42 protein-coding genes and 3 tRNA genes are annotated in these 51664 nt (G+C 73.4%); 15 read left to right on the top strand and 30 right to left on the bottom strand.

Annotation, left to right across the window (positions count from 1 at the left end):
• The first annotated feature begins 222 nt into the window (after positions 1-222).
• Positions 223-1035 carry an NUDIX hydrolase gene (locus AB0B83_RS16760; RefSeq protein ID WP_357578947.1) on the top strand — a complete coding sequence of 271 codons (813 nt, stop codon included), beginning with the start codon at positions 223-225 and terminating at the stop codon, positions 1033-1035.
• 102 nt (positions 1036-1137) lie between these two features.
• On the opposite strand, the gene AB0B83_RS16755 is transcribed toward AB0B83_RS16760, so the two are convergent.
• From AB0B83_RS16755 to leuC, 4 genes are all read right to left on the bottom strand, one after another.
• Positions 1138-3132 (bottom strand): endonuclease/exonuclease/phosphatase family protein, encoded by a 1995-nt coding sequence (locus AB0B83_RS16755; RefSeq protein ID WP_357578944.1) that lies wholly within the window; start codon positions 3130-3132, stop codon positions 1138-1140.
• Between the two features lie 129 nt (positions 3133-3261).
• Complete coding sequence (locus AB0B83_RS16750; protein WP_357578946.1) at positions 3262-3993, bottom strand: HU family DNA-binding protein; 732 nt, start codon at positions 3991-3993, stop codon at positions 3262-3264.
• A 172-nt stretch (positions 3994-4165) separates the two neighbouring features.
• The gene (gene leuD, locus AB0B83_RS16745; protein ID WP_357578943.1) at positions 4166-4753 is read right to left on the bottom strand and encodes a 3-isopropylmalate dehydratase small subunit; all 588 of its coding nucleotides are present in this window, start codon (positions 4751-4753) and stop codon (positions 4166-4168) included.
• 12 nt (positions 4754-4765) lie between these two features.
• Positions 4766-6214 (bottom strand): 3-isopropylmalate dehydratase large subunit, encoded by a 1449-nt coding sequence (leuC, locus tag AB0B83_RS16740; protein ID WP_357578942.1) that lies wholly within the window; start codon positions 6212-6214, stop codon positions 4766-4768.
• Positions 6215-6263: 49 nt separating this feature from the next.
• Here leuC and AB0B83_RS16735 point away from each other — a divergent pair, with 49 nt between their 5' ends.
• Positions 6264-6950: an IclR family transcriptional regulator gene (locus AB0B83_RS16735; RefSeq protein ID WP_013284529.1), complete on the top strand. Its 687-nt coding sequence runs from the start codon at positions 6264-6266 to the stop codon at positions 6948-6950.
• A gap of 205 nt (positions 6951-7155) precedes the next feature.
• Here the strand turns inward: AB0B83_RS16735 and AB0B83_RS16730 are convergent.
• The 4 genes from AB0B83_RS16730 to AB0B83_RS16715 form a co-directional block, all read right to left on the bottom strand.
• A tRNA-Glu gene (locus AB0B83_RS16730) sits at positions 7156-7228 on the bottom strand.
• Positions 7229-7571: 343 nt separating this feature from the next.
• A tRNA-Glu gene (locus AB0B83_RS16725) sits at positions 7572-7644 on the bottom strand.
• Positions 7645-7780: 136 nt separating this feature from the next.
• Positions 7781-7852 (bottom strand) — tRNA-Gln (locus AB0B83_RS16720).
• A gap of 107 nt (positions 7853-7959) precedes the next feature.
• Positions 7960-8763: a fumarylacetoacetate hydrolase family protein gene (locus tag AB0B83_RS16715; RefSeq protein ID WP_151457599.1), complete on the bottom strand. Its 804-nt coding sequence runs from the start codon at positions 8761-8763 to the stop codon at positions 7960-7962.
• A gap of 174 nt (positions 8764-8937) precedes the next feature.
• Here AB0B83_RS16715 and AB0B83_RS16710 point away from each other — a divergent pair, with 174 nt between their 5' ends.
• Both AB0B83_RS16710 and AB0B83_RS16705 read left to right on the top strand, forming a co-directional pair.
• Complete coding sequence (locus AB0B83_RS16710; RefSeq protein ID WP_357578941.1) at positions 8938-10218, top strand: hypothetical protein; 1281 nt, start codon at positions 8938-8940, stop codon at positions 10216-10218.
• Between the two features lie 34 nt (positions 10219-10252).
• Positions 10253-11122 (top strand): 3-methyladenine DNA glycosylase, encoded by an 870-nt coding sequence (locus AB0B83_RS16705; RefSeq protein ID WP_357578940.1) that lies wholly within the window; start codon positions 10253-10255, stop codon positions 11120-11122.
• Here the strand turns inward: AB0B83_RS16705 and arfB are convergent.
• The 7 genes from arfB to AB0B83_RS16670 form a co-directional block, all read right to left on the bottom strand.
• Positions 11119-11544, bottom strand: a complete 426-nt coding sequence (gene arfB, locus AB0B83_RS16700; protein WP_132232586.1) for an alternative ribosome rescue aminoacyl-tRNA hydrolase ArfB — start codon at positions 11542-11544, stop codon at positions 11119-11121. The genes AB0B83_RS16705 and arfB overlap by 4 nt on opposite strands.
• A 9-nt stretch (positions 11545-11553) precedes the next feature.
• A complete protein-coding gene (locus AB0B83_RS16695) occupies positions 11554-11856 on the bottom strand; it encodes a hypothetical protein (RefSeq protein WP_357578939.1) in 303 nt (100 codons plus the stop codon).
• Between the two features lie 110 nt (positions 11857-11966).
• Positions 11967-12830, bottom strand: a complete 864-nt coding sequence (locus AB0B83_RS16690; RefSeq protein WP_357578938.1) for a trypsin-like peptidase domain-containing protein — start codon at positions 12828-12830, stop codon at positions 11967-11969.
• A 43-nt stretch (positions 12831-12873) separates the two neighbouring features.
• Entirely contained in the window at positions 12874-13833 is a 960-nt protein-coding gene (locus tag AB0B83_RS16685; protein WP_357578937.1) for a VWA domain-containing protein, read from the bottom strand.
• On the bottom strand, positions 13830-14849 hold the full coding sequence (locus AB0B83_RS16680) for a DUF58 domain-containing protein (RefSeq protein ID WP_357578936.1): 1020 nt from the start codon (positions 14847-14849) through the stop codon (positions 13830-13832). Before AB0B83_RS16680 ends, AB0B83_RS16685 begins: the two co-directional genes overlap by 4 nt.
• Positions 14846-15895 (bottom strand): MoxR family ATPase, encoded by a 1050-nt coding sequence (locus AB0B83_RS16675; RefSeq protein ID WP_357578935.1) that lies wholly within the window; start codon positions 15893-15895, stop codon positions 14846-14848. Before AB0B83_RS16675 ends, AB0B83_RS16680 begins: the two co-directional genes overlap by 4 nt.
• A 218-nt stretch (positions 15896-16113) precedes the next feature.
• Positions 16114-16641 carry a hypothetical protein gene (locus AB0B83_RS16670; RefSeq protein ID WP_357578934.1) on the bottom strand — a complete coding sequence of 176 codons (528 nt, stop codon included), beginning with the start codon at positions 16639-16641 and terminating at the stop codon, positions 16114-16116.
• Between the two features lie 400 nt (positions 16642-17041).
• On the opposite strand from AB0B83_RS16670, the gene AB0B83_RS16665 reads away from it, so the two are divergent.
• The gene (locus AB0B83_RS16665; protein WP_357578945.1) at positions 17042-18031 is read left to right on the top strand and encodes an endonuclease/exonuclease/phosphatase family protein; all 990 of its coding nucleotides are present in this window, start codon (positions 17042-17044) and stop codon (positions 18029-18031) included.
• Between the two features lie 36 nt (positions 18032-18067).
• On the opposite strand, the gene cimA is transcribed toward AB0B83_RS16665, so the two are convergent.
• Positions 18068-19648, bottom strand: a complete 1581-nt coding sequence (gene cimA / locus AB0B83_RS16660) for a citramalate synthase (protein WP_357578933.1) — start codon at positions 19646-19648, stop codon at positions 18068-18070.
• Positions 19649-19988: 340 nt separating this feature from the next.
• Here cimA and AB0B83_RS16655 point away from each other — a divergent pair, with 340 nt between their 5' ends.
• From AB0B83_RS16655 to AB0B83_RS16640, 4 genes are all read left to right on the top strand, one after another.
• Positions 19989-20549, top strand: coding sequence for a peroxiredoxin (locus tag AB0B83_RS16655; protein WP_089001610.1), 561 nt, complete (start codon positions 19989-19991; stop codon positions 20547-20549).
• A gap of 2 nt (positions 20550-20551) precedes the next feature.
• Positions 20552-21082, top strand: a complete 531-nt coding sequence (locus AB0B83_RS16650) for a carboxymuconolactone decarboxylase family protein (RefSeq protein ID WP_357578932.1) — start codon at positions 20552-20554, stop codon at positions 21080-21082.
• A 168-nt stretch (positions 21083-21250) separates the two neighbouring features.
• Positions 21251-21709 (top strand): PRC-barrel domain-containing protein, encoded by a 459-nt coding sequence (locus AB0B83_RS16645; protein WP_357086715.1) that lies wholly within the window; start codon positions 21251-21253, stop codon positions 21707-21709.
• Between the two features lie 56 nt (positions 21710-21765).
• Positions 21766-22503 (top strand): tyrosine-protein phosphatase, encoded by a 738-nt coding sequence (locus AB0B83_RS16640; RefSeq protein ID WP_357578931.1) that lies wholly within the window; start codon positions 21766-21768, stop codon positions 22501-22503.
• Between the two features lie 72 nt (positions 22504-22575).
• Here AB0B83_RS16640 and AB0B83_RS16635 read toward each other — a convergent pair whose 3' ends face one another.
• Together AB0B83_RS16635 and AB0B83_RS16630 are read right to left on the bottom strand one after the other, a co-directional pair.
• Positions 22576-23673 carry a branched-chain amino acid aminotransferase gene (locus tag AB0B83_RS16635; protein WP_357578930.1) on the bottom strand — a complete coding sequence of 366 codons (1098 nt, stop codon included), beginning with the start codon at positions 23671-23673 and terminating at the stop codon, positions 22576-22578.
• 249 nt (positions 23674-23922) lie between these two features.
• Positions 23923-24954: a 3-isopropylmalate dehydrogenase gene (locus tag AB0B83_RS16630; protein ID WP_357578929.1), complete on the bottom strand. Its 1032-nt coding sequence runs from the start codon at positions 24952-24954 to the stop codon at positions 23923-23925.
• 223 nt (positions 24955-25177) lie between these two features.
• On the opposite strand from AB0B83_RS16630, the gene AB0B83_RS16625 reads away from it, so the two are divergent.
• Positions 25178-26023: an FAD:protein FMN transferase gene (locus tag AB0B83_RS16625; RefSeq protein ID WP_357578928.1), complete on the top strand. Its 846-nt coding sequence runs from the start codon at positions 25178-25180 to the stop codon at positions 26021-26023.
• Between the two features lie 320 nt (positions 26024-26343).
• The gene (locus AB0B83_RS16620; protein ID WP_121396167.1) at positions 26344-26700 is read left to right on the top strand and encodes a hypothetical protein; all 357 of its coding nucleotides are present in this window, start codon (positions 26344-26346) and stop codon (positions 26698-26700) included.
• 63 nt (positions 26701-26763) lie between these two features.
• Here the strand turns inward: AB0B83_RS16620 and serA are convergent, their stop codons facing one another.
• From serA to AB0B83_RS16595, 5 genes are all read right to left on the bottom strand, one after another.
• Complete coding sequence (serA, locus tag AB0B83_RS16615; protein ID WP_357578927.1) at positions 26764-28362, bottom strand: phosphoglycerate dehydrogenase; 1599 nt, start codon at positions 28360-28362, stop codon at positions 26764-26766.
• Between the two features lie 274 nt (positions 28363-28636).
• Entirely contained in the window at positions 28637-29650 is a 1014-nt protein-coding gene (gene ilvC / locus AB0B83_RS16610; protein WP_151455720.1) for a ketol-acid reductoisomerase, read from the bottom strand.
• Positions 29651-29776: 126 nt separating this feature from the next.
• Positions 29777-30292, bottom strand: a complete 516-nt coding sequence (gene ilvN, locus AB0B83_RS16605) for an acetolactate synthase small subunit (protein ID WP_089001623.1) — start codon at positions 30290-30292, stop codon at positions 29777-29779.
• The gene (locus AB0B83_RS16600) at positions 30292-32178 is read right to left on the bottom strand and encodes an acetolactate synthase large subunit (RefSeq protein ID WP_132232554.1); all 1887 of its coding nucleotides are present in this window, start codon (positions 32176-32178) and stop codon (positions 30292-30294) included. Before AB0B83_RS16600 ends, ilvN begins: the two co-directional genes overlap by 1 nt.
• A gap of 267 nt (positions 32179-32445) precedes the next feature.
• Positions 32446-34788 carry a bifunctional diguanylate cyclase/phosphodiesterase gene (locus AB0B83_RS16595; protein ID WP_357578926.1) on the bottom strand — a complete coding sequence of 781 codons (2343 nt, stop codon included), beginning with the start codon at positions 34786-34788 and terminating at the stop codon, positions 32446-32448.
• A 110-nt stretch (positions 34789-34898) separates the two neighbouring features.
• On the opposite strand from AB0B83_RS16595, the gene ilvD reads away from it, so the two are divergent.
• On the top strand, positions 34899-36746 hold the full coding sequence (gene ilvD / locus AB0B83_RS16590; protein ID WP_357578925.1) for a dihydroxy-acid dehydratase: 1848 nt from the start codon (positions 34899-34901) through the stop codon (positions 36744-36746).
• Between the two features lie 251 nt (positions 36747-36997).
• Here ilvD and AB0B83_RS16585 read toward each other — a convergent pair whose 3' ends face one another.
• Complete coding sequence (locus AB0B83_RS16585; protein ID WP_357578924.1) at positions 36998-37591, bottom strand: hypothetical protein; 594 nt, start codon at positions 37589-37591, stop codon at positions 36998-37000.
• A 318-nt stretch (positions 37592-37909) separates the two neighbouring features.
• On the opposite strand from AB0B83_RS16585, the gene AB0B83_RS16580 reads away from it, so the two are divergent.
• The gene (locus AB0B83_RS16580) at positions 37910-38650 is read left to right on the top strand and encodes a hypothetical protein (RefSeq protein ID WP_357578923.1); all 741 of its coding nucleotides are present in this window, start codon (positions 37910-37912) and stop codon (positions 38648-38650) included.
• Between the two features lie 85 nt (positions 38651-38735).
• Here the strand turns inward: AB0B83_RS16580 and AB0B83_RS16575 are convergent, their stop codons facing one another.
• From AB0B83_RS16575 to AB0B83_RS16550, 6 genes are all read right to left on the bottom strand, one after another.
• A complete protein-coding gene (locus tag AB0B83_RS16575) occupies positions 38736-40439 on the bottom strand; it encodes a SulP family inorganic anion transporter (protein ID WP_357578922.1) in 1704 nt (567 codons plus the stop codon).
• Positions 40436-40774, bottom strand: coding sequence for a metalloregulator ArsR/SmtB family transcription factor (locus AB0B83_RS16570; protein ID WP_311411009.1), 339 nt, complete (start codon positions 40772-40774; stop codon positions 40436-40438). Before AB0B83_RS16570 ends, AB0B83_RS16575 begins: the two co-directional genes overlap by 4 nt.
• A 307-nt stretch (positions 40775-41081) precedes the next feature.
• Positions 41082-43526: a glycoside hydrolase family 2 protein gene (locus AB0B83_RS16565; RefSeq protein WP_357578921.1), complete on the bottom strand. Its 2445-nt coding sequence runs from the start codon at positions 43524-43526 to the stop codon at positions 41082-41084.
• Complete coding sequence (locus AB0B83_RS16560) at positions 43523-44410, bottom strand: carbohydrate ABC transporter permease (protein WP_357578920.1); 888 nt, start codon at positions 44408-44410, stop codon at positions 43523-43525. The genes AB0B83_RS16565 and AB0B83_RS16560 overlap by 4 nt, the downstream gene beginning before the upstream one ends.
• Positions 44407-45423: a sugar ABC transporter permease gene (locus AB0B83_RS16555; protein WP_357578919.1), complete on the bottom strand. Its 1017-nt coding sequence runs from the start codon at positions 45421-45423 to the stop codon at positions 44407-44409. Before AB0B83_RS16555 ends, AB0B83_RS16560 begins: the two co-directional genes overlap by 4 nt.
• 71 nt (positions 45424-45494) lie before the next feature.
• Complete coding sequence (locus AB0B83_RS16550) at positions 45495-46784, bottom strand: extracellular solute-binding protein (RefSeq protein WP_357578918.1); 1290 nt, start codon at positions 46782-46784, stop codon at positions 45495-45497.
• A 385-nt stretch (positions 46785-47169) separates the two neighbouring features.
• Here AB0B83_RS16550 and AB0B83_RS16545 point away from each other — a divergent pair, with 385 nt between their 5' ends.
• Together AB0B83_RS16545 and AB0B83_RS16540 are read left to right on the top strand one after the other, a co-directional pair.
• Positions 47170-48189: a LacI family DNA-binding transcriptional regulator gene (locus AB0B83_RS16545; RefSeq protein ID WP_132232532.1), complete on the top strand. Its 1020-nt coding sequence runs from the start codon at positions 47170-47172 to the stop codon at positions 48187-48189.
• Positions 48190-48566: 377 nt separating this feature from the next.
• Positions 48567-51578, top strand: a complete 3012-nt coding sequence (locus tag AB0B83_RS16540) for a carbohydrate binding domain-containing protein (protein WP_357578917.1) — start codon at positions 48567-48569, stop codon at positions 51576-51578.
• Positions 51579-51664 lie beyond the last annotated feature (86 nt).

The following is a 51664-nucleotide window of genomic DNA, read 5'->3' as shown; positions in this document are numbered from 1 at the left end:
CGCCGCGCCGCGGGCCCGGCGGGCGCACCGGCACCCGAATCGGCTCCCCGGAGGCGGGATGCGCGCGCCGCGCCCGCCCCCGGCGGGGGCCGGCCGCCCGGGTTCCCCGACGCCGCGCCCCCGATCCGGGCGGCGGGTGGTGTCGTGTGGCGCCCCGCCGACGACCCCGGGCCGGGCGATGGGCCGGCCGCCGGGAGCACGGGCGCCACCCCGCGCGGTGGGGTGCTGGTCTGCCTCGTGCACCGGCCCCGCTACGGCGACTGGTCGCTGCCCAAGGGCAAGCTGGAGCCGGGCGAGCATCCGCTGCGCGCCGCCGTGCGGGAGGTCGCCGAGGAGACCGACGTCCGGGCGGTGCCGCAGGTGCGGCTGCCCACCGTGCGCTACCGCAGCGAGGGCCGCCCGAAGGTGGTCGACTACTGGTCGATGCGGGCGGTGGCCGCCGGCGGCTTCCAGCCGGGCACCGAGGTCGACGACGTGCGCTGGCTCGGCGTGGACGAGGCGGTCCGGCTGGTCAGCTACCCGCACGACGCCGAGGTGCTGGCCGCGTTCGCGGCCCTGCCGACGGTCACCGGGACGGTGGCGCTGGTCCGGCACGCCCACGCCGGCAAGCGGGCCACCTGGTCGGGCCCGGACACCGGCCGGCCGCTCGACGCCCGGGGCTGGGCGCAGGCCCACGCGCTCGCCCCGCTGGTGGCGCTGCTCCGCCCGGTACGCCTGCTGTCGGCCTCGGCCCGCCGCTGCGTACAGACCCTCGACCCGGCGGCGGCGCTGCTCGACCTGCCGATCGAGATCGACGGCGACCTGGACGAGCCGCGGCCGGGCCAGCAGCCCGACGAGTGCGCGCTGGCCGCCGCCGCCCGCCTGGCCGCGCTGGCGGCCACCGGCGAGCCGGTGGGGGTGTGCAGCCAGGGCAAGGTGATCCCGGACGCCCTGGCCCGGCTCAGCGGGCGGCCGGGCGACTTCACCACCCCGAAGGGCGGCGGCTGGCTGCTCGCCTTCGCCGGCGACCGCCTGCTCGCCGGCGACCGCCTCTGACCACGCGCCCACCGGGGCCGGCCGGTCCCGACCGGGCCCGCTCGGCGGCGGGTCAGACCGGCCCGTCGGACAGCGGGTCAGGCCGGCCCGTCGGACAGCGGGTCAGGCCGGCGGCAGGGTCAGCGTCACCGCGACCGGCAGGTGGTCGCTGGCCGTCCCGGGCGGGGCCGCCGCGTCGGCGGCGGCCAGGCCGGGCGTGACGAAGACATGGTCGATCTGCTGGCGCGGGGCGTCCGCCGGGCTGGTCGGCAGGGGGCGGGCGGCGGCGAGCGCGTCGACCAGACCGGCCCGGGTGAACTCGGCGAACGCCGGGTCGCCCGGCTCGGTGTTCAGGTCGCCGGCGACCACCAGGGGCCGGCCGGCCGCGTACCGCACGGCGAAGTCGGCGACCGCGCGGGCCTGGACCACCGGGTCCTCGCCGGGCGGCGGTTGCAGGTGGGTGGCGACGACCGCCAGGCGGACGCCCTCGCTGAAGTTCACGGTGACGCCGAGGGCCTGCGCCCCGGTGGGCGCGCCGACCGCCGGCAGCGGCCGGGTCCGCGCCGCGTCCAGCGGCCACCGGCTCAGCACGGCGTCACCCCAGAGCGGGTCGGCGGCCGGCGCGAAGACGTACGGCATGTCCAGCCGCTCCGCCAGCAGGTCGAGCGTGTCGTGGCCGCCGTTGAGCAGCCAGCCCCGGTCCACCTCGCTGAGTGCCACGACGTCGGCCCCGGCGACGGCCCGCGCCAGCGCGTCCGGGTCGAAGCGGCCGTCCATCCCGAACCCCATCCGCACGTTGTACGCCGCCACCCGCACCGTCTCCGGCGGCCCGTCCCGGTTGGTGGCGGAGAGCAGCTCGTCGCTGGCGACCGCGGCCAGCAGCGTCACCGCGGCGGCGGTGGCGGCCGTCCAGACCGGCGGCAGCGGCGACCGGGCCGGCCCCGGGGCGGGACGCCTCGCCAGCGCGACGGCGGCGACCAGCACCGCCACCGCCACCGGCACTCCGGCGTTGGGGTGGCCGAGGTCGTAGGCGGAGTAGTAGGCCACCGCCGCGACGGCGAAGACGAGCATCCCGGCGACGGCGGCGTACCCGCGCCGCCCGGCCGCCCGCACCGGGTCCTGCCCGTCACCGGCCGCCAGCGCCGGGGCCGGCGTGCTGCCGGCCGCCCGCCCAGCGCCGTCGGGGACCGGGGTGCGGGCTTCGTCCGCGCCGTCGTCGCCCCGCCCGTCCGCCGCACCGGCCGACGCCAGGCACGCGCCGAGACCGACGGCGGTGAGCAGGACGGCCGGCAGCAGCAACTCCCCGCGTCCGAGGGCGACGAGGACGGCCCCGCCGACCAGGGCCACCGGCCCGGGCCACCGCCAGGCGCCCCGGCGGGGCGGGGCCAGCGCGGCGAGCAGGAACCCGCCGACCGCCACGGCGAGCGGGGCGGGGCCGAACAGCGGCACGGTGGCCACCCCCACCTCGTCGGCGGGATCCGACCGCAACAGACCGAACTGGTACGACGTCGCCGTCCGGGCGACCGCCGGGGAGAGCGCCACCATGCCGGCGAGCAGCAGCGCCGGCCCGGCCAGCAGCCAGCTCCGTACGCCGCCCGCCCCGGCCGGCGGCGCGGGCCGCGCCTGCCCCGCCAGGAAGAGCCCCGCGACCCCGACGGCCGCCAACCACGCCGGCCAGTCCCCGAAGAACGCCGAGCGGTACGTGTCCAGCACCGTGTGCAGGACGGCCCCGACCGCCAGCCCGAGCGCCAACCCGGGCACGGGGCGGTCGGTGCCGGCGGCGACACCGGCGAGCCAGACCAGCCCGGCGAGCAGCCCGGCCGTGGCGAGCCAGAGCTGGAGCCGCCCGCCCGGCTGGCCGTTGACGGCGAGCCGCGCCACGACCAGCAGCACGGCGGCGACGAGCGTCACGGGGCGGGCGCCGACGCGACGGATCAGCGCGGGCGCGGCCAGGGCGAGCAGGAACCAGCCGAAAGCGAACGCCCCCAGCAGTTCGGCGGGGGTCGAGGCGGCCTGCCCGAAGATGGTGATGACCGCCGGCAGGAAGACGCGCAGCACGTCGACGAGGAGCACGACGCCCAGGGCGAGGGTGACGGTGGAGAGGTGGCGGTAGCGCACCGGGCTGCCTTTCGCCGACCGGAAGGGGTGCGGCGATTCTGCGGGCGGGGCACGGTCGGGGTCAACGGGTGGGGTGGACACGGCGAAGGGCGCCCACCGTCGGTGGACGCCCTTGCCGTACCGCCAGGTTCAGCGCTTGGTGGCGGTCTTCTTCGCCGCCGCCTTCTTTGCCGGCGCCTTCTTCGCCGCCGCGCTCTTGCTCGCCGTCGCGGCGGTCTTCTTCGCCGCCGTGGCCTTGCTCGCCGCGGTGGTCTTCTTCGCCGGGGCGGCCTTGGTGGTCGCGGTCTTCTTCGCCGCGGTGGTCTTGGTCGCCTTCGCCGCGGGGGCCTTCTTGGCCGCCGCGGTCGCCTTGGTCCCGGTCGCCTTGGTCCCGGCCGCCTTGGTCCCGGCCGCCTTGGTCCCGGCCGCCTTCGCGCCCGCGGCCTTGGCACCGGTGGCCTTGGCTCCGGTCGCCTTGGCACCCGTGGCCTTCGCCCCGGTGGCCTTGGCACCCGTCGTCTTGGCCGCCGCGGTGGTCTTGGCGGCGGCCGTGGTCTTGGCGGCGGCAGCCGTGGTCTTCTTCGCCGCCGCCGTGGCCTTCGGCACCTTGCCGCTGGCCACCATCTCCTTGAATCCGGCGCCGGGCCGGAAGGTCGGGACGGATGTCTTCTTGACCTTCACCGCCTCGCCGGTCCGTGGGTTGCGCGCTGTTCGGGCGCCCCGGACGCGCTTTTCGAACGCTCCGAATCCGGTGATCGCCACCTTCTCGCCCTTGGTGACCGCCGCCTGGACCTCAGCGAGGACCGCGTCGAGCGCGGCCGTCGCCGTCTTCCGGTCCCCCAGGCGAACGGCGAGCGCCTCGATGAGCTCGGCCTTGTTCACGACTTCCTCCCGATTGTGCAACTGACTCGACGCGAGCCATTCTGCGCGCACGGTATGCCCTGTGCTGCCGGGACACAAACATTCGGTCGAAAAAAGCCCTTGTGTCGTAACGGATTCGCCCCCACCGGTGAGACCGGCGGGGGCGGAAACCGCTGTGGGATCGGGCGTACGGCTATGCGACCGAGGGCAGGAACGGCGGCCGGTCGGCCTCGAAGGCGCTGATCTCCGCCTCGTGGCGGAGGGTGAGTCCAATGTCGTCCAAGCCCTCCAGCAGCCGCCAACGACTGAAGTCGTCCATCGGGAACGACCAGGTGGCCTCGCCGACACGCACCTCGCGGGCGGTCAGGTCCACGGTGACGGGGGTGGTCGGGTCGGCCTCCACCAGGTCCCAGATCTCCTCGACCGCCTTCAATTCCAGCTCGACCGGGAGCAGCCCCTCCTTGAGGGCGTTGCCCCGGAAGATGTCGCCGAAACGGGGCGCGATCACGGCACGGAACCCCCAGTCGCGCAGCGCCCAGACGGCGTGCTCCCGGGAGGAGCCGGTGCCGAACTCCGGACCGGCCACAAGAATCGATGCACCCGAATGGGCGGCATCGTTGAGCACGAATTCCGGGTCCTCCCGCCAGGCGCTGAACAAGCCGTCCGCGAAACCGGTCCGGGTCACCCGCTTGAGGTACACGGCGGGGATGATCTGATCGGTGTCCACGTTGGATCGCCGCAGCGGCACGGCGGTGCCCGTGTGGGTGGTGAACCTCTCCATCTGGGTGCCCTTCTACAGGTCGGCGGGAGCGGCCAGCCGGCCGGCCACGGCGGTGGCGGCGGCGACCGGCGGGGAGACCAGGTGGGTGCGTCCGCCCCGGCCCTGGCGGCCCTCGAAGTTGCGGTTGGAGGTGGAGGCGGAGCGCTGGCCCGGCGAGAGCGTGTCCGGGTTCATGCCCAGGCACATGGAGCAGCCGGCGAAGCGCCACTCGGCGCCGGCGTCGGTGAAGACCTTGTCCAGCCCTTCCGACTCGGCCGCCTCGCGCACGGCGGCGGAACCGGGCACCACCAGCATCCGCACCCCGTCGGCGACCCGCTGCCCGCGCAGCACGTCGGCGGCGGCCCGGAGGTCCTCCAGCCGGCCGTTGGTGCAGGACCCGACGAAGACCACGTCGACCGCGAGGTCGCGCAGCGGGGTGCCGGGGCGCAGGTCCATGTACTCAAGCGCGCGCCGGGCGGCGGTCCGCTCGGCCTCGGTGACGAACTCCTCCGGGGTCGGCACCACGGCGCCCAGCGGCGCGCCCTGGCCCGGGTTGGTGCCCCAGGTCACGAACGGGGTGACCGCGCCGGCGTCCAGGGTCACCTCGGCGTCGAAGGTGGCGTCCTCGTCCGTGGGCAGGGTCCGCCACCAGGCCAGCGCCGCGTCCCAGTCGGCACCCTTGGGGGCGTTCGGCCGCCCCTTCAGGTACGCGAAGGTGGTCTCGTCCGGCGCGATCATGCCGGCCTTGGCGCCCCACTCGATGGACATGTTGGCGATCGTCATCCGCCCCTCCATGGACAGCGACCGGATCGCCTCGCCGCGGTACTCGACGATGTGCCCGCGGCCGCCGCCCGTACCCACCTGGGCGATCAGCGCGAGCACCAGGTCCTTTGCGGTGACCCCCGGGGCGAGCCGCCCGGTCACGTTCACCGCCATCGTCTTCGGCCGGCTCTGCGGCAGCGTCTGGGTGGCCAGCACGTGTTCGACCTCACTCGTGCCGATGCCGAACGCGAGCGCGCCGAACGCGCCGTGGGTGGCGGTGTGCGAGTCCCCGCAGACGATGGTCATGCCGGGCTGGGTGACGCCGAGCTGCGGGCCGATGACGTGCACGATGCCCTGGTTCTCGTCGCCCAGCGGGTGCAGCCGCACCCCGAACTCGGCGCAGTTGCGGCGCAGCGTCTCGATCTGCGTACGCGAGGTGGGGTCGGCGATGGTGAGCAGATCGCCGCGCCGCAGGCGGAACGACGGGTCGGCGTACCCCGTCGGGGTGTTGTGGTCCTCCGTCGCGAGCGTGAGGTCGGTGCGGCGCACCCGGCGCCCGGCGAGGCGCAGCCCGTCGAAGGCCTGCGGGCTCGTCACCTCGTGCAGCAGGTGCAGGTCGATGAAGAGCAGATCGGGCTCGCCCTCGGCGGACCGTACGACGTGCGCGTCCCAGACCTTCTCGGCCAGGGTCCTCGGCTCGGTAGTAGTGACTCCCACCATCTGGACATCCTAAATTCTGGGAGGTAAGTTTCGGCTTGTGGGACACAGTATGAGCGGTGTCGGCGTTCTCGACAAGGCGGTGGTCATCCTGGCCGCCTGCGTCGACGGCGCCAGCCTGGCCGAACTCGTTGAACGCACCAAGCTGCCCCGGGCCACCGCGCACCGGCTGGCGCAGGCGCTGGAGATCCACCGGATGCTGGTCCGGGACACCCAGGGTCGCTGGCGTCCCGGCCCGCGCCTGGGTGAGCTCGCCAACGCCGCCCCGGACGTGCTCCTGACGGCGGCGGAGCCGCTGCTGGCGGCGCTGCGGGACGCGACGGGCGAAAGCGCCCAGCTCTACCTGCGCCGCGCCGACGAGCGCATCTGCGTGGCCGCCGCCGAGCGGGCCAGCGGCCTGCGGGACACCGTGCCGGTCGGCTCGGTGCTGCCGATGACGGCGGGCTCCGCGGCGCAGATCCTGCTCGCCTGGGAGCCGCCCGAGGCCGTGATGCCGTTGCTCCCCCGGTCGAAGTTCACCGGCCGCACCCTGGCCGAGGTACGCCGCCGGGGCTGGGCGCAGAGCGTCGCCGAACGCGAGGCCGGTGTGGCGAGCGTCTCGGCGCCGATCCGCGACCGCACCGGTCGGGTCATCGCCGCGATCAGCATCTCCGGGCCCATCGAGCGCCTGGGACGCCGCCCCGGCGAACGCCACGCGATGGCCGTGGTCCGCGCCGGCCAACGCCTCTCCGGCCTCTGACACCCACCCCGCCCCCACCCATCGGCCCCGCGTCGATCAAGAAGTTTGCGCCCGGGTTCGACCCCGGACCGAGCGAGAACTTCTTGATCGACACGACCGGCAGCGGCGTGGTCAGGGCCGGGGTGCAGCCCGGGGCGGGACGGGGCGGAAGGGTGGAATGCCGAACGGCCCGTTCCACCGGAGTGGAACGGGCCGTTCTGGGATGTAGCCCCGACCGGATTCGAACCGGCGCTACCGCCTTGAGAGGGCGGCGTCCTGGGCCGCTAGACGACGGGGCCAAGACTTCACTGCTTCCACCGCCCTTGCGAGCGGTGCCGCTGTAGTCTAGCGGCGTCCCATCCGGAGACGGAAATCGGGGCGACCGGACGGTCATCCCGGCACTGCACCACCCGGACGACCAGGATCGGACCACCGGAGACCAGGCTTCGGCCGAGGCCACGACCGGGCGGGGCGGAAACCGGTCGACCAGCAGAGGCGGACCGAGCCGCACACGGCGGGGCGCAGCCGCCGGCGTGGCCACCCGTGTCGCGGCGGCAGGCAACCACGCGGCAACGAGGAGCGTCGGCGCGGGACATGCGAAACGGCCCGCCCCACCGGAGTGGAACGGGCCGTTCTGAGATGTAGCCCCGACCGGATTCGAACCGGCGCTACCGCCTTGAGAGGGCGGCGTCCTGGGCCGCTAGACGACGGGGCCAGAACCTGACTTGCGGCACCGCTCTGCCGAGCGGCGCCGCTGGACTCTATCAGAGAGAACCCCGATCCCCTGAACGGGAACCGGAGTCGTCTCCCACGAGATCCAGCGCTCGAAGCTCTTGCGAACCTCGGCTGCGCTGGGGTACCAGGACTCGAACCTAGACTAACTGAACCAGAATCAGTCGGGCTGCCAATTACCCCATACCCCATTGGCCCCTTGCGGTGCCGGGATCAAACTTTACCCTCCCGGTGCCAGCAGGCCAAATCGAGTCCCCCAAACCGCCCCTGAACTGCGGAAACGGGGCCTCGACGCGGATCAGGCGACGGGCACCACCGGGTTGGTGAGGTCTCCGATCCCCTCGATCCGCACGGTGACCGTATCCCCGTCCAGCAGCGGGCTAACCCCCGCCGGGGTGCCCGTGAGCACCACGTCGCCGGGGAGCAGCGTCATCACGTGCGAGACGTACGACACCAGGGCCGGCACGTCGAAGACCATGTCGCGGGTCCGGCCGAGCTGGCGGACCTCCATCTCCTCCGGATTGCGACCCACCTCACAGCGGATCTCCAGGTCGCGGACGTCGAGCCCGGTGGTGATCCACGGCCCGATCGGGCAGAACGAGTCGAAGCCCTTGGCGCGGGTCCACTGGCCGTCGGAACGCTGGAGGTCCCGGGCGGTGACGTCGTTGGCGCAGGTGTAGCCGAAGATGGCCCGCTCCGCGGCGGCCCGGTCGGCCCGGCGGGCGCCCGGCGCGCCGATCACCACGGCCAGTTCGGCCTCGTGCTCGACCTGCTTCGAGAAGATCGGCAGCCGGATCGCGTCGCGGGGCCCGATCACGGAGGTGGACGGTTTGAGGAAGAGCAGCGGCTCCTTCGGCACCTCGCTGCCGTGCTCGGCGGCGTGCTCGGCGTAGTTGCGACCGACGCAGACGACCTTGCTGGGCAGGATCGGCGAGAGCAGGCGGACGTCCGACAGCGCCCAGCGGGCACCGCTGAAGGTGATCTGGCCGAACGGGTGGCCCTCGATCTCGGCGATGGTCAGGCCCTGCGGGCCCGCCTCCGCTTCGCCCTCGACGACCCCGAACGACATTCCCTTGGCATGAGCAAAACGAGCGATACGCACCAGGCCAATCTAGCCCCGGCAACCCGCGACCCGGCCGAGGCCGCAGTCAGGCGCGCCCCGGGACGCCGGGAGGACGCACCCTACGACACCGTCCGCTCGCGGGGGCGGAGTTCGCGACTTCGTACCCGCCCGGTGTCGTCGCGCCCCTAGCGTCGGCTCCGGAGGTTCGTTCGTATGCCTGCATCGACACGACACCACAGGGCCCTCGCAGTGTTCGTACACTGCCTCGGCATTCTCTCCGCCGTGCCGGCGCTGCCGGCGGCGGCGCCACCCGCGGCGGCCGCGCCACCACCGGTGGTCGCGCCTACCCCGGAGCCGGCGATGCCGTCGGCGCCGCCGGCCGTGCCCACCCCGACCCGGGCCGCCCCGCCGGTGGCGAAGCCGCCGGTCACGGTCGCGGTGGTGCCGGAGAGCACGCCGGCGCCGCGCTACCGGATCCAGGTCCGCAACAGCGGTGGCACGCCGGTGGACACCACCGTCCGGCAGGAGCTGCCGCCCGGGGCCTCGGCGACCGCCATCACCGCCGGGGGCCGGGCCACCCGGGGCACCGGGCAGTCGGCCACCGAGGTGACCTGGCAGCTGAAGCTGCCCGCCCGCAGCACCACCACCCTGGGCACGGCGCTCACCGCCGCCGCCCCGGCCCGGCCGCTGACCGCGCCGGCCTGCGCCTACGCCCGCGACGGCAGCCGGCCGTACGACTGCGCGACAGCGACCTGGAACGCGGGCGTGCCGGCCGCCGCGCCCGAGCGTTCCGAGGCGCCGCCGTGGCGCCGGGCGCCGGTGCTGCTGGCCGGACTCGGCACCGTGACGGCGCTCGCGGTGGGCGGGGTCTGGACCTGGCGCCGGCGCCGCCGACCGGTCGCCGCGGCCCTCTCCGGCCAGCATCCGGGGACGGTCTACCCGCGACCGGCCGCCCCGCGACCGGAACAGCTCCGCCGCAAGCCGTCCGTCTGGTTGATCGTCCCGGTGGCCGCCGTCGTGCTCGCCGGCACGGTGGGCACCGCCGCCTGGACGGCCACCCGGCAGGTCGCGGCCGTCGACACCGACAGCCAGCCGACCGGCGGCGCGTGGCTGGGCCAGGGGGTCAACGGCGCCGTCGGCGAGCCGCTGCGCGAGTCGGCGTTCGAGTTCACCGTGTACCGCGTCGCGTGCGAGCCCGGCGCCGCGGCCCGGCAGTGCGAGGCGACGGTCGGGGTGCGCAACCTCACCCCGGAGCAGCAGAGCTGGCACGGCCGGCTGCAACGGGCGTACCTGCCCGACGGCAACTTCGTCAGCACCGACGAGCAGGCGACCCGGGCGGCCAACCAGGGCCGGGACGTCTTCGCCCAGCCGATGGCGGCCGGCAGCCGGACGGTGCTGCCGCTGGTCTTCACCGTCGCCGGGAAGGCGCCGCCGGAGCAGCTCGAGCTGCGCAGCGGGGTGTTCTCCGCCGGGGTCCGGGTGGACGTGCCCTGACCGGGCGCCGGGCGGCGGCCGTACCCTTGGCTTCGTGACCGCCGCCCTCGCCCCGCCGACCTGGGTTGCCCTCCTGGAGGCGCACGAGAGGCGCGCGGACGCCCTCACCGCGGGCCACCGCGCCCGCAGGGCCACGGGGGAACGCCACGCGATCGACGACTTCCTGTACGACTACTACGGCACCCGGCCCTCCGTGCTCCGCCGGTGGCACCCGGGCGTGGGCGTCTCCCTGGCGCCGGGGCCGGACGGCTCCGCCCCGCACCGGCAGTGGCGTTGGTACGCGACGGCGGCGGACGGGACGGTGAGCTTCGACGTCGCGGCGTTCCTCGTCGACCGGGCCGAGTCGGTGCGCTTCATCCACCGCCTGTTGTCCGCGATCGCGTCGCGACCGGCCTTCACCGGCTGCTTCGGCCTGCACGAGTGGGCGATGGTGTACCGCCAACGGGAGCATCGGCACCCGCTCCCCCTGCGACTCGGGCAGGAGGGCACCGACGCGGTCGTCGAGGCGCACCAGATCCGCTGCACGCACTTCGACGCGTACCGCTTCTTCACCCCGGACGCGGTCGGCCTCAACCGGCTCCGACCCACGAGGGAGAGCCAGGTGGAACTCGACCAGCCGGGCTGCCTGCACGCATCGATGGACTGCCACAAGTGGGCGACCAAGTTGGGGCCCGCGGTTCCGGGGGACCTGGCGCTCGACTGCTTCGAGCTGGCGAGGGACATCCGGCTACTCGACATGCAGGCGTCCCCGTACGACTTCTCCTCCTACGGGCAGCCCGCGGTGGCCATCGAGACGCCGGAGGGCAAGGCCGAGTACGCGGCGCGGCAACGCGAGTTCGCACAGCGTGCCGGCCAGCTACGCGCCCGGCTCATCGGTGTCTGCGCGACACTGCTCCCGGGCTAGTCGCCGTCGACGCGGCGGTCGCGCTTGCGCTGTGACCGGCGCTTCTTGTCGGCCAGCCGGCGCTCCTTCGCGCCCCGCGACGGGCGGGTGGGCCGGCGGGGCGGGGGCGGCGGGGCGGCGGCCTCGCGCAGCAGCGCGGCCAGCCGTTCGCGGGCGGCCTCCCGGTTGGCCAGCTGCGCCCGGTGCTCGCTGGCGGCCACGGTGAGCACGCCGTCGACCAGCCGGCCGGCGAGCCGCTCCAGCGCCCGCGCCCGCAGCGGCTCGGGCACGCCGGGCGAGGCGGCCAGGTCGTAGCTCAGCTCGACGCGCGAGTCTGTGGTGTTGACGCCCTGGCCGCCGGGCCCGGACGACCGGGAGAACCGTTCCCGCAGCTCGGCGGCGGGAACGGTCCACCGGTCGTTCACCCGCAGTCCGTCGTCCACCCCCCGAGGCTAGCGCCCCTGCCGGACGCTCGGGGTCGCGGACGGTCCCGGGGTCTGCGCGGGTGGGTCGGGACTGTCGTCGGAGTCGGCGGCGGCATAGGCGACCGCCCCCACCAGCAGCAGGGCGATCACCCCGATCTTCGTGGTGGCCACCTTGATCAGCAGCCACGCGGCGCTCCGGGCGCCGGGCACGGTCTTCTTGACGGTCTGGTAGTCGGCCCACCCGCGTCGTGCCCGGGCGTACGCCGACCCCACACCGGTACCGATCAACAGGCCCACCAGCAGGAGGACCACGATTCCAGGACGCTCCACCCGAGCCAGTTATCCATACTCAGCGTGATATTTCCATTGGCCGATCATTCCGCGCCGGGTATCCGACAGTTTTCACATTCCCGGGCCGCCCCGGACGGCGGGCTCGCAGCTCAGCCACCCTTGCCGATGATCGTGTCGGCGGTCTGCTGCACCTGTTCGATGGGAATGGCGAAGCCGATGCCGATCGAGCCGTTCCCGTCGATCGTGGCGATGGCCGTGTTCACCCCGACCACCTCGCCGCGCGCGTTGACCAGTGGGCCGCCCGAGTTGCCCGGGTTGATCGAGGCGTCGGTCTGCACGGCGGTATGCCGGTTGTCGCCGAGGCGTACCTGCCGGTCGAGGGCGCTGACGATGCCGGCGGTGACGGTGCCGGACAGCCCGAGCGGCGAGCCGACCGCCAGCACCGGCTCCCCCACCCGGGTGGATCCCGGCTTCGCCAGGGGCAACGCCGCCAGGCCGGCCGACGGCGGCACCCGCAGCACGGCGAGGTCGCTGCGCGGCTCCCGCCCGACGACCTCGGCGGCGAACCGCCGCCCGTCGGGCAGTTCCACCGTCACCGAGCCGCCGCGCCCCTTGGCCAGGATGTGGTCGTTGGTGATGATGTGCTGCTGGTCGTCGACGGCGAAGCCGGAGCCGGAGGCCGAGGCGCCGCCGGCCCCGCCGACCAGCACCGAGACCACCCCCGGCACGGTCTTCCCGGCGGCGGTCACCAGTTCCGCCGGGACGGGGGCCGCCGAGGCCGCAGCCGGGCCCGGGGCGTCGTCGCGGCCGGCCACGATGCCGCCGGCCACCGCCCCGGAGGCGGTCGACAGGACCACCACCGCCAGCGCCGCCAGCACCCGCCCGCGCGGGCCGCGGCCAGCCGGGCCACCGTCGGGGTCGGACCCGCCCCACCGGGCCCGCCCGTCGGGATCCAGCTCCGGGGAGATGAACCAGGGGCCGCGCGGTTCGCCCAGCCCGGTCTGCACTGCCATGCGTACGCTCCTCACGTGTCCTTCTCGGCGGTGGCCGTACGGGTCAGGGCAGCCGGGCGAACCAGCGCATCGAGCCGGCCGCCGCGCCCATGGCGAACACCAGCCCGAGACCGATGAACCGGGCCGAGACGTCCTGCCTTTCGATGCGGTAGCCGACCGAGGTGCCGATGTCGTCGTAGACGGCGCGCAGCTCGTCGCTGGTGCTGGCCTCGTGGAACACGCCCCCGGTCTCCTCGGCTACCGCACGCAGGGTCTGCCCGTCGACGGGCACCTGGATCGGCCGGCCGCCCCGGTCCACCGTGCCACTCGGGGTGCCGAAGGAGATGGTGTGCACCGGCACCTTCATGTCGATCGCCTCGGACGCGGCCTCCATCGGGTCGATGCCGGAGGTGTTCGCCCCGTCGGAGAGCAAAATGATCCGGGCCGGCGGTGGGTCCTTCGCCGCCTGGCTGTCGAAGCCCTTCACCGCGCCGAGCGAGGTGCTGATCGCCTCTCCGATCGCGGTGCCCTGCACCCCGGTGGCCCCCTCGACCAGCCGCTCGACGCCCTCGTACAGCGCCTCCCGGTCGGTGCTCGGCGGCACCAGCACCGCCGCGCTGCCGGCGAAGGCGACCAACCCGACGTTGAACTCGTCCGGCAGGCCGTCGACGAAGCGCCGGGCGGACTCCTTGGCGGCGCTGAGCCGGTCCGGTTCCACGTCGCCGGCGAGCATCGAGGTGGAGACGTCCACGGCGACCATCACCGTGGCCCGTTCGCGGGGCACCCGGACCTCCGCCGTGGGCCGGGCGAAGCCGACCACCAGCAGCGCCAGCATGGCCACGAAGAGCCCGGCCGGCACGTGCCGCCGCCAGGCCGGACGGTGCGGCGCGACCCGGTCGAGCAGCCGCAGGTTGGTGAAGCGGACGGCATACCGGCTGCGGCGGCGCTGCATGAGCAGGTAGCCGACGGCCAGGGCGAGCACCCCGAGCAGGAGCCAGAGCCGGGCGGGCGACTGCCAGATCACGCCGCACCTCCCCGGGCCGTCCGCGCCGGGGTGGCGGCGAGGCGCCGTTGGGCGTGCACGTGCCGCACGATGTCGGCGCCCCAGTCCCGGTCGGTGCGCAGCGGCAGGTGCGTGGCGCCGCTGCGGCGCAGCGCCTGGCGTACCTGCTCGCGTTGGGCGGTCGCGGCGGCGGCGTAGCGCTCGCGCAGCGCGCGGTCGCCGGTCCACACCTCGCGCCGCCGCCCGGTCTCCGGGTCGACGAGGGTGACCAGGCCGACGTCGGGCAGCTCCAGCTCCCGGGGGTCGGTGACCTGCACGGCGAGCACCTGGTGCCGCGCGGCGAGGCGGCGCAGGGGCACCTCCCAGGACGGCGCCTGCCGTGGGTCGTCGGGCAGTCCGTCGAGGAAGTCCGAGACCACCACGACGAGGCCGCGGCGCAGCGCCACCCGGTGCACGGCGGCCAGCCCGTCGGCCAGGTCGGGGCCCGCCGGCGCCGACTCGTCCCGGTCGTGGCCGCCGACGCGCGGGGCCGTCAGCAGGGCCCGGAGCAGCCCGAGCAGATGGGTACGTCCGCTGCGGGGCGGGAACCGGCGCAGCCCGTCCGGGCCGAGCACCTGCGCGCCGAGGCGGTTGCCCACGCCGCCGGTGAGGAAGCCGACCGCCGCGACCGCCGCCACGGCCAGCTCCCGCTTGTCCAGCTCGGCGGTGCCGTACTCCATGCTGGGGCTCGCGTCGACCAGCAGCCAGGTGGTCAGCTCCCGGTCGGCGTCGACCTCGCGCACGTGCGGGACCGTGGTGCGGGCGGTCACCGCCCAGTCCATCCGGCGCACCTCGTCCTCACCGGGCCGGTACTCCCGGCTGCCGGCGGTCTCGCTGCCGGGCCCGGGCAGCAGGCCGCGGTACCGGCCGTGCAGCAGCCCGTCGAGCCGGCGCGTGACGGTCAGCTCCAGCCGGCGCAGCCGCCGGTCCCCGGTGAGGTCGGCCAGTCCCGGGTCGGCCGGCCCGGGGGCCGGCGCGGTGGCCCCGCGCCACCTCATGCCGCCGCCAGGTCGGCCGCGGGTTCCGGCTGGGCGGTGGCGACGCGCGGCGGCGGCACGACCTCCACCAGCCGCCGGACCACCGCCTCGGCGGCCACCCCGTCGGCGACCGCGTCGAAGGAGAGCACCAGCCGGTGGGCGAGCACGTCGACGGCGAGTTCGCGGACGTCCTCGGGCAGCACGTACCCGCGACCGCGCAGGAGCGCCTGGGCCCGCGCGGCGCGGACCAGGCCGAGGGTGGCCCGGGGGCTGGCCCCGTACGCGAGCAGCGGGGCGATCTCGGGCAGGCCGAACCGGCCGGGGTCCCGGGTGGCGAAGATCAGCCGGACCACGTACTCGGCGATCGCGTGGTGCACGAAGACGTGGGCGGCGCGGGCCTGGAGGTCCCGCAGCCGCTGCGGGTCGAGCACCCGCCGGGCGACGGGCCGGTCGGCGCTCATCCGGTAGAGGATGGCGAGTTCGTCGGCGTCGCTCGGGTAGTCGACGACGACCTTCATCATGAACCGGTCGCGCTGCGCCTCCGGCAGTTGGTAGACCCCCTCCGACTCGATGGGGTTCTGGGTGGCCAGCACCAGGAACGGCTCGGGCACGGGAAAGCTGCGCCCGCCGATGGAGACCTGCCGCTCGGCCATCGCCTCCAGCAGGGCGGACTGCACCTTGGCCGGGGCCCGGTTGATCTCGTCGGCGAGCACCAGGTTCGCCATGATCGGGCCCAGCTCGATGTCGAAGTCCTCGCGCGACGCGCGGTAGATCCTGGTGCCGACGATGTCGGAGGGGACCAGGTCCGGGGTGAACTGGATCCGGGAGAAGGTGCCGCCGACCACGGTGGCCAGGGTCTGCGCGGCGAGCGTCTTGGCCACCCCGGGCACGCCTTCCAGGAGGCAGTGCCCGTCTGCGATGAGGGCGGTGAGCAGGCGCTCGACGAGCCGATCCTGCCCGACGATCACGCGTTTGACCTCGAAGAGCGTCTGTTCCAGCTCGGCCGGGGTCGCATCGGGATCGGCCGGGCTGGGCACGCTGGCCAGGGTGTCCGAGATGTCCGTCACGGTGCTTGCTTCCCGTGCCGACCGTCGGACAAACGTCGGATTATCGGCGCGGGGGTGACCCTTAGCGGCCCGAACCGGGACAACCCTCCCGACCCGGCACCCACACCCCGAGCGCGCGTCGCCCACGCCCCCTGAGAGCCCCGCGTCGGTGGGCGACGGCGGCGCGGCGGCGCCGGCCCCCACACCCAGGTGAGAGGGCCGGCGCCGTCAGGCGGTGCTCAGTTGGCGATGACCAGGTGGAACGGCCGGTCGGACGCGTTCCCCGACGAGCTGCGGGTCTGGACGAAGACCGCGTTCGGCGTCTGGAGCCGCGGCGCGACGGAGATCTCGCCGCCCGGGGGAACGTTGTACGGGTCGGTGGTGCCGATGGCGGCGTGGAACGTCTTCAGCGAGACGTTGTAGTTGAACAGCACCTGGTACTCGCCCGGGCCGTACCGGGTGGCGGAGACCACCTCGGGCGAGCCGCGGAGCAGGACGCCGTTGCTGGCGACGACGGCGGAGGCGACGGTGCCCGGCGCGCTCGCCTGCGCGGACGGGCCCTGCGCCAGCGCGGCCTTGGCCTTGCGCGCCTCGGCGGGACTCACCGCCGGCTGGCTGCCGGAGCCGGGCTGGCGGGCGGCCGGCTGGGCGACCTCGGCGGGTGCCTGCGCCGCCGGCTGGGCGACGGCGATCCCGCCTCCGGCCAGGGTGAGCGCCAGCGCGGCGAACGCCACCGCCACCGCCTTGCGTCGGAAGAGTGTGGTCATGACAGGTCTCCCTTTTGTTGACCGTGCGGATTCGACCGGACCCACTGGAAGCGGGACGGTCGACTTCCATTTTTTCGGGCCGGGAAATAGCGACAACCGCCTGGAGCCCACACCTTCAGGCCGCACCTAGATGTTGCCGCTTCAACGATTTCCACCGGCTCTGAGCAGGTATTACTACTCAGAGTTTCGACGTCTCAACCCACTGGAAGGTAGCACCGCGAAATGCGGTGGGTCAATAGTCGATCACGCCCAGTCAATTACTCGAATCGCAATCGCATAATTGTGAGAAGCGAACGCTGGACCATTCACGAGTGTGTCACGCGAACTGCTCCGGGGCCGCCGCGTGGGCGCGTTCGGGACCGCCGGACGGGTGCCCGGGCGCTATCCTCCGGCCGTGATCATCGAGACCGCGCGGCCTGCGACGGGCCGCCGGACGGCGCCGCTGCGCACCGCGCTCTGCTGGGCCGCCGTCGCGCCCGGGGCCGCCTGGGCGGCGGTACGACTGGGCGGTCTCGACCGGGGGCCGCTGGTGCAGCTGCTCGCCTTCACCCCGTACGCCGCTGGCGGGAGCCTCCTGCCGCTGGTGCTCGCGCTCGCCCTGCGGCGCCGGTGGCCCGCAGTGGTCGCGGCTCTGGTCACGGCGACCCTGGTGGCCGTGGTGGGGCCCCGGGCACTGCCGTCCGGCCAGCCCCCGGCCGGCGGGCCGACGGTGCGGCTGCTGACCGCCAACCTGCTCGCCGGGGCCGGCGACGCGCGGGCGCTGGTCGACCTGGTCCGACGGCACCGGGTCGACGTGCTCGCCGTGCAGGAGTTCACCCCGGACGCCGAGGCGGAGCTGGACCGGCTCGGCCTGCCCGGGCTGCTCCCTCACCGGCAGCTCCACCCGCAGACCGGCACCGTCGGCTCCGGCCTCTACGCGCGGTTCCCGATCAGCGACGGCGGCGTCCGGCACAACCGCGGCGGCTGGGGATTCGACCAGGCCTACGGCACGGTGGCGGTGCCCGGGGCGCCGGCGGTCCGGGTCGAGTCGGCGCACCCGTCGGCCCCGTACGCGGTGGACCAGGTCGGCCACTGGCGCGCCGACCTGGCCGCGCAGCCGCCCGCCACCCCGGACGGGCCGCTGCGGATCCTCGCCGGCGACTTCAACGCCACCCTCGACCACGCCCCGCTGCGCGCCCTGCTGGACACCGGCTACGTCGACGCCGCCGACCAGGTCGGCGCGGGCCTGGTCGGCACCTGGGGCCCGTACGACGGGGACCCGATCCCGCCGGTGACCATCGACCACGTGCTTGTCGACCGGCGGATCGCGGTGCGCGCGGTCACCGTGCACCCCGTGCGGGGCAGCGACCACCGCGCCGTCCTCGCCGAGCTGCGCCTCCCGGTCGGGTGAGGCCCCCGGCTGCTGGTGCGCGGGGGCCGGGGCGGCTCAGACCCGGGCGCGGTCGAGGCCGTAGGTGAGCGCGTCGACGAGGGCGTGCCAGGACGCCTCGACGACGTTGGGGTGCACGCCGACCGTGGTCCAGTCGCGGTTGCTGCCGTCGACCGTCTCCAGCAGCACCCGGGTCACCGCGCCGGTGCCGTGGGTGCCCTCCAGGATCCGCACCTTGTAGTCGGCCAGCTCGAAGTCGCGCAGCTCCGGGTAGTGCCGGGCCAGCCCGACCCGCAGCGCCTCGTCGAGGGCGTTGACCGGACCGTTGCCCTCGGCGGTGGCGATCACCCGCTCACCGCGTACGCGGATCTTGACGGTCGCCTCCGAGACCACCGCGCCGTCCTCCCGGTGTTCGACCAGCACCCGGTACGACTCCAACGCGAACGGCCTGGCAGGGGCGGTGTCCAGCTCCGAGCGGACCAGCAGCTCGAACGACGCGTCGGCGGCCTCGAACGACCAGCCGTCGGCCTCCAGCTCCTTGACCCGCCGGGTGACCCGCGACAGCGCCTCCGGATGGCCGGCCAGGTCCAGGCCGAGTTCACGGCTCTTGAGTTCGACGCTGGCCCGGCCGGCCATCTCGGTGACGAGGATCCGCATGTCGTTGCCCACCACCTGTGGGTCCACGTGGTTGTAGAGCAGCGGATCCACCTTGATCGCGCTCGCGTGCAGCCCCGCCTTGTGGGCGAAGGCCGCGGCCCCGACGTACGCCTGGTGGGTGTCGGGGGCGATGTTGGCGATCTCGGCGATGGCGTGGGAGACCCGCACCATCTGCCCCAGGCAGCCCTCCGGTAGGACGGGCAGCCCGAGCTTGAGTTGGAGGTTGGCGACCACGGCGAAGATGTCGGCGTTGCCGGGGCGCTCGCCGTAGCCGTTGGCGGTGCCCTGGAAGTGGCGCACCCCCGCCTCCACGGCGGCGACGGTGTTGGCCACCGCGCAGGCCGTGTCGTTCTGGCAGTGGATGCCGAGCAGTTCCGGGCCGACCCCGAGCCGCGCGGTCAGGTCGGCGATGGCGGCGGTCACCTGGGAGGGCAGCATCCCGCCGTTGGTGTCGCAGAGCACCACCCGCTCGGCGCCGGCGGCGAGGGCGGTCTCCACGACGGCGGCCGTGTACGCCGGGTCGGACCGGTAGCCGTCGAAGAAGTGCTCCCCGTCGACGAAGACCCGGCGCCCCTCGGCCACCAGGTGCGCCACCGTGTCGCGGACCATCGCCAGGTTCTCGGATCCGGTGGTGCGCAGCGCCCGCTCGACGTGCCGCAGGTCCGCCTTGGCGACCAGGGCGATCGCCGGCGTCTGCGCGTCGAGCAGGCCGCGGACCTGTGGATCCTCGCCGACGGGCACCCCGGCCCGCCGGGTGGCCCCGAACGCGACCAGCAGCGCGTGCTTCAGGTCGAGTTCGGCGCGCGCCCGACGGAAGAACTCGGTGTCCTTCGGCACCGCGCCCGGCCAGCCTCCCTCGATGAAGCCGACCCCGAACTCGTCGAGCAGGCGGGCCACCGCGAGCTTGTCGACCACCGAGTAACTGAGCCCCTCGCGCTGGGCGCCGTCGCGCAGCGTGGTGTCGTACACCTGGAACGTCATCAGGGAGTCCTTTCGGGGAGCAACAAAAAGACCCCCCGCGGATGCGGGAGGTCTGCGCGCTCGGCGGAGGGGAGGCCGGCGCGCTAGGTGCGAATAATCAGGTCGGTGCTGGTCACGATCGCCACTCTGCCATCCGGGACCCGGTTTTGGGAGGCGCAATCCACATGGCGGGACGGTGACGGAGGGTCCCGATACCGCACGGGTGACCGGCTCGCCGGCACGACCCGCCGCCGGTGATCGACTTCACAAGTCACCCGGCCGCCGACCGGCGGAAACGGAGCTGCGGAAGTATCTGGAACCGATCCAGTTACCGGCCTCGTGCCGCTGTCAAGGAGGACCTGTGCTCACTGTCGGTGACCGCTTCCCCGAGTACGAACTCACCGCCTGCGTGTCGCTGGACGCCGACAAGGCGTTCGAGTCGATCGACCACAAGTCGCACCAGGGGAAGTGGCGCGTCGTCTTCTTCTGGCCGAAGGACTTCACCTTCGTCTGCCCGACCGAGATCGCGGAGTTCGGCCGGCTGAACGAGGAGTTCGCCGACCGGGACGCCCAGGTCCTCGGCGTGTCGGTGGACAACGAGTTCGTCCACTACGCGTGGCGCAAGGACCACCCGGACCTGCGCGAGCTGCCGTTCCCGATGCTGAGCGACGTCAAGCGTGAGCTGACCGCCGCCTGCGGCGTGCTCGGCGAGGACGGCGTGGCCCAGCGCGCGACCTTCATCGTCGACCCGGACAACGAGATCCAGTTCGTCATGGTGACCGCCGGCTCGGTCGGCCGCAACGTCTCCGAGGTGCTGCGGGTGCTCGACGCCCTCCAGACCGACGAGCTCTGCCCGTGCAACTGGAACAAGGGCGGCGAGACCCTGGACGCCACCAAGCTCCTCGCCGGCGCCGGGGCCTGACCATGGGTCTGGACGCGGTCAAGGCGGCGCTGCCCGAGTACGCCAAGGACATCAAGCTCAACCTCGGCTCCACCATCGCCACCAGCACGCTGAAGCCGGAGCAGGCGTGGGGCACCGCCCTGGCCTGTGCCGTCGCGGCGCGCAACCCGGTGGTGCTGCGCGAGATCGCGGCCGAGGCGGCCACCCACCTCGGGCCGGAGGCGGTCGAGGCCGCCAAGGGCGCCGCCGCGATCATGGCGATGAACAACGTCTACTACCGGGCCAAGCACCTGATCGGCGACGAGCAGTACCAGTCGATCCCGGCGCGGCTGCGGATGCAGATCATCGCCAAGCCGGGCGTGGACAAGGCCGACTTCGAGCTCTGGTGCCTGGCGGTCTCGGCGATCACCGGCTGCGGGGTGTGCCTGGAGTCGCACGAGAAGACCCTGCGCAGCGCGGGCTTCAGCCGCGAGCAGGTGCACGAGGGACTGCGCATCGCCGCCGTCGTGCACGCCGCCGCGGTGACCCTGGACGCCCAGGCCGCGCTCGCCTGACGGGTACCACACGCAGGGCCGGTGCCGCGATGCGGCGCCGGCCCTGCGCCGTCCCCGGCACCGGCCCCGCCGTTTCCGGTGGCGACGGCCCGGGTAGCTCCTCGGGAGCAGACGAGAGACACCCGGACCGGCGAGACGACTGGCGACAGTCGGGGCAGGAGTTGTCAGATGGACAGGCTCGACCCGCACAGCACCCACGGCAGCCCGGACCCGCTGCGCGGCGGCGGCCAGGGCGAGTTCGCCGGCGGCGCCCCGGCCGGCACGTTCGACCCGTGGCGCTACCGCGACACCGCGAGGGTCGCCGACGCCGACCTGGTCGGCTACAAGGTCGAGGCCACCGACGGCGGCATCGGCAAGATCGACAGCGCCAGTCACGAGGTCAACGACAGCTACCTCGTGGTGGACACCGGGCCGTGGATCTTCGGCCGGAAGGTCATGATCCCGGCCGGCACCGTCAACCACGTCGACCACGACGAGCGCAAGGTGCACGTCGACAGGAGCAAGGACCAGATCAAGGCCGCCCCGGAGTACGACGAGACCGCCGACACCGACCCCACCTACCGGGACCGCCTCGGCGGCTACTACGACGAGACGTACTCGGCCATCCCGCCCGGCACCGCCCGCTGACCGGCACGGCGCGCGACGGCCTCCCGCAGATCGTGGGAGGCCGTTACCGTGTCAGCGTGGACTCCATCGAGGTCGGTCGCCGGATCCCCTTCTCCACGACGTTCAACTTCCGCGACGTGGGCGGCCACGTCGGCCACGACGGCCGCACGGTGCGCCCGGGGCGGCTCTACCGCTCCGACTCCCTGCACCGCATCGACGACACCGACCGGGAGGCGTTCGCCGCCCTCGGCGTCCGCACGGTCATCGACCTGCGCCGCCCGTACGAGGTGGAGCGCGACGGCCGCGTCCCCCACTTCGACGGCCTGACCTGGCGCAACATCCACCCGGAGCACGCGGAGTGGGGCGAGCGGCCCTACCGTCCCGGCACCGACCTGGCCCGTTACCTGGCCGACCGGTACGCCGACCTCGCCGGGACGGGCACCGCCGGGCTCGCCGAGGCGATCGGGCTGATCGCCGACGACGCCAGCGCCCCTTTGGTCGTGCACTGCGTCGCCGGGAAGGACCGCACGGGCATCGTCTGCGGGCTCACCCTCGCGGTGCTCGGCGTCGCCGACGACGAGATCGCCGCCGACTACGCCCTGAGCACCGAGGCCGGCGAGCGGTACCGCGCCTGGTTCGAGGCCACCGGCCAGCGGGCGGGGCACACCCTGCCGGTGCTGACCTGCCCCGCCGAGGCCATGACGCTCTTCCTCGCCGAGCTGCGGGAGGCCCACGGCTCGGTGGAGGGCTACCTGCGCCACGCCGGCGTCACCGACGCCCAACTCGCCGCGCTGCGCGAGCACCTGCTGACCTGACCCCGCCCTCCCGTGACGGCGCCGCCCCCGCACCGGGCGGCGCGGGGGCGGGACGGTGCCGTCGGGGGCGGATCAGAGGATGCGGCGGACCCAGCCGTGCGGGTCGTCGGCCCTGCCCCGCTGGAGGTCGACGAGCTGCTGGCGCAGGGCCGTCGTGACCCGCCCGGGCTCGCCGCCACCCACCAGGAACTCGCCGTCGGGGAAGCGCACCCGCCCGATCGGGGTGACGACCGCGGCGGTGCCGCAGGCGAACACCTCGCGGAGCCGGCCGCTCGCGGCGTCCGCCTGCCAGTCGGCGAAGCTCACCGGCCGCTCCTCGATCCGGTGCCCGGCGTCGGCGGCCAGGGTGAGCACCGACTCCCGGGTGATGCCGGGCAGGATCGTGCCGGTCAGCGGCGGGGTGACCACGGTGTCGTCGTCGTAGACGAAGAACACGTTCATGCCGCCCAGCTCGTCGACGTGGCGCCGCTCCACCGCGTCCAGGAAGACCACCTGGTCGCAGCCGTGCTCGATCGCCTCGGCCTGCGCCACCAGCGAGGCGGCGTAGTTGCCGCCGCACTTCGCGGCGCCGGTGCCGCCCGGGGCGGCCCGGGTGTAGTCCGGGGAGACCCAGACCGTCACCGGCTTCACCCCGCCGGAGAAGTACGCCCCGACCGGGGAGGCGATCACCACGTAGAGGTATTCGTTGGCAGGCCGGACGCCGAGGAACACCTCGCTGGCGAACATGAACGGCCGCAGGTAGAGGCTGCCGTCCTCGCCCTCGGGGATCCAGCCCTGGTCGGCGTCCACGAGCTGACGCAGCGAGTCGACGAACGTCTCCTCGGGCAGCGGCGGCATCGCCATGCGCCGGGCGGAGGCGGCGAACCGGGCGGCGTTGGCCTCCGGGCGGAACATGGTGACCCCGCCGTCGGCCGTCCGGTAGGCCTTCAGCCCCTCGAAGATCTCCTGCGCGTAGTGCAGCACCGCGGCGGCCGGGTCCATCGGGATCGGCGCCCGCGCCTCGACCCGGGCGTCGTACCAGCCCTTGCCGTCGGCGTAGCGGATGGTGACCATGTGGTCGGTGAAGACCCGCCCGAACCCCGGGTTGGCCAGCAGGGCGGCCCGGTCGGCGACGGATACCGGCGCGGGATTCGGACGGATCTCGAAGTCGAGCTTGTCACCACCGCTCATCGCGCTGACCTCCCTGCGGGACTACGGCACACGGGTCCGCATGCCGAGAAAACTGGTGCGAGAAACTTACCCCGAACGGTCGTTCAGCGGGTAGCGCCGCCCGGCGTACCGGCAGCGCCGGGCGGGTGCGCGCCGCCGGACCGGGGTGCGGCCGGGCAGCCTCGCCGGACCGGTGAGGCCGGGCGGCGTCGCCGGACCGGGGTGCGGCCGGCGGCGTCGTCGGGACCTCGGGGTGGGTGGCCGGCGGCCTCAGGAGGTGGCGTACCCGGCCAGCCGGTCGCCGACCTCCTCGGTGCGCAGTGCCGCGCCCGAGGTCCGGGCGGCCAGCTCCACGCCCACCGCGGCGGTGACCCGGGCGGCGGCGTCGGCGTGCCCGAGCTGGTCGAGCAGCAGGGCCGCCGAGAGTACGGCCGCCACCGGGTCGGCCACGCCGCGCCCGGCGATGTCCGGCGCGGAGCCGTGTACCGGCTCGAACATCGAGGGGTACGCCCCCTCGGGGTTGATGCTGCCGCTGGCGGCCAGCCCGATCCCGCCGGTGACGGCGGCGGCGATGTCGGTGAGGATGTCGCCGAACAGGTTGTCGGTGACCACCACGTCGTAGCGCTGCGGCTGGGTGACCAGGAACATCGCGGCGGCGTCGACGTGCTGGTACTCCGTGGTCACGTCGGGGTGCTCGGCCGCCACGGCCTCGAACGCGCGCGCCCACAGCGAACCGGCGTGGGTGAGCACGTTGGTCTTGTGCACGAGGGTGACCTTGCGCCGCTCCCGGCGCGTGGCGCGGGCGAAGGCGTCGCGGATCACCCGCTCCACGCCGTGCCGGGTGTTCAGGCTCTCCTCGGTGGCGACCTCCGCCGGGGTGCCCCGGTGCAGCGCGCCGCCGGCGCCGGCGTAGAGGCCCTCGGTGCCCTCGCGGACCACCACCAGGTCGACCTCGCCGGGCTTGACGCTGGCCAGCGGCCCGGCCACGCCGGGCCAGAGCCGCGACGGGCGCAGGTTGACGTACTGGTCGAAGGCGAAGCGCAGCTTGAGCAGCAGGCCCCGCTCCAGCACGCCCGGCGGCACGGTCGGGTCGCCGACGGCGCCGAGCAGGATCGCGTCGTGCCCGGCCAGCTCGGTGAGCACCGAGTCGGGCAGCACCTCGCCGGTGCGGTGCCAGCGGGCGGCGCCGAGGTCGTACTCGGTGGCGTCCACCCCCGGCAGCACGGCGTCGATGACCTTGCGGGCCTGCGCGACCACCTCGGGTCCGATCCCGTCCCCGGCCACCACCGCGATCCGTGCCACGTCCCTGTGCTCCCTCGCCTAGCCGTTTCGTCCGACCGTACGCCGCCGTCCCGCCTCCCGGTACGGACCTTCCAGAATGCGGGAAAGGAGGATGCACAGGATCCTCCCAGGTGGCATTCATGGGGAGGCCATCTCCGCTGCCTAGCGTGATGACGAGCGGGTCAAGGGGGGCCCGTGACGGAGGCCGCGAGGACGCGGCCGGCGTCAGCGAGGGAGCAGTGTCATGCGGATCGACCAGCAGCCACGGACCCGATGGGTGGACCAGTCGGCCTTCCAGCCGCGCCGGCCGGACCTGCGGCTGGGCGCCCGCAGTCACCGCGTGGACCGCTCCGGCACGGTCGGCGACGACCGCATCGCCGTCCAGCACACCGTGCGGACCTCCACGGCGGAATACTCGCTGCTGCTCAACGCCCCCGAGTGGCTGGGCCGTCGCGGTGTCGGGGAGGCGCTGCGGGACGCGGTGGCGGAACTGCGGGCCATCGACCTCACCTACGGCCCGAGCCGGCCGGAGAGCCTGGTCTCCCGGCTGCGCCGGGGCGAGATCAGCCCCGACTCGTACCCGCCGCTGGCCGACCTGGTGGACCGCTGCGCGGCGATGCGGGCGGCCACCGACGGCTGGTTCGACGCCTGGGCGGTGCCCGGCGGCTTCGACCCCGGCGGCCTGCTCGGCGGGTGGGCGGTGGAGCGGGCCGCCGCCCGGCTGCGGGCCGCCGGCATCCACGACTACGCCGTGCTCAGCGGCGCCGACCTGGTCGTCCGCGGGCACGCGGCGCACGGCGGCCCGTGGCGGGTGGCGGTGCACCATCCGACGGACCAGCACCGGGCGCCGCTCGTGCTGGAGATGACCGCGGGCGCGGTCGGCACCTCGGGGGTGAGCGGCCGGCAGGGCCACGTGGTGGACCCGCACACCGGGGAGCCCGCCGACCAGCTGGCCGCCGCGACGGTCGTCGGGCCGGACCTCGCCGTCGCCGACGCCTACGCCACCGCGCTCTACGCCGCCGGGCCGGCCGGGCTGGACTGGTTCCGCGACGGGTCGGACTACCGCGTGCTCTTCGCCCACCGCCGCTGAGCCGGTCCGCGTCGGCCCGGCGGGTGGGCCGGGCGCGCGATCGGCCCCCACGGTCTCGGCAACGACCGTGAGGGCCGGTCAGCGACGAGTGCGCGTGGCTCGCGCAATCGAGGGGTGCGGGCCGGTCAGCCGGACGTCGACCTCGTCACCCGAAGACGGGCCCACGCCGCGAGCTCGGCCAGTGACCGCACAGATACGCTAGCGAATCGACGCAACTCAACGCAAGGGTCTCCACAGCGGACCGTCGTGACTGGAGCGTGCCGATCCGGGCCGGCGGGCCGATTTCGACGCGGAGATCGTCGGATGGCACGCTGTCCGCCGTGAGTTTCGACCTGAGCGTGTGGGCCCTGGCGGACGGGGCGACACCCGAGGACGTACGGGCGGCGGTGCTGCGGTGCCGGCAGGGACAGCACGTCGACCGGTACCCGGACCCGCGGGTGGTGGCCTTCTACCGCGCCATCACCGGCAGCTACCCGGACCGGCCGGCCGGCCCCGGCACCCCGTGGGCGGTGGCGCCGCTGCACGCGGCCAGCGACCACGTCGAGCTGAACCTGCACCCGACCTGCGAGGACCAGGTGCTGCTCGACATCGAACGGCTGGCCGGCGCGTACGACCTGATGCTCTTCGACGCGCAGGACGGCTCGGTCTACCCGCCGCCGGCGCGGCTGCCCGGCTGACCACTTCCCGGAGACGACGAGGGGCCCGGCGGATCGCCGGGCCCCTGCTGTCGCACGCTCAGGTCACTCGTCGCGCAGGTCCGCCGCGCTGGCCGCGACCGCGCCGATCGACTCCGCCGCCGAGGTGAGCAGGTCCGCGCCGAGCGCCTGGTCGACCGTGAGGGTCATCAGGGTCTCGCCGCCGGCCTCGCGCCGGGCCACCTGCATCGCCGCGATGTTGACGCCGGCCTCGCCGAGCAGCGTCCCGACCGTGCCGACCACGCCCGGGCGGTCGACGTAGCGCAGGAAGACCAGGATGCCCTCCGCGCCGATCTCCACGTCGAAGCCGTCGACCTCGGTGAGCTTGAGGACGTCGCGGCCGCCGGCGGTGGTCACCGTGCCGGAGACGCTGACCGTACGGCCGTCGGGCAGCGCGCCGCGGACGGTGACCAGGCTGGGGTGGTCGACCGAGTCGGACTGGGCGACCAGCGTGACCTCGACGCCGCGCTCGGCGGCCAGGTGCGGCGCGTTGACGTAGGTGACCTGCTCCTCGACCACCGAGCTGAACAGCCCCTTGGTGGCGGCGAGCTTCAGCACCGACACGTCGTGGTTGATGATCTCGCCGCGCACCTCGACGGTGACGCTGGCGGCCACCCCGCCCGCGACGGCGGTGAAGGCCCGGCCGAGCTTCTCGGCCAGCGGCAGCAGCGGGCGTACGTCCTCGGCGACCACGCCGCCGGCCTGCACGTTCACGGCGTCCGGCACGAACTCGCCCTGCAACGCCAGCTTCACGCTCTTGGCCACGGCCAGGCCGGCCTTGTCCTGCGCCTCACCGGTGGAGGCGCCCAGGTGCGGGGTGGCGACCACGTTGTCGAACGCGAACAGCGGCGAGGAGGTGCAGGGCTCCTTGGCGTAGACGTCCACGCCCGCGCCGGCGACCCGGCCCTCGGCGATCGCGTCGGCCAGGGCCTGCTCGTCGACGAGCCCGCCCCGGGCGGCGTTGACGATCCGGACGCCGGGCTTGACGACGGCCAGCTCCTTCTCGCCGATCAGGCCCACGGTCTCCGGGGTCTTCGGCAGGTGGATCGAGATGAAGTCGCTCTCCCGCAGCAGCTCCTCCAGGCCCACCAGGCGGACGCCGAGCTGGGCCGCGCGGGCCGGCTGGATGTAGGGGTCGTACGCGATCAGCCGGGTGCCGAAGGCGGCGATCCGCTGGGCGAAGAGCACGCCGATGCGGCCGAGGCCGACCACGCCGACGGTCTTGCCCTGGATCTCGACGCCTGTGTACTTCGACCGCTTCCACTCCCCCGCCTTCAGCGCGGCGCTGGCGCTGGCGGTGTTGCGGGCCACCGCGAGCAGCAGCGCGAGGGCCTGCTCCGCGGCGGAGACGATGTTGGAGGTGGGGGCGTTGACGACCATGACGCCCCGCGCGGTGGCGGCCGGCACCTCGACGTTGTCCAGACCCACACCCGCCCGGGCGACGACCTTCAGCCGGGGCGCGGCGGCGATCGCCTCGGCGTCGATCTGGGTGGCGCTGCGCACGATCACGGCGTCGGCCTCGGAGAGCGCCGAGAGCAGGGCCGGACGGTCGGTGCCGTCGACGTGACGGACGTCGAAGTCGTGGGCGAGCACCTCGATGGCGGCGGGGGCGAGTTCTTCGGCGATCAGTACGACAGGAGTCATTGGTCCTCGTAGTTGTCGTCAGAGGTGGGCCGGGCTGCGGGACGCCGCGCTGCGCCCTGCGCTGATCCGGGCCATGGCCGTCAGGTGCCGGCTACGCACCTACCCCGCGATCGTAGGGGGCCGGCCGGCCGGCATGTCCCGGACTACGGGGTGAGTGCCCTCACAACGGGTGACGACGCGCCGGTGGACGACGCGCAGCGTGGCGGTGCGCACAGGGAGCGGCCCGGTCCGGGCGCCGGGGAGAGCGCCCGGGCCGGGCCGCCGGGGGTGTGCGTCAGGCGGTCTCGGTGATCGGGCGGTCGACCCAGCTCATCATGCCGCGCAGCTTGCTGCCGGTCTCCTCGATCGGGTGCGCCGCGCCCTCGGCCTGCCACTTGCTGAAGTTGGGCCGGCCGGCCTCGTCCTCGGCCACCCACTCCCGGGCGAACTCGCCGGACTGGACCTCGCTGAGGATCTTGCGCATCTCCTCCTTGACCCGGGCGTCGATGACGCGCGGGCCGCGGGAGAGGTCGCCGTACTCGGCCGTGTCGGAGATGCTGTAGCGCATCTTCGCGATGCCGCCCTCGTACATGAGGTCGACGATCAGCTTCAGCTCGTGCAGGCACTCGAAGTAGGCCACCTCGGGGGCGTAGCCCGCCTCGGTTAGCACCTCGAAGCCGGTCTGCACGAGCGCCGCCGCGCCGCCGCAGAGCACCGCCTGCTCGCCGAAGAGGTCGGTCTCGGTCTCCTCGGTGAAGGTGGTCCGGATGACGCCGGCCCGGGTGCCGCCGATGCCCTTGGCGTACGACAGGGCCAGCGCGAGGGCGCTGCCGCTGGCGTCCTGCTCGACGGCGACCAGGCAGGGCACGCCCTTGCCGTCGGCGTACTGGCGGCGGACCAGGTGGCCCGGGCCCTTCGGCGCGACCATCGCCACGTCGACGTCGGCCGGCGGCTTGATCAGGCCGTAGCGGATGTTGAAGCCGTGGCCGAAGAAGAGCGCCTTGCCCGGGGCCAGGTTCGGCGCGATCGACTCGGCGTAGATGCTGCGCTGGGCGGTGTCCGGCGCGAGGATCATGATGACGTCGGCCTCGGCCGCCGCGTCGGCCGGCGTGAGCACCCGCAGGCCCTGCTCCTCGGCCTTGGCCCGGCTCTTGGAGGCCTCCGGCAGACCGATCACCACGTCGACCCCGGAGTCGCGCAGCGACAGCGCGTGGGCGTGGCCCTGGCTGCCGTACCCGATCACCGCCACCTTGCGGCCCTGGATCAGGCCCAGGTCGGCATCGTCGTCGTAGTACACCTCAACGCTCATGATTTCCCTTTCGTACGGCGGCCCGGGCGGCCCGTCGTGGATCTGTGCGGTGTCGGTCCCAGGCGGCGCCACGCGCCGGCACTGGTCGGGCGGTCCCGGCCGGCGCGGGCGCCGGCCGGGTCGGGGTCAGGCGGCCCGGAGCGAGGGTCCGGCGGTGATGGAGCGCGAGCCGCGCCCGATCGCCACCAGCCCGGACTGGACCATCTCCTTGATCCCGAACGGTTCGAGGTCGCGCAGCAGCGCGTCGAGCTTGTCCGGGGTGCCGGTGGCCTCGATGGTCAGCGTGTCCGGCGCCACGTCGACCACCCGGGCCCGGAACAGGCCCACCGTCTCCAGCACCTGGGCCCGGGCGGCGCGGTCGGCGCGCACCTTGACCAGGAGCAGCTCCCGGGCGACCGAGACCTGCGGGTCCAGCTCGACGATCTTGAGCACGTTGACCAGCTTGTTGAGCTGCTTGGTGACCTGCTCCAGCGGGGACGACTCGGCGTTGACCACGATGGTGATCCGCGAGACGTCCGGGTTCTCGGTCTCCCCGACGGCGAGACTGTCGATGTTGAAGCCGCGCCGGGAGAACAGCCCGGAGACCCGGGCCAGGACGCCCGGCTTGTTCTCCACCAGGACGCTCAGGGTGTGCATGGTCATCAGATGTCATCCTCGTCGAAGGCCGGGCGGACGCCCCGGGCGAACATGATCTCGTCGTTGCTGGTGCCGGCGGCGACCATCGGCCATACCATGGCGTCCTTGCCGACGACGAAGTCGATGACCACCGGGGCGTCGTCGATCGCCATCGCGGCGGCGATGGTCGCGTCGACGTCCTCGGCGTTCTCGCAGCGCAGGCCCACGCAGCCGAGCGCCTCCGCGAGCTTCAGGAAGTCGGGGATGCGGTGCTTGTGGGTGCCGAGGTCGGTGTTGGAGTAGCGCTCCCCGTAGAACAGGGTCTGCCACTGCCGCACCATGCCGAGGTTGCCGTTGTTGATCACGGCGATCTTGACCGGGATGCCCTCCAGCGCGCAGGTGGCCAGCTCCTGGTTGGTCATCTGGAAGCAGCCGTCGCCGTCGATCGCCCACACCACCGTGTCGGGCTTGCCGACCTTGGCGCCCATCGCCGCCGGCACCGCGTAGCCCATCGTGCCGAGGCCGCCGGAGTTCAACCAGGTGTACGGCTTCTCGTAGGAGATGAACTGCGAGGCCCACATCTGGTGCTGGCCGACCCCCGCGACGTAGATCGCGTCCGGGCCGACGAGCTCGCCGAGCCGCTTGATCACATACTGCGGGGAGAGGGTGCCGTCGGCCGGCTCCTCGTAGCCCAGCGGGTACCGCTTGCGCAGGTCGTCGAGCTGGGTCCACCAGTCGGCGAGGTCGGCACGCCGGCCGGCCGCCTGCTCGTTGGTCACCGCCGCGATCAGCTCGTCGATGACGTGCCGGGCGTCGCCGACGATCGGGACGTCCGCGTGCCGGTTCTTGCCGATCTCGGCCGGGTCGATGTCGGCGTGCACCACCGCCGCGTCCGGGGCGAACGAGTCCAGCTTGCCGGTGACCCGGTCGTCGAAGCGGGCGCCCAGGGCCACGATCAGGTCGGCCTTCTGCAGGCCGTAGACCGCGGAGACCGTGCCGTGCATGCCGGGCATGCCCAGGTGCTGCGGGTGCGAGTCGGGGAACGCGCCGAGGGCCATCAGCGTGGTGACCACCGGGATCCCGGTCAGCTCGGCCAGCCGGCGCAGCCCCTCCGTGGCGCCGGCCTTCAGCACGCCGCCACCGACGTAGAGCACCGGGCGCCGGGCGGTGGCCATCAGCCGGGCCGCCTCGCGGATCTGCTTGCCGTGCGGGTGCAGGGTCGGGCGGTAGCCGGGCAGGTCCAGCGTCGGCGGCCAGGTGAAGGTGGTGGGCGCCTGGAGGACGTCCTTGGGGATGTCGACCAGGACCGGCCCGGGCCGGCCGGTGGCGGCCAGGTGGAACGCCTCGGCCAGCACCCGGGGGATCTCCTCGGCCTCCTGCACCAGGAAGTTGTGCTTGGTGACCGGCAGGGTGATGCCCTGGATGTCCGCCTCCTGGAAGGCGTCCGTGCCGATCGAGGGCCGCGCGACCTGACCGGTGATCGCCACGATCGGCACCGAGTCCATGTACGCGTCGGCGATCGGGGTGACCAGGTTCGTCGCGCCGGGACCGGAGGTGGCCATGCAGACCCCCACCCGGCCGGTCGCCTGGGCGTAGCCCGTCGCCGCGTGCCCGGCGCCCTGCTCGTGGCGGACCAGGATGTGCCGGACGGTGGAGTCGTAGAGCGGGTCGTACGCCGGCAGGATGGCGCCGCCCGGGATGCCGAAGACGACGTCGACGCCGAGCGCCTCGAGGGACCGCACGAGCGAACCGGCGCCGCTGACCTGGGCCGGAGCGGGTGTGCGTACCCCCGGAACAGCCGGGGTGGCCGCGGTGCGGGCGGCGCCGGCGTGCTCGGCGTCGCTCGCGGGCTCGGCGACCGTGCGGGCCCGCCGGGCGGAGTGGGCGAGTGTCTCTGGCGTGGGTCTCGTCATGGCGGTTCAGGCCTTCGGCTGGAGTGGGTGCGGCTGTTCGAGCGGGTGACGCGGGCGACGCCCGGCGTCGATGGGTCCGACGGCAACAAAAAAGCCCTCGTGCAGGTTGCACGGGGCCAGCGCACTCTCGACATGGAGAGTGCGCTCAGGTAAGTACTCGCAGCGACCGGTACGACGACATGCGGCAAGCCTGACGCATCTCACGCGATGAGTCAACTGATCCCACATGTTGGTTCACGGACCGCCGGGTTTCACCCGTCCGGGGCGCTAGGAACCCTGCTCCACCTGCGCGGACCCCGGCCCGGAGGGGCGCGGGGCGGGCAGCGTCGGCAGCCGCCGGGGCGGCGGCGCCGCGGGCGGGCCGGCCGGGGCGGGCGTCGGGGCCGGGCGGGCCCCCGGGGACGTGGCCGCCTCCAGCATCGCCTCCAGGTGCTCGGCCGGCACGCCCCAGCCGAAGAGCGCTCCCTGGCCGAACCGGCAGCCGGCGGCGACCACGGCGGCCAGCTCCGTCGGCGTGGTCACCCCCTCGGCGATGACCTCCAGACCGAGCTGGTGGCCGAGGCGCATGACGATGTCGACCATCGGCGCGAACGCCGGGCCGTCCCGGCCCACCGGACGCACCGGCTCGTGCTCCGCGACCAGCCCGTGGTCGATCTTGAGGATGTCGATCGGCAGGCGGCGCAGCTGGCCGAGCGAGGAGTATCCGGCGCCGAAGTCGTCCAGCGCGATCCGGACACCCGTCAGCCGCAGCGCCGTCAGCCGCCGGATCAGCTCGTCCAGGTCCGTCGCGACGGCGTGCTCGGTGACCTCCAGCACCAGCCGCTGCGGCGGCACCCGGTGGGCGCGCAGCGCCTCGGCGACCTGGACCACGTATTCCGGGGCGTGCAGCTCGCGGGGGGACACGTTGACCGAGACCCACACGTCGTGGCCGTCGGCCAGCCAGCGGGAGAGCTGGTGGCACGCCTGGTGCAGCACCCAGGCGCCCAGCTTGGCGATCATCCCGCACTCCTCGGCCAGCGGGATGAACTCGTCCGGGCCGACCTTGCCCAGCACCGGGTGCCGCCAACGCAGCAGCGCCTCCGCGCCGACCGGGCGCACCGAGGGCAGCGAGGCGACCGGCTGGAACACCAGGCGCAGCTCGTCGCGCTCGATCGCGCCGCGCAGCTCGTGCTCCAGCGTGGTACGCCGGCGCAGCAGCTGGTCGTACGCGGCGTCGTAGCGCTCGATCCGGTTCTTGCCGCGCTGCTTGGCGTAGCGCAGTGCCAGGTCGGCGTGGCGCAGCAGCAGCTCCACGTCGGGCTCGCCCGTCCAGCCGGCCACCCCGATGCTCACCGACAGGAAGACCGGCCCCTCCGGCTGCTCGTAGGCGCGCCCGAGCACCCCGAGCAGGCGCTCGGCGACCCGGTCCGCGTCGGCCGGCTGGCCGTGCATCAGCACCGCGAACTCGTCGCCGCCGAGCCGGGCCGCCACGTCGCCGGGGCGCAGGTTGGCGCGCAGCCGCTCGCCGACCTCGGCCAGCACCGCGTCGCCCACGTCGTGGCCGCGCATGTCGTTGACGTGCTTGAAGCCGTCGAGGTCGAGCCCGAGCAGCACGCAGGGGACGCCGGCCTCGGCGCACCGGTGCAGCGCCTGCAACAGCCCCCGCCGGTTGGCCAGCCCGGTGAGCTGGTCGGTGTGTGCCAGCTCGCGGAAGTGCGCCTCCCGCTCGGCCAGCCGCCGGGCGTAGCCGCGCACGTCGTGCAGCGTGAGGTACTGCCGGGTCACCAGGGCGAAGCCCTCCACGCTGCCGGCGACGATGCCGAGCGCGTCGAACCGGCCGTCCTGGAGCAGGTGGTACATCGCCGAGGCGGCCATGGCGAACATCGGGACGAACGCGTACGCGCCGTCGCGGCGGATCAGGTCGGGGGGCGGCCGGTCCGCCGCGTCCGGGCGGCGGGCGGCCGACGCGGCGGCGACCAGGCCGGCGGCGAGCACTCCCGCCCCGGCCAGCGCCATGCCCGGCCCGGCCTGGCAGAGACCGGTGGCGATGCCGAGCCCGCCGCAGGTCACGGCGGTGGCCCCGGCGCCGACCCAGGCGGCGCGACCGCGCGGCGGCGGGGCACGGAAGGCCACGATCAGGGCGAGCCCGGCCGTCAGGACCGCGCTGACCGTGGCGAGCAGGATCGGCACGCAGGCCACCGGGGTGGCGTCGCCGAGCAGCCGGGTGGGCTCGGAGAAGACCACCCAGCCGACGAACCAGAACGCCGTCGCCATCACCAGGCCGTCGAGCGCCAGCCGGACGGTGGCCGCCGCCGTGGCGGCCACGCCCGGCAGCCGGAGCAGCCCGGCGGAGAAGAGCAGCCCGCTGGTCGCCGTGCCGATCGCCACGACGCCGGCCCAGCCGGTGTGCCCGTCCGGGGTGTGCCCCGCGTGCCCGGCGGTGGCGAGCGCCACGGCCGCCCCGACCAGCAGGGTGACCAGCGCCACCCCGGACGCGGCGGCGAGCAGCGCGTACGCCTGCCGGTGCGGCCCGGCGCCGCGCCGGGCGCCGACGGCCGACAGCGCGGCGGCCGCCGCGGCGACCAGCCCGCACAGCACCGCGACCGCGACCATGCCCGGGGGGAACTGCACGTCCCAACTGTGCCGGATGCGCGCGCGGCGTGGGGGCCCGGGTGTGCAACCTTTGGGACACGTCGCGCACGGCGGCCGGGCGTCCCGGCGGCGGTGTAACACTTGTGGGCATGCCTGAGCTGCGGTCGAAGACCTCCACGCACGGTCGGACGATGGCCGGCGCCCGGGCCCTCTGGCGGGCCACCGGGATGACCGACGACGACTTCGGCAAGCCGATCGTCGCCATCGCCAACAGCTTCACCCAGTTCGTACCCGGTCACGTGCACCTCAAGGACATGGGTGGGCTGGTCGCCGAGGCGGTGGCGGAGGCCGGCGGCGTGGGCCGCGAGTTCAACACGATCGCCGTGGACGACGGCATCGCCATGGGCCACGGCGGCATGCTCTACTCCCTGCCCAGCCGGGAGCTGATCGCCGACGCGGTGGAGTACATGGTCAACGCGCACTGCGCCGACGCCCTGGTCTGCATCTCGAACTGCGACAAGATCACCCCGGGCATGCTGCTGGCCGCCCTGCGGCTGAACATCCCGGCCGTCTTCGTCTCCGGCGGGCCGATGGAGGCCGGCAAGACCGTGGCGATCGAGGGCGTCGTGCACTCCAAGATCGACCTGATCGACGCGATGATCGCCTCCTCCAACGAGGCCGTCACCGACGACCAGCTCGGCGAGATCGAGCGGTCGGCCTGCCCGACCTGCGGATCCTGCTCCGGCATGTTCACCGCCAACTCGATGAACTGCCTCACCGAGGCGATCGGCCTGGCGCTGCCGGGCAACGGCTCGACGCTGGCGACCCACGCCGCACGCCGGTCGCTCTTCGTCGAGGCCGGCCGCACCGCCGTGGAGATCGCCAAGCGGTGGTACGACGGCGACGACGCCTCCGTGCTGCCCCGCGCGGTGGCCAGCCGGGCCGCGTTCGAGAACGCCGTCGCGCTCGACGTGGCGATGGGCGGCTCGACCAACACGATCCTGCACCTGCTCGCCGCAGCCCGCGAGGCCGAGCTGGACTTCGGCGTCGCCGACATCGACGCCGTCTCCCGCCGGGTGCCCTGCCTGGCCAAGGTCGCCCCGAACTCCCCGAACTACCACATGGAGGACGTGCATCGGGCCGGCGGCATCCCGGCCATCCTCGGCGAGCTGGACCGGGCCGGCCTGCTGCACCGGGACGTGCACGCGGTGCACTCCCCCAATCTGGAGCGCTGGCTGGCCGACTGGGACGTGCGGGGCGGTTCGCCGACGCCGGAGGCGGTCGAGCTGTTCCACGCCGCCCCGGGCGGGGTGCGCACCGTCGAGCCGTTCTCCACCACCAACCGCTGGTCGTCGCTGGACACCGACGCCGCCGGGGGCTGCGTGCGGGACCTCGCGCACGCCTACAGCGCCGACGGCGGGCTGGCGATCCTGCACGGCAACCTCGCGCCGGACGGCTGCGTGGTGAAGACCGCCGGGGTGCCCGAGGAGTGCCTGACCTTCCGCGGCCCGGCCAAGGTCTACGAGTCCCAGGACGACGCCGTCGAGGCGATCCTCAACAAGCGGATCGTCGCCGGCGACGTGGTGGTGATCCGCTACGAGGGCCCGAAGGGTGGCCCCGGCATGCAGGAGATGCTCTACCCCACCTCGTTCCTCAAGGGCCGGGGGCTGGGCCGCTCCTGCGCGCTGCTCACCGACGGCCGCTTCTCCGGCGGCACCTCCGGGCTCTCCATCGGGCACGTCTCCCCGGAGGCGGCCTCCGGCGGGCTGATCGCCCTCGTCGAGTCCGGCGACGAGATCGTCATCGACATTCCGGGCCGGTCGATCGCGCTGAACGTGGCCCCGGACGTGCTGGAGGCCCGGCGCATCGCGCAGGAGAAGCGCGACAGGCCGTACACCCCGGTCGACCGGCAGCGGCCGGTGTCCGCGGCGCTGCGCGCGTACGCCTCGATGGCCACCTCCGCCAGCGACGGCGCCTACCGGCGCGTCCCGGAGTAGCCGCCGCGGCGGGCCGTCTTCGTGAGCGGGTGTCCGTGCTCCCGGGACGGTGGCGCCGTACGGCCCTTCGCCGAGGGCGAAGGGTCGTGCGGACGCTTTCGAGCTGGGTCGTTGGTGACATCAGGCGGGTGACGTCCGGGCCGCGCCGCGCCACCAGCCGGCGGTGAGTCGTCCACGCCGTCAGAAGGACAACGGTGTCGTGCACCGGGTGCGACGCACCTGGGAACGTCGCACCCGTGGCAACCGAAGGCTCAGCCGGCGAACAGCGTTCCGAGGTCCTTGTACGCCTGGTCGAAGCGGGCCATCGCCGCCGCGATGTTGGGCTCTGGCTGCGGATCACCGAGCGCCTTCTGCATCAGTTCGAGCCCGCCAACCAGGTTCTCCCCGCTCGCCACCAGCGACGGCTGCGGATCCGGGTCGCCGTGGAACTTCTCGTTCTTCAGGTCCGCCCAGCCGACCTGGCGGAGCTTCACCTCTGAACCCTCCAGCAGTTTCGCCGACGTCCAGAAGCTCTCCGTCGCCAACTCCCGCAGGTGCTCGGCCTTGACCGGGTCCGCGGCCTGCGCCGCCTCCCCCAGCAGCGACATGCCTCGACCCAGCCGGTGCAGATACTCGAATCGCTTCTCCGGGTCGATCCGGTCCCACAACTCGTAGACCGGCGGGCAACTCAGACACTCGATCGGCCCGATCGGTCTCGGTTTGAACTCCGGCAGCACGATCTCATGACAGTCGAAGATCGGCCGACCGCCGAACTCACCAACCTGGAAACAGATCTTCACCGGTTGGCCAGCGGCACTGGCTGGTGTGGCCGGTACCAGCAGCGCCGCAGTGACGACGAGCGCCATCGTGAGCAGTATGCGACGAAAACGACTCATGTAATACCTCCCGAGAGAGACGTCGATGCCTCGTCATTGTTGACTGTCGATGCAATGAGACGCAGCAAGGATGTTTGTCCATCCCGTGACCGCGTCCCGAGCAGGACTGTCGGATGGGCAACACTCCCTGGCTCCACTGAGGAGTGCGGCGTCGAATGGAGCCATGTCCCCCGATCTTTGCCCCGGCACAGGTGAGCGACCCGGAGCGGCGCGGTGAACCAGCCGAGTCCACCACCTTCGGACAGACGGGTCGTGCTGGTGTCGACGGCTGCCGGCGTGGTGGGCGCGGTGGCGGGCGTCATGCAGTGGCTGACCAGCGCCGGCGCCTGGGCCGTGGTGGCGGTCGGGCTCGCCGGCCTCGCCGCGGCCTGCTGGGCGCTGGGGTGGCTCTGGATGCAGCGCCGCCCCGTACTCGCCACCGTGGTGGTGCTGATCCTGGTGGTCCTGTCGGCGGTGACCGGCGCGGCCACCGACCGCATCGTGGGCCGGAGCACGGGTAAACCCACGACGGTCGCGGCGACCCCCACCCCCGACGACCGACCGACCAGCGCTGTCCCGACGTCCCCCACCTCAGCGCCGACCTCCCCGGCGACACCGACCGGCCGTCCCACCGACCCGACCGAGGCCCCCGATCCGAGCACCACCGCGAGCCCGACCTCCGACGGCGTGAAGCCTCCGAGTCGCACCGACAAGGGGGTCACCCTCTCGATGAGCTACTCCCTCGACCTCGACTCCACGGTCACGAACTGGAAAGTCCAGTACGGTTATTCGCTCGGCCAGGGCCTGGACGTGTATCTGAACCGCGGGTCCCCACCGGTGCGGACCCCTGGCGACGTCGTCGTGGTCGACGGGACGCCGTCCGAAAGCGCCTGCGAGACGTCCGTCACCCGGCAGAACGACATCCTCAGCGAACAACTCCGGACAGACCAGTCCTTCTGTGTGCGGACAACAGAGAAACGTTGGGCGTGGTTGACCGTCAAGCGCTACGAACCAGGGAAGACGCTCACCTTCGACGTGATCGTCTGGTAGCGGCGGGCACGGGCCCCCAGTCACCACCCCGAACTCGTCGCCTCCGCTCGCACTTCGCTCCTCAGCCGGAGCGTGCCGACGCTGCTCACCCAGCCCTGGCCGCCTCCTGAGCGTCGTCGCCGGCCAGGCCTTCCCTGCCGGGCAGCACGACGGTGCGGGCGTACCGGATCGCGGCCGGGGTGTCGGGGAAGACCAGGCCGTCGCGGCGCAGCTGGTCGGCCACGCCGAGAGTGGCCAACACCTGGTCGTGGCCGGGGACGATGCCGGAGAGCAGGACGGTGATGCCGCGTTCCTGGAGCCGGAGGATGGCGTCGCCGAGCACCTGCGCGCCGGTCGCGTCGAGGGTGCTCACGCGCGACATCCGCAGGATCACCACGCGCACGTCGGCCACGTCGGAGAGTTGGAGCAGGAAGCTGTGCGCGGCGGCGAAGAAGAGCGGGCCGTCCAGCCGGTAGGCCACTATGTGGTCGGAGAGCAGGGCCTGTTCCTCGGCGCTGTGCTCGCCGGGGTCGAGGGGAACCTGTTCCACGCGGGCAGTACGGGCCACCGCGCGCAGCGCGATCACGATCGCCACGCCCACCCCGACCGCCACGGCGGTGACCAGGTCCAGCGCCACCGTGACCGCGAAGGTGAGCACCAGCACGAGGGCGTCGCCCTGGGTGGCACGGGCCAGCGCCCACAGGGCCCCGGCCTCGACCATCCGGACCGTGGTGGCCAGTAGGACACCGGCCAGCGCGGCGAGCGGGATCCGGCCCACCAGGGGCGCGGCGGCCAGCACGATCCCGGCGAGGGCGACGGCGTGGGTGAGCGAGGCCAACTTCGAACTCGCGCCGGCGCGCACGTTCACCGCCGTACGGGCGATGGCGGCGGTGGCCGGGATCCCGCCGAACACGGGGGCGGCGAGATTGGCCAGCCCTTGGCCGAAGAGTTCGCGATCGGGGTCGTGGCGCTGGCCCACGGTCATCTGGTCGGCCACGGTGGCGGAGAGCAGGCTCTCCAACGCGGCCAGCGCCGCGACAGCGAGGGCGGAGGGCAGCAGGACCCCGACGGCGTCGAGGTCGAGAAAGCCCAGCGAGGGCGCGGGCAGGCCGGCGGGCAGGGCGCCGATGCGGACCAGTTCGACCGGAGCGGTCTCGGCCAGTACGGTCGCGGCGGCCACCCCGAGCAGGGAGAACGGCAAGCCGGGACGCCATCGGGCACCGAGCAGCATCATCGCCGCCACGCCGAGGGCCACCGCGACAGGGACCGGCCGTGGATCCGCGACGAACCGGACGACCGCGTCGGCGGCGACGGCCCAGACGCGATCGCCGTGCGCATCGGTGACCCCGAGCGCGGCCGGCACCTGTTGCAGGGCGATGACCACCGCGATGCCGGCGGTGAACCCCTCGATCACGGGGACGGGCAGGTAGTGGACGTACCGGCCGAGGCGGGCGAGGGCCAGTGCGATCAGCACCAGCCCGGCCAGTACCCCGACCATCAGCACCCCGGTGGGGCCGAACTGCTGGACCACCGGCACCAGCACCACGGTCATCGCCCCGGTCGGCCCGGAGACCTGGAGGTGGGAGCCGCCGAAGACGGCGGCGACGGCGCCGGCCACCACCGCCGTCACCAGCCCGGCCTGGGCCCCGAGCCCGGAGGTGACGCCGAAGGCCAGGGCCAGCGGCAGCGCCACCACGGCCACGGTCAGCCCGGCGAGCAGGTCGCGCCGGGGCGCGCGGCGCACCGCCAGCCAGTCGGCGCGTGGTGGCAGCAGCCCGACGAACCGGTCACGCACCGACAGTGTGCTCACCGGTCCCGCCCGTCGGCCCGAAGCTGGTCCAACAGCGCGTCGCGGTCGGTGAGGACGGCGCCGAGGATGCGGCGGCCGGCGGCCAGCAGGTCCGCCACGTCCGGGGTGCTGAGGGCATAGACGACGAGGGCGCCGTCGCGGCTGGAGGTGACCATGCCGGCCCGGCGCAGCACCGCGAGCTGCTGGGACAGGTTGGACGCCTCCACGTCGATCGCCGCCAGCAGGTCGCGGACCGGCTTCGGCCCGTCCTGGAGCAGCTCCAGCACCCGGATCCGCACCGGGTGGCCGAGGGTGCGGAACAGCTCCGCCTTCGCCTGGTAGAGCGGTACCGACACGTCAGCCTCCGTCACGCGACGCCACATCCGATTGCCGACTTTAGCACTTGCACAAATCTTCAACTCGCAACGTCGACCGGGCCCGCCCCATCCGGGGCGACGAGGGTCGGCAAGGGCGGCTACCGCTGCGGGCACCGCCGCCGCTGTCACCAGGGAGGCAACCACGTGGACCAGCGGATAGTCGATCAGCGCTCCCCAGACACCGGGCCGCCTGCCCCGGGGTGCGCACGACGGAGATCTTGGTACGGAACGGCCCCTCCGGAGGCCGGATCTTGCCAAGATCTCCGTCGTGCGCACCGGCGCCGGGTCAGCCGGCGAGATCGTTGACGCAGCGTAGGACGGGGCGGGTGGTCAGGGCCGCCGGGTCCAGCGGCCCGGCCGCGCGCACCGTGAACGTGGCCGACTCACCCGGCAGGAGGGTGACGAGCGCCTCGTCGGCCTCGGCCGCCGGGTCGAGGCGGTCCGGGAAGAGCGTCAGGTCCCGCAGGACCGTGCGGGCGGTTACCCGGACCCGCTGGCCGCCGTCGACCGGCTCGACCGCCGCGTCGTACCGGGCCGCCGGCCAGTCGGCGTCGCGGTCCTCGGCGAAGAACCACAGCGCCCGCTCCGCCGTCCCGCCCGCCTCGGCCACCAGCAGCTCACGCCGGGCCTCCTCCGGCCGCGCCAGCTCCGCCGGCAGCGCCAGCTCCAGCCTGGCGTACGCGGGGACGTCCACCTCCAGCGTGGTCTTCGCCCGTGGCTCGCCGGCCAGGGTCAGCCGGGTCACCGACGCGGTCGCCCGCCACGGGGTCGCCCCGTCGTTGACCGCGACCAGGGCCAGGCCGCCCTCGCGGGGCTGGGCGGTCAGCAGCCGGTCGGCGTACGCCCGGCGCAGCGCGTACCACAGGGGCTTGCGGCGGCCGTCGCCGTCGACGGCCGACCAGGAGGTCACCGGCCAGCAGTCGTTGAGCTGCCAGACGATCGTGCCCGCGCAGACGTCCCGGTGGGAGCGGAAGTGCTCGACGGCGAGCTGGATCGCGCGCGCCTGGTTGAGCTGGGTCAGCCAGTGCCAGTCGTCGAAGTCCGCCGGTGCCGGCAGGTGCGCGTCGAGCCCGCGCCGGAGCTTGGCGTCGCCGTCGATGGCCTTCTGGTGGTGCGCCATGCCGGGCGAGTCGGGTGCCAGGGGCTCGTCCGAGAGTGCCCGGCGCAGCGTCGCGTACGCGGGCGGGGCCTGGTAGCCGAACTCGGCTACGAAGCGCGGCACGTACTCGCGGTACTTCGTGTAGTCGTCGGTGTTCCAGACGTCCCAGATGTGCGTGGTGCCGTGCGCCGGGTCGTTGGGGTGGATCTCCTCGCGGCCGGACCACGGGCTGCCGGGCCAGTACGGCCGCGTCGGGTCCAGTTCGGCCACGATCCGGGGCAGCAGTTCCAGGTAGTAGCCGCGTCCCCAGGTGCGCCCCGCGAGGGGCTCCTGCCAGTCCCAGTCGTGCCAGCCCCAGATGTTCTCGTTGTTGCCGGTCCAGAACACCAGCGACGGGTGGGGGGCGAGCCGGAGCACCTGCTCGGCGGCCTCGGCGGCCACCTCGGCGCGCAGCGGCTCCTCCTCCGGGTAGGCGGCGCAGGCGAAGAGGAAGTCCTGCTGCACGAGCAGGCCCAGCTCGTCGGCGAGGTCGTAGAAGTCGTCCGACTCGTACCGGCCGCCGCCCCAGACGCGCAGCAGGTTGACGTTCGCGTCGGCGGCCTGCCGGAACCGGTGCGCCAACCGGCCCCGGGTGATCCGGGTGGGGAACGCGTCGTCGGGGATCCAGTTCACCCCCCGGACGAAGACCGGAGTGTCGTTTACGTGCAGCGCGAACGGGGTGCCGTGCGCGTCGGGGGTGGTGTCGAGGCGTACGGAGCGGAAGCCGATCCGCCGCGACCAGGTGTCGAGCGGGTGGTCGTCGTCGTGCAGGGTCACCTCCAGCGGGTGCAGCGGCTGGTCGCCGTACCCCCTGGGCCACCAGAGCGCCGGGTCGCGGACGGTGAGGGTCAGCGCGGCCGTGCGCTCCCCCGCCGGGATCGTCGCCTCGGCCGCCGCGCCGGCGACGGTCGCCCGCACGCTGAGCGGCGCGTCCCCGGCCCGCTCGACCTCGACGTGCAGCTCCACCCGACCGTCGCCGGCCTCGACGGTCACCAGGGGACGCACGACGGCCAGCCGCGCCGTGGACCAGGCGTGCAGCCCGATCTCCTGCCAGATGCCGGCGGTGACCAGGGTCGGCCCCCAGTCCCAGCCGAAGTTGCAGGCCATCTTGCGGATGAACGGGAAGGGCTCCGGGTAGGCGTTCGGCCGGTCCCCGAGCCGGTCCCGCTGCGCCTCGGCGTAGCCGTAGGCGGAGTCGAAGCGTACGGCCAGGGTGTTGGACCCGGCGACCAACCGCGACCGGACGTCGAAGCGGTGGCCACGGTGCATGTTCTCGGCGCGGCCGACCTCGGTGCCGTTGAGGGTGAGCGTGGCGACGGTGTCGAGGCCTGCGCAGACGAGGTCGACCCGCTCGTCGCCGCCCGGCCGATGGGTGAAGGTGGTCTCGTAGACCCAGTCGGTGCGGCCGATCCAGGCGAGGCCCTTCTCGTTGTCGTCCAGGTACGGGTCGGGGATCAGGCCGGCAGCCAGCAGGTCGGTGTGCACGCAGCCAGGAACGGTGGCCGGCACCACGCGGCCCGCGATCCCTGCCGGCACCTGCGGCCCTTCCACCGCCCGCAGGGTCCAGCCCTCGTGCAACGCTTGCCGGGTCACGACTTCACCGCACCTTCCATGATTCCGCGGACGATCTGACGGCCACCGATGAAGAGCATCACCAGCAGCGGGAGGGTGGCGACCAGGGCGCCGGCCAGCACCCGCCGGTACAGCACGTAGTTGCCGCTCGCGAGGTCGGAGAGCGCGACCATCGAGGTCGGGTAGTCGGTGCCACCGAGGGTGATCAGCGGCCACTGGAACTCGTTCCAGGTGGCGACGAAGGTCAGCAGGCCGAGCACCGCCATGGCGGGCCGGACCGCCGGCACCACCACGCTCCAGAAGATCCGCATGGTGCTCGCACCGTCCATCCGCGCGGCCTCCACCAGCTCGTCGGGGACCGCGTCGAGGATGAACTGCCGCATGTAGAAGACGCCGAACGCGGTGACCAGGCCGGGCACGATCACCGCGAGGAGGGTGCCGTTCCAGCCGCCCTCGCCGGGCATCCGGCCCATCAGGATGTAGAGCGCGACGACGCCGAGCTGGTTGGGCACCGTCATGGTCAGGACGACCATGACCATCAGCGCGTTCCGGCCCTTGAAGCGCAGCTTGGCGAAGGCGAAGCCAGCCAGCGCGCAGAAGAAGAGCACCGACGCCGTCACCACCGACGACACGATCACGCTGTTGCCGAGCGACTGGAGGAAGAACACGTCCTGCATGGAGAAGACCTCCCGCAGGTTCGTGACGAGCTGCCCGCCGGGCAGCACCTGCGGCGGGATCTGCGCCAGGGCCTCGTCGGTGTTCGTGGCGATGACGAACATCCAGCAGAGCGGGAACGCCGAGAACGCGATCACGACGCTCAGGAACAGGTAGGTCCAGACGCTGCCGGGCATGTGCTGCGGCGCCCGACCCGTCAGCGCCCCCCGCCGGGGATTCGAGGCGCTCATTTCTTCCCACCTCCCAGGCGGTTGGTCACCAGGGCGTTGATCGCCGCGACGAGCAGGGTGACCAGGAAGAGGGCCCAGGACATGGCGGCGGCGTAGCCGAGGTTGAGGTCCCGCCAGCCGACCTTGTAGATGAGCTGCGCGACGGTCTGCCACTGCCCGTCGTCGCCGCCGAGGCCCAGGGCCGGGTTGGCGTCGAAGAGCATCGGCTCGGTGAACAGTTGCAGGCCGCCGATGGTGGAGAGCACGACGGTGAAGATGACCACGGGCCGGATCATCGGCACGGTGATCCGCCACAGCTGGCGCCACGGCCCGGCCCCGTCGACGGCGGCGGCCTCGTAGACGTCGCGCGGGATGGACTGCATGGCGGCCAGGTAGAGCAGCGCGTTGTAGCCGATCCACTTCCAGTTGACCATGGTGGCGATGGCGATCCACGAGGACCACTTTGCGGACCGCCAGTCGATCGGCTCGGTCTCGCCGATGCCGAGCAGCGACAGCGCCCAGTTGGCGATGCCGGTGTCCCGGGCGAAGACCACGGAGAAGATCAGCGTGGAGGCCGTCACCGGGGTGATGTACGGCAGCAGCACCCCGACCCGGAACCAGGTCTGGGCCCGCAGCTTCCGGTTCAGCAGCGACGCGACGATCAGCGCCAGCAGCAGCTGCGGCACCGTGGAGAGCAGGAAGATGCCGAAGGTGTTGGCCAGCGCGTTGAAGAAGTCGTCGTCGGTGAAGAGGCGGCGGAAGTTCTCCAGCCCGGCCCAGCCGGTGAGCGTCGGGTCGTCGAGCCGCCAGTGGCGCAGGGCGACGACGCCGTTGAAGACGATCGGGAAGAGCCCGAAGACGGCGAAGAGCAGGAAGAACGGGGCGATCAGCAGGTACGGCACGTAGCGCACGTCGAAGCGGTACAACCGGGTACGCCAGCCGCCCGGCTCTGGTCGGCGGCCCCGGCGTTCGGCCGTCGCGCCGGGCTCCTGGCCGGGCCGGGGCGCCGTGGGGGCGGCGCGGGTGGTGGACATCGGGGCACCTCCAGGCACCGAAGTCAGGGCCGGTCGGGCGCGGCACGGGCCCGCCCCGACCGGCCGTGCGGTCAGGACTTGGCGGCCTTCTCGGCTTCCTTGACCGCCTCGGTCCACGCCTGGTCGGGCTTGCCCTTCAGGTTTCCGGTGGCCAGCCGGTTCAGCACGTTCTCCACCGCCACCCGGGTCGGGCCGTTGCGCTTGCCGAGGTACTGCGGGGTCAGGCTCTCCGCCGTCTTGGAGAAGATCTGGCCGAGCGGGGCGTTGTTGAAGAAGGGGTTGGTGAAGTCCCTGATCGCCGGGTCCTGGTAGAGCGCCGGCTGGGACGGCAGGTTGCCGACCTTCTTGAAGATCTCGATCTGCTGCTCGGGCTGGATCAGCCACTCGACGAACTTGTACGCCTCGTCGACGTTCCTGCCCTGCTTGGGGATGGTCAGGAACGAGCCACCCCAGTTGCCGCCCCCGCCGGGGATCGCGGCCACGTCCCACTTGCCGCTGGTGCCGGGGGCGGTGTTCTTGATGTGCCCCTGCATCCAGGCCGGGCAGGCGAGCACGGCGAAGTTGCCCTTGACGAAGCCGCTGTTCCACTCGGGGGAGAACGCGGTGAGGTTGGCCGAGAGGTCCGCGGCGATGGTCCGGGCCGCCACGTCGAAGGCGACCTTCGGGCCGCCGTCCATCTTGAGCGCCTCGCTCTCGTCGTAGAAGCCGACCGGCTGCTGCCCGAGGACGGGGTTGAAGATGTTGGTGCCGGCGTCGATGAACTTCTTGCCACTGCGGGCCGTGTACTGCTGGCCGACCTCGATGAACCTGTCCCAGGTGGGCCAGAGCGCGGAGACCTGGTCGCGCCCGGTGGGCAGGCCGGCGGCCTTGAACAGGTCGGTGCGGTAGCACATGGCCAGGCCGCCCACGTCGGTGCCGAGGCCGATCTGGGTCTTCCCGTCGGGCGTCAGGGTCTGCTTCCACTTCCACGGCAGGTACTTCTGCTCGTACGTGCCGGCGCCCTTGTCGAGCAGGTTGACGAACTTGTCGGCCTGGCCGCGGAACTGGACGACGAAGCCCTCGTCGACGGCGGCGATGTCCGGCGCGCCGGAGCCGGCGACGAGCTTCTTCTGGAGGTCCTCGTGCTGGGCGTTGTACTCGCCGGTGTTCAGGCTGATCTTGACGTTCGGGTTCGCGTCCTCGTACTTCGTCTTGAGCTCGTCGAGCCCGAAGTCGCCCCAGAAGTTGATTTTCAGGGTGACCTGGCCGCCCGCCTGGGAGTCGCCGCCACCTCCGCTGTTGCCACTGCACGCCGCGACCATGACCAGGCTGACCGCGCCGACGGCGGCCGCCGTGGCCCAGTGCGTCAAGGACCGTCTCATGTCATCCTCCGCGCCAGATGGGAACGCTCCCGACATCGAGAGTCGTTGACTGAACCGGATAAGTTCCGCCACCGTACGGTCCGGTTTCGGCGCTGTCAACGGGCAGTCACGATCGGTGCATCGCGGTAATCTGCACCTGCCGTGGGAGCGCGATCATGAGAGGTGGAGGCATTCCTGCGAGACACCGGGGCGCGGTCCTGCGGCACGGTCCGGGACCGAGCCGAGCCACACCAGATCACTTAACCGGGAAAGCCGGCGACCGGCCCGATGCCGCGCACCGGTCGTGCCGACCCTTTCCGGGGCCGGTGCAGTAGCGTGGACCGCCGCCGGTCGCCCCGGCCTCGTGGTGACACCCGCCCGGGCGGGAGAGTGGAGGAGTACGCCGGTGAAGCGGCCCACGATCGCCGACGTCGCCCGGCGCGCCGGGGTGTCCAAGGGGGCGGTCTCCTACGCGCTGAACGGCCAGCCCGGGGTCTCCGAGGCCACCCGGCAGCGGATCCTCGCCATCGCCGCCGAGATCGGCTTCAACCCGAGCCGCGCCGCCCGCTCCCTCTCCGGGGCCACCGCCGACGCGGTCGGCCTCGCCCTCTGCCGCCCCGCCCGCACGCTCGGCATCGAGCCGTTCTTCATGGAGCTGATCAGCGGCGTCGAGGCCGAACTCTCCGCCCGGTCGTACGCGCTCACCCTCCAGGTGGTGGCCGACCAGGAGGCGGAGGTCGCGGTCTACCGCCGGTGGTGGGGTGAGCGCCGCGTCGACGGCGTCCTCGTCTGCGACCTGCGCGCCGACGACCGCCGGGTGCCGGTGCTGGAGGAGCTGGGCCTGCCCGCGGTGGTGATCGGCGGCCCGGGCGGCACCGGCGGGCTGGCCAGCGTCTGGTCCGACGACGCGGCGGCGCTGGTGGAGACCGTGGAGTACCTGGTCGCCCTCGGCCACCGCCGGATCGCCCGCGTCGGCGGCCTGCCCGCCCTGCTGCACACCGAGATCCGCACCGAGGCGTTCACCCAGGTGTGCCGCCGGCTCGGCCTGGCCGACGCGGTCACGGTGCCGTCGGACTACACCGGCGAGGAGGGGGCGCGCGCCACCCGGCGGCTGCTCAGCTCGGCCGGCCGCCCCACCGCCGTGATCTACGACAACGACGTGATGGCGATAGCGGGGCTGTCGGTGGCCCAGGAGATGGGCCTCGCCGTGCCGGGCGAGGTGTCCATCGTGGCCTGGGACGACTCGCCGCTCTGCCAGCTGGTGCACCCGCCGCTGACCGCGCTCGGCCGGGACATCCCGGCGTACGGCGCGCACGCCGCCCGGGAGCTGCTGGCGGTGATCGGCGGCGCGCCGGCCCGGCAGGTGCAGGACGGGACCGCCCACCTCACGCCCCGGGGCAGCACGGCCCCGCCGCGCGCGGGCTGAGCCGGACCGCGCCGACCCGGGCGCCCCGCCCGCCGGCCTCCCGGCCGGGGCGACGGCAGGAGCCGTAGGCACCGGCCCACCTTAACCGGTTAATTGACCCCCCGGGCCGCGCTGCGGCGCCCCGGGCCACCCGCCCGCCCGGCTCGGCACGTCCGGGGCCGGCGGGGCTTCGTCCGATCAGTGTGAACGTCTGGTGTCGAGACGTTGATGGTGGTAACTTTCTCGCCACTTGCAAGACCTTGCAGAAACATTCGTCATCCTGTGACGCAATCCGTCACGTCACTGTCCGGTCCGGGCAATCCCCCACAGTCAACGACTGTCACGCAAGGCACCCCGTCCCCTCGGCCCCCGCCGACAACCACCCCCGAGGAGCTCCGATGCATCCCAGCACCGGACGAAGACGACGGACGATCGCGGCCGCGCTGGCCGCCGGGATCGCCGTCGGGCTGGCCCCGCTCAGCACGGCCTCCGCCGCGAACTCCGTGACCGTCTACTACCGACCCGCCGCCAGCTGGACCGGCCAGGTCAACGTCCACTACGCGCCGGACGGCGGCGCGTGGACGGCCGTGCCCGGGGTGGCGATGGAGGCGGCGTGCGCCGGCTGGCGCAAACGCACCATCGACGCCGGTAGCGCCACCGGCCTCCAGGTGGTGTTCAACCACAACGGCGTCACCTGGGACAACAACCGGGGCGCGAACTACCGCACCGGCACCGGGACGGTGACCGTCGCGGACGGCGTGGTCGGCACGGGCGACCCCTGCGCCGGCACCCCCTCGCCCACGCCCACCCCGTCGGACCCGCCGACCGGCCGGACGGCCGACGTGTGGTACCACGTCGGGACCAGGGGCTGGGCCGCCGCGAACATCCACTACCAGCCCGCGGGCGGGGCCTGGACCACCGTCCCCGGCGTGCCGATGCAGGCGGGCTGCGCCGGATGGGCCCGCCGGGTGGTCGACCTCGGCACCGCCGCCACGCTCCGGGCGGCCTTCAACAACGGCGCCGGCGCCTGGGACAACAACAACGGCGCGGACTACACCCTGGGCTCCGGGGTGAGCACCGTCAAGGCGGGGGTGGTGACCGCCGGCGCAGCCGCACCGTGCCAGCCCGACACGCCGGACACCACCGCGCCGTCCACTCCCACGGGACTGGGCGCGACCGCGAACGGGCTGCGCGTCGCGGTCTCCTGGGCCGCGGCCACCGACGACCGCGGGGTCACCGGCTACCGGCTCACCCGCACCGGTGGGTCGCAGGGCACCGTCACGGTGACCACCGCCGGCACCGGCCACGTCGACGACGCGCTGAGCCCGCAGACCCGCTACGAGTACACCGTCCGGGCGTACGACGCGGCCGGCAACACCTCCCCGGCCAGTGCCCCCGTGGCGGTCACCACCGGCACCACCACGCCCCCGCCCGCGGCCGGCACCCCGCTCGGCGGCGACCCCCGCGAGGACAGCATCTACTTCGTCATGACCGCCCGGTTCGCCGACGGCGACGCCACCAACAACCGGGGCGGCAGCCAGCACGTCAAGTCGGGCAACGCGGCCAACGACGACCCGATGTTCCGCGGCGACTTCAAGGGCCTGATCGACAAGCTCGACTACGTCAAGGGGCTCGGCTTCTCCGCCCTCTGGATCACCCCTGTCGTGCTGAACCGGTCCGACTACGACTTCCACGGCTACCACGGCTGGGACTTCCAGCGGGTCGACCCGCGGCTGGAGAGCCCCGGCGCGAGCTACCAGGACCTGATCAACGCCGCGCACGCCAAGGGCATCAAGGTCTTCCAGGACGTGGTCTACAACCACAGCTCCCGCTGGGGCGCCAAGGGCCTGTTCACCCCCACGGTGTACGGCACCCGCGACGAGCAGTGGAAGTGGATGTACAGCAAGCAGGAGCCGGGCCGCGCGTACGACCCCATGGTCGAGCACCCCGGCACCGACCCGGAGCTGACCCCGGCGCAGAACGCCCTCGCCAAGGGGCGGCCCTACAACGGCGACGTCTGGTCGACCACGGCGCCGACCGGCAACCAGTGCCCGCGCTGGGGCGCCCCGGCCGGCACCAGCCCCGAGGGCTTCCGCCTCTACGAGTGCCAGTGGCCGACCCCGACCAGCAAGCTCTTCCCGGCCGACCTGTACCACCAGTGCTGGATCGGCAACTGGGAGGGCGAGGACTCACGCAGCTGCTGGCTGCACGAGGACCTGGCCGACTTCAACACCGAGAACGCCACCGTGCAGAAGTACCTGATCGACACGTACAACAAGTTCATCGACATGGGGGTCGACGGCTTCCGCATCGACACGGCCGTGCACATCCCCCGGGTCACCTGGAACCGGCGCTTCCTGCCGGCGATCCAGCAGCACGCGCTGGCCAGGCACGGCGAGAAGGGCCGGGACTTCTACGTCTTCGGCGAGGTCGCCGCGTTCGTCAACGACAAGTGGAACCGGGGCTCGGTGAACCACTCGGCGCAGTTCTTCACCTGGAAGGAGCGCAAGGAGTACAGCCCCGACGACGTGCGCGCCGCCATCGAGCAGTACGACCACGAGCAGCTGCTCGGCCCGAACGGGCAGCCGACCAGCGACAACGCGTTCCTGCGCGGGAACACCTACCACGCGCCGGACCACTCGAAGTTCTCCGGCATGAACGTCATCGACATGCGCATGCACATGAACTTCGGCGACGCGAACAACGCCTTCGGCAACGGCAAGGACTCCGACGACAGCTACAACGACGCGACCTACAACGTCGTGTACGTCGACAGCCACGACTACGGCCCGAACAAGTCGAACACCCGCTACACCGGGGGCACCGGCGCCTGGGCGGAGAACATGAGCCTCATGTGGACGTTCCGGGGCATCCCGACGCTCTACTACGGCTCCGAGATCGAGTTCCAGAAGGGCGCGAAGATCGACTGCGGGCCGACCTGCCCGCTGGCCACCACCGGCCGGGCCTACTACGGCGGCCACCTCCAGGGCACGGTCACCGCGGCCGACTTCGGCCGGGTCAGTGCCGCCACCGGGCCGGTCGCCAGCACCCTGGACAAGCCGCTGGTCAAGCACGTGCAGCGGCTCAACCAGATCCGCCGGGCGGTGCCGGCCCTGCAGAAGGGGCAGTACTCGACCGAGGGGATCAGCGGCGCCATGGCGTACAAGCGGCGCTTCACCGCCGGCGGCGTGGACAGCTTCGCGCTGGTCACGGTCTCCGGGAGCGCGACGTTCACCGGCGTGCCCAACGGCCGGTACGTCGACGCGGTCACCGGCGACGTCCGGACGGTCACCAACGGGACCCTGACGGCGACGGTCAGCGGGCAGGGCAACCTGCGGGTGTACGTGCTGGACCTGCCGGGCAACCCGGCGCCGGGCAAGGTCGGCGACACCGGCCCCTACCTGCGGTGACGCCGGCGTCGGAGGCGACCGGACCGGCCGCCTCCGACACCGCCGGCGGGGCCCCCCCCCCCCCCGCCCGTGTGGACCGCGGGGCG

Origin of the sequence: Micromonospora sp. NPDC049060 (genome assembly GCF_040649055.1) — a bacterium.
Lineage (GTDB): Bacteria > Actinomycetota > Actinomycetes > Mycobacteriales > Micromonosporaceae > Micromonospora > Micromonospora reichwaldensis.
This window is presented reverse-complemented; position numbering and strand designations above follow the sequence as displayed.

Bases quoted from the DNA above. Each gene is read 5' to 3' on its own strand.
- AB0B83_RS16550 (WP_357578918.1), bottom strand. From the start codon at position 46,784: ATGAGACGGTCCTTGACGCACTGGGCCACGGCGGCCGCCGTCGGCGCG.
- AB0B83_RS16650 (WP_357578932.1), top strand. From the start codon at position 20,552: ATGGGTCTGGACGCGGTCAAGGCGGCGCTGCCCGAGTACGCCAAGGAC.
- leuC (WP_357578942.1), bottom strand. From the start codon at position 6,214: ATGGTGGGAGTCACTACTACCGAGCCGAGGACCCTGGCCGAGAAGGTC.
- AB0B83_RS16540 (WP_357578917.1), top strand. From the start codon at position 48,567: ATGCATCCCAGCACCGGACGAAGACGACGGACGATCGCGGCCGCGCTG.
- serA (WP_357578927.1), bottom strand. From the start codon at position 28,362: ATGACTCCTGTCGTACTGATCGCCGAAGAACTCGCCCCCGCCGCCATC.
- AB0B83_RS16710 (WP_357578941.1), top strand. From the start codon at position 8,938: ATGCCTGCATCGACACGACACCACAGGGCCCTCGCAGTGTTCGTACAC.
- AB0B83_RS16645 (WP_357086715.1), top strand. From the start codon at position 21,251: ATGGACAGGCTCGACCCGCACAGCACCCACGGCAGCCCGGACCCGCTG.
- AB0B83_RS16635 (WP_357578930.1), bottom strand. From the start codon at position 23,673: ATGAGCGGTGGTGACAAGCTCGACTTCGAGATCCGTCCGAATCCCGCG.
- AB0B83_RS16625 (WP_357578928.1), top strand. From the start codon at position 25,178: ATGCGGATCGACCAGCAGCCACGGACCCGATGGGTGGACCAGTCGGCC.
- AB0B83_RS16560 (WP_357578920.1), bottom strand. From the start codon at position 44,410: ATGAGCGCCTCGAATCCCCGGCGGGGGGCGCTGACGGGTCGGGCGCCG.
- AB0B83_RS16735 (WP_013284529.1), top strand. From the start codon at position 6,264: ATGAGCGGTGTCGGCGTTCTCGACAAGGCGGTGGTCATCCTGGCCGCC.
- ilvN (WP_089001623.1), bottom strand. From the start codon at position 30,292: ATGACCATGCACACCCTGAGCGTCCTGGTGGAGAACAAGCCGGGCGTC.
- ilvC (WP_151455720.1), bottom strand. From the start codon at position 29,650: ATGAGCGTTGAGGTGTACTACGACGACGATGCCGACCTGGGCCTGATC.
- AB0B83_RS16555 (WP_357578919.1), bottom strand. From the start codon at position 45,423: ATGTCCACCACCCGCGCCGCCCCCACGGCGCCCCGGCCCGGCCAGGAG.
- AB0B83_RS16690 (WP_357578938.1), bottom strand. From the start codon at position 12,830: ATGGCAGTGCAGACCGGGCTGGGCGAACCGCGCGGCCCCTGGTTCATC.
- leuD (WP_357578943.1), bottom strand. From the start codon at position 4,753: ATGGAGAGGTTCACCACCCACACGGGCACCGCCGTGCCGCTGCGGCGA.
- AB0B83_RS16680 (WP_357578936.1), bottom strand. From the start codon at position 14,849: ATGAGGTGGCGCGGGGCCACCGCGCCGGCCCCCGGGCCGGCCGACCCG.
- cimA (WP_357578933.1), bottom strand. From the start codon at position 19,648: ATGACGTTCCAGGTGTACGACACCACGCTGCGCGACGGCGCCCAGCGC.
- AB0B83_RS16585 (WP_357578924.1), bottom strand. From the start codon at position 37,591: ATGGCGCTCGTCGTCACTGCGGCGCTGCTGGTACCGGCCACACCAGCC.
- AB0B83_RS16600 (WP_132232554.1), bottom strand. From the start codon at position 32,178: ATGACGAGACCCACGCCAGAGACACTCGCCCACTCCGCCCGGCGGGCC.
- AB0B83_RS16670 (WP_357578934.1), bottom strand. From the start codon at position 16,641: ATGACCACACTCTTCCGACGCAAGGCGGTGGCGGTGGCGTTCGCCGCG.
- ilvD (WP_357578925.1), top strand. From the start codon at position 34,899: ATGCCTGAGCTGCGGTCGAAGACCTCCACGCACGGTCGGACGATGGCC.